This is a genomic window from Butyrivibrio hungatei DSM 14810 (genome assembly GCF_900143205.1).
GTDB lineage: Bacteria > Bacillota > Clostridia > Lachnospirales > Lachnospiraceae > Butyrivibrio > Butyrivibrio hungatei.
This window is the reverse complement of record NZ_FRDH01000011.1, coordinates 1-57,671: the sequence shown is the minus strand read 5'-3', so window position 1 is coordinate 57,671 and position 57,671 is coordinate 1. Positions and strand designations below refer to the sequence as shown.

Below are 57,671 nucleotides of genomic sequence, written 5' to 3'. Positions count from 1 at the left end.
GAACGCTCATCTCACGGATTCCCACAAGGGACATATGAAGAGTTCTAGGAATAGGTGTAGCAGAAAGAGTCAGAACATCGATATTCTCTTTTAATACCTTTAGCTTTTCCTTGTGAGTTACGCCAAATCTCTGCTCCTCATCTACTATGAGAAGGCCAAGGTCCTTGTACTGAACATCCTTAGAAAGAAGTCTGTGGGTTCCGATAACAATATCCACAAGGCCTTTCTTAAGATCTGTTATAGTTCTCTTTTGCTCTGCTGCTGTCCTAAACCTTGACATCAAGTCAACACGTACAGGGAAATCCCTCATACGCTCTGAGAAAGTATTGTAGTGCTGCTGAGCAAGGATAGTGGTTGGAACCAGCACAGCAACCTGCTTGCCATCCTGAACTGCCTTGAAGGCTGCACGGATCGCAATCTCTGTTTTACCAAATCCCACATCGCCGCAGACAAGTCTGTCCATGGGCTTAGAGGATTCCATATCTCTTTTTGTATCTTCGATGGCAGTGAGCTGGTCCTCTGTCTCCTGATATGGGAAGGCATCCTCAAACTCCTGCTGCCATACATTATCTTTACTAAACTGATACCCCTGTGCCTGCTGCCTCTTGGCATAAAGCTCTACAAGATCCTGGGCAACCTCTTCTACTGCTGCCTTGACCTTGCTCTTAGTGTGACTCCAATCACCACTTCCAAGCTTATTGAGCTTGGGCTTGTGGGTTCTCTCGTTATCATCTCCGCCAGAAGCGTATTTCTGGATAACTCCAAGGCCTGTAGCAAGAATATAGAGATTGCCGCCATCGCCATACTCCACCTTGATATAATCCTTAACCACGTGGTCTGTCTCGATCTTCTCGATACCTCTATAGATTCCAAGGCCGTGGTCTTCGTGAACTACATAGTCACCGATCTTAAGATCTGCAAAATTAGATATCTTCTCGCCCTGATAAGCGCTCTTTTTCTTTTTGCGCTTCTTAACATGCTCTGTGAAAATATCTGACTCAGCAATTACAGCAAACTTGATATCAGGATACTCAAAGCCCTTAAGGATCCTGCCGTAGTAGGTCATGATCTCACCAGGCTTTAACACTCTTCCTGGGTCTTCACTATAAAATGCTGTAACAAGATTATCTCTAAGGTCCTCAACAATTCTCTTTGCTCTTGTTCTAGAGCCAGAGAGGATCAGTACTCTGTATCCCTGTTTAACATAATTCTTTAAGTCTTTTACCAGTGCATCAAAGCTGTTGTTGTAAGGGGCAACGCTCCTTGTCTTGATGTCCCAGCTCTTTTCAGGTGAAAAGATATTCTGACTCTTGGGAAGCTGAAGAGTAGACAGGATAACTCGTCTTCCGTTCTCCATTCTGGCTACGCAGTTATCTGTACTGTATAAAAGTCCCATCTGCCCTGGGAGAACATAGCCCTTCTCTGCTCTGTGGGTCATGCTCTCTCTGAACTCAGCCTCTATCGCCATAGCATGCTCTGCTACTCGGCCAGGCTCGTCAATAAAAATGCAGCTCTTTCCCTTTGGGAACATTTCCTGCATGGTTACGGTATCTTCATAGAAGTATCTGATATAGCTCTCTAGATTAACTGTTGTCTTAAGTTCAAAGAGCTGCTCTCTAAGTTCCTCAGTCTGAGTCTTTAACTGATGGGCTTCTTTGGTCTTGAACTCACTTCTAAGAGTTTCAACGCATCTGTCAGTCTCTTCCTGAATTCTCTCCATGCCTTCTTCAAGTCTCTTTTCATCCAGAATGATCTCAGATGCTGGATAAATCTCAATGGATTCAAGCTTTTCAAGAGATCTCTGGGAAAGAATGTCAAAGCTTCGGATTGACTGAATCTCATCTCCCCAGAGCTCAATTCTGTATGGATTTTCCTCTGTAAGATCAAAGACATCCACAATATCTCCGCGGACAGAAAACTCACCAGGTCCTTCAACCTGATAGTTCTTGGTATAGCCCATGGTTATGAGCTTTTTGGAAATCTCTAATTCATCGATAGGCTTGTGCTTATCAATAGACAGGATATTCTCTTTTATGATCTCTGGGCGGATCTGTGGTGCCATAAGGGCAGAAAAGGTCGTAACAACAGTAACAGGTCTTCCTTCGATAAGTCTTCGCATGCACCTGATACGCTGTCTTACGATTTCATTACTATGAACATCAGCCTGATAGAAAATAAGGTCTTTGGCTGGGTAGACTGTTACATTTCTGTCGTAGAACTTGTAGTCTTCGTAGATCTCTTTTGCTCTGAGATCAGAATATGTAACGATGATCCTATACTTAAAGTCTGCGCCAAGACTATCGATGAAGTGGAGCTTTTGAGAATCAACGCATCCAGTAACTTCGGCGCAGGCAAAAGGTTTTTCAAGATATTTATTTATCTCTTCGAATTCTTTTAATTCATGTAAAGGAGTAGTGATAGCTCTCATTAATTATTTACCGTTAAAATCATTCATGGCGCTGTCTACACCGGTTGAGATGATCTCCTCTACGGCGTTTACAGCTTTGTTAATGCCTTCTTTGATAGAGACTGCGTCTTCTCCCTGGAAGTGTCCAAGGACCCAGTCCACCATGTCGTATTCCTTTGGTCTCTTGCCAACACCAACTCTCACGCGGTTAAACTCGCTGTGTCCAAGCTGAGCGATGATACTCTTAAGACCGTTATGACCGCCGGCACTTCCCTTTGGTCTGACTCTTATCTTTCCTACATCAAGATCTACATCATCAGATATGACGATGAGTTCTTCCTTGGAATCAACCTTGAAGTAATCGCAGATTGGTCTGATTGCCTCTCCGCTAAGGTTCATATAGGTAAGTGGCTTAACAAGTATCACTCTTTCGTTTCCTATTCTGCCCTTGCCAAAGGCTGCCTTAAACTTAGTTTCTGTAAGTTCAATTTTGTATTTATCTGAAAGGGCATCTATGGTAGCAAAGCCCACGTTATGTCTTGTTTCAAAATATTTTTTCTCAGGATTTCCAAGTCCCGCTATTACATACATCTTTCCTGTTTCCTCTTCTCTTTTGCCAAAAAGCTTTGTAAATAATCCCCACATAACTCCTCCAAAAATTTGGACATAGAAATAAAATGGAGCCTAGAAAGTTTAATTCTAAGCCCCATTAATTTAACATTATTTTACCTTTGCAACAAGCTAAATTATTAAACTTCTGCCTCTCCTTCAGCAGGCTCTTCTAAAGCTGCTTTGTCATAAGCCTCAAGGATTGTATCCTGAAGGACTTTACGAGTGTCAGAATTGATAGGATGAGCGATATCTCTGTACTCGCCATCTGATGACTTTTTGCTAGGCATTGCAATAAATAAGCCTCTCTCACCCTCAATCACCTTGATATCATGAACTACGAATTCATTATCAAATGTAACTGATACAACTGCTCTCATCTTACCCTGCTTAGTTACTTTGCGTACTCTTACGTCTGTTATCTTCATTTTTTAACCCCCTCTTTGGTTAATTAGACTTGGTTGTTAGATTACGTATCTTTCATTGTTCTCTACTACGATCTTTATGCCGTTTTCTTCTTTGTAGTAGGAGTTAGCCTGGATAGTTCCATGACTCTCAACAATGCAGTTTTCTATATGAGAATTGTCTCCGATGTATACATCATTCAGTATGATTGAATTTTTGATGTAACAGTTATTCCCTACAAAAGCCCCCTTAAATATGACGGAATCTTCTATTGCACCATTTATTATGCATCCACTGGAGATCAAACTATTTTTGATGCTCACACCTACGTTATACTTGGCTGGTGGAAGATCAACTACCTTGGTGTATATACCAGGATACTCGCGGAAGAAATACTGTCTTACTTCTGGTTTAAGGAAATCCATGTTGGTCCTGAAATAATCCTCAACAGAAGCGATGTTGTTCCAATATTCCTTGATCTTGTATCCGTATATTCTCTTCATATCCTTGTATCTGACAAGAATATCTCGAACGAAGTCGTATCTTTCTTCCTCTTCAGCTCTTTCAATAAGTTCGATCAGCTGTCTTCGTCTGATGACATATATACCACAGGAGATTGTATTGGACCTTGATACCACAGGTTTTTCTTCGAATTCCTCGATCCTGCTCTCTTCATTCATCCTGATAGTACCAAATCTCTCGGTATCTATACTTGCCGGCATATCCTTACAAACTACTGTGATGTCAGCCTGCTTCTGAATATGATACTCAAGGAGCTTGCCGTAATCCATCTTGTAAACGCAGTCTCCGGAAGTAATGATCACATATGGCTCGTGGCAGCTGCGTAGGAAATCAAGGTTTTGCGCAATGGCATCTGCAGTTCCTCTGTACCACAAATTTCCTGAAGCCTTAACAGCCGGGGTAAAGACATATAGACCACCCTGCTTACGGCCGAAGTCCCACCACTTGGAAGAACTAAGGTGTGAATTAAGACTTCCTGCATTGTACTGGGTAAACACTGCAACCGTCTGTATATGTGAGTTAGTCATATTGCTAAGCGCAAAATCAATGCTTCTATAAAAACCAGCCACAGGCATAGCGCAAACCGCTCTTTTCTTGGAGAGCTCATGCATCCTGCTGCTACTTCCGCCCGCTAAGATAATTCCAATCGCTCTCATGCCTCATCACCTGCCTTCTCTAATGTCCTACCGCTATCGAGAACTCCATTTGGATAATCTTCCAGAACAGTGATACCTGAAATCATTGTATTCTTTCCAATCTGTACATTGTCAGGAATAACTGACTTCTCGCCGACAGTGCAGAGACCTTCGCAATAGATGCTTGGCTTGGTCTCATTTTCTTTTTCCTCAAAGGCTCCGATCTGAACACCATTTCCAATCTTTACCTTCTCGGCAACGATACCTTTTTCTATGTTACAGCCTTCACCGATCTCCGTCTCATTCATGATAATAGAGTGGCTGACTACTGTATCTTTTCCTATCTTTACGCCAGGGCCTATGACTGAGTTGTATACCTTACCGTATATCTCACATCCCTCGCCTACGATACTTCTCTCAATAGCACTTTCTGGTCCAAGGTACTGAGGCGGCTGAACATCGCTTGATGTAAAGATCTTCCAATACTCCTCATAGAGATTGAACTCAGGAACTATATCAATGAGCTCCATGTTTGCCTGCCAGTAAGAAGTAAGTGTTCCTACATCCTTCCAGTATCCATCGAACTCATAAGCATAAAGAGATTTACCCTGCTCCTTACAATAAGGAATAATATGCTTACCAAAATCAAGACCAGCCTGATCTTTATTCTGGATAAGTGCCTGCTTCAAAACATCCCATGAGAAAATGTAGATACCCATAGAAGCAAGATTACTACGTGGATGTTCTGGTTTTTCCTCAAAGTCTACGATCTTCTTGTCGTCGTCAGTGATCATGATACCGAATCTGCTGGCCTCTTCCATAGGTACAGGCATAACAGCGATAGTAGCATCAGCATGACTTGCCTTGTGAAAATCGAGCATAGTTTCATAATCCATCTTATATATATGATCACCGGAAAGGATCAGAACATAATCTGGATTATAATTTTCCATATATTCTAGGTTCTGGTAAATTGCATTAGCAGTACCGGTATACCATTCACTATTTGAACTTTTTTCATATGGAGGAAGTACTGTTACTCCACCAAAGTTTCGGTCCAAATCCCATGGAATACCAATGCCAATGTGAGAATTGAGTCGGAGCGGACGATACTGTGTAAGAACACCAACAGTGTCTACTCCAGAATTGATGCAATTGCTAAGTGGGAAATCTATGATCCTATACTTTCCCCCAAATGAAACTGCGGGCTTTGCCATTTTAGCTGTCAAAACTCCCAGTCTGCTGCCCTGGCCCCCTGCCAGCAGCATGGCGATCATCTCTTTTTTTATCATGTTTCACCTCGTTGCATTTTTACGCCATTATAGTCAAGTAACTTTGATACACCATACATGCTTTTACATGTCTCAGAAAATCGCTTCTTTCATATATTAAAGTATAACATAAAGAATTCATTAAAAAAACACAATTTAGATATTTATGTCTACACAATATCATAAACTATTTTACAAAGGGCTTTTTGACATTGATGGAAATAGTGTTAGAATATAATGCGTTATACTTTACAATGATACTAATGAATCGAGGATTGTTATGTACACAATTGATTTTGATAAACCGGTCCATGTCTACTTCATGGGAATCGGCGGAATTTCCATGAGCGGACTTGCCAGCATATTAATAGAAAGAAAATTCAAAGTTTCAGGTTCTGATTCAAAAAAATCTGCAATGACTGAAAATCTTGAGAACCAGGGCGTTACTATTCTTTATGGTCAGAAGGCTGAAAACATCGAAAAGATGCAGCCTATAGACGTAGTTGTTTATACTGCGGCTGTTCATCCTGATAACCCAGAATTTGTTGCTGCCAAGAATGCAGGTATCCCAATGCTCACAAGAGCTGAACTTCTTGGACAGATCATGAAGCAATATGGTCTTCCAATCGCAATCAGCGGAACACACGGTAAAACTACTACAACATCAATGCTTTCAAAGATTCTTTTAGAGGCTGACACAGATCCTACTCTTTCAATCGGCGGAGTATTCAAGGATATCGGAGGCAACATCAGAGTTGGTAAGTCAGAGTACTTTGTAACAGAGGCTTGTGAGTACACTAACAGTTTCCTTAGCTTTTTCCCTAAGATCAGTGTTATTTCTAATATAGACGCTGATCACCTTGATTTCTTCAAAGACATTGATGACATCAGACATTCATTTAGGAAATTTGCTGAGCTCCTTCCAGCAGACGGAAGCCTTATTATTAACGGCGACATAGACAATCTTTCATATATTACTGACGGACTTAAGTGCAGCATCATCACTTACGGTTCAACATCTGATTGTGACTTCTATCCAACAGATATTACTTACGATGATCACGGTAACCCTGCTTTCAAGGCTCATCTCAAAGATGGCAGTGTTCTTGACATTAAGCTTGCTGTTCCAGGTATCCACAACGTATATAATGCTTTGGCAGCAATTGCTGTTTCTACTATATTAGATATAGATAAAGAGCATGTAGTCACAGCCCTTAGTCTCTTCGGCGGAACAAGCAGACGTTTCGAGTACAAGGGTGAGATTCACGGCGTAACTATCATCGACGATTACGCTCACCACCCAACAGAGATAAAGGCTACTCTTACAGCAGCTCAGAATTATCCACACGGCAAGATCTGGTGTGTATTCCAGCCACATACCTACACCAGGACCAAAGCTCTTATGAACGAGTTTGCAGAAGCTCTTTCACTTGCAGATCACGTTATCCTTGCTGATATCTACGCTGCAAGAGAGACTGACAACCTTGGAATCAGCTCACGTACTCTCAGAGACAAGATCATTGAACTTGGACATGAGTGTAATTATTTTCCAACTTATGAAAACTTTGCTGAAATTGAAAAATTCCTTTTGCAAAATTGCACTAAAGGAGATTTGTTGATAACCATGGGTGCCGGAGATGTTGTTAAAATCGGTAATGAACTCTTAGGTCAGTAACACTTATCCACATATCCACTTTTTGAAATGGATTTATGTAAATCAATCTCGGTGGATAACAGCCAAAAAATTGTCACTTATTTTTGAAATCATAAGTGCCGATGGTTTGGCTGTTTTTTTATTTGTTATATCAATTAATCCACATTATCCACATTGTCCACAATGTTTCACAAAACGTGAAACACCGCACCAGTGCTGGATTTCTTCGTTACTTTTACCCATATCTTTTACATTTTTTGTGTGGTAAGATTTGAATTGTTCTGAGGAACATAAAAAGAAGTGACCGACGATGGTACTTAAAAATGTTCTCGGATAATTTGTAAAGCAGGTGATAAAAGTATATGATGGGGCGAGTAACTATTAGTCATAATTTGGGGGAGGATTCTACCAATGTTTCCAATATTTTCATTGATGAATACATGCAGGACGCCAATGATGCGCAGATCAAGATTTACTTATTTTTACTGCGTATGATGAGCGCCAATCTGCCAACCAGCGTTTCAGCATTGGCAGATAAATTTAATCATACTGAGAAGGACGTAATTCGCGCCCTCAAATACTGGGAAAAGAAAGAGCTTATCAGTCTTGAGTATGATGTTTCCGGTAACCTCACCGGAATCCATATGGAAGACATTGTTGCTCCACAGAACCTTGGACGTAGAAAGAACGACACTGTTCTTAGAACTGTTTCATCTCATAGAGAAAGCAGCTTTGAGGATCACAAGGAAGAGCTTCCTGAAGTTGTCGCACCTAGCAAGCCAAAGTATTCTGCAGCTCAGCTTCGTGCTTTCAAGCAGACAGAAGGTGCAAACATTGTATTCCTTGCCGAGCAGTATTTTGGAAGACCTCTTGCTTCTACTGAGATGCTCACTTTGTACTACATCCATGATGAGCTCAAGTTCTCAGATGATCTTTTGGACTATCTGATGCAGTATTGCGTCGATAATCATAAAACTGATTTCAGGTATGTTGAGAAGGTAGCATTATCCTGGAGTCAGGAAGGCATCAAAACGCCAAAACAGGCACGCGCGGAAATCTACAAACATGATCCTGAAGTCATCAGTATCATGAAAGCCTTGGGAATGGACAACAGTCCTACTGAGAAGGAGGGGAACTTCATCAGCTCGTGGCGAGGGGAGTTGGGATTTTCGATGGATATCATTGCAGAAGCCTGCGACCGCACTGTTATGGCAACCCAGAAGAATCGCTTGAAATACTGTGATAGCATTCTTCGCAGCTGGCATGAGAAAAAGGTTGAAACTAGGGAGGATATTGCCAGATTAGATGCTGATTTCACCGCTGATCTCAAGAAAAAGAGATCAATGGCTTCTGTATCATCCATCAATAGTAAACTCCGCTCTGACGAATCATATATTCGCCAAAGCGGCAACCAGAACCGCTTCAATCAGTTCCAGCAAAATACATATAATTTTGCTGAACTAGAAGAAAAGCTTCTGGACAACTAACTCTTATAGGATTGGGGAATCTTGTAAGAGCCACATAAAAGTTAAGCCCTGTACTTTTGGTTTGGCGGCGGCATTTGCCTTCCCCAAAGCACGTACAGGGCATACTTTTGTGATTTGCACATTAGCATTTAAGGAGATCACTATGCCATTAACAAATGCACAATATGATCAGATAATGCATGAATATGAAGAAAGACGCGCCTTGCACAGACAGGAGCTTGAAGAGAGACAACGCTATGTCTATGAAAATGTTCCTGGCTACAAAGATCTTGAAGATCAGACAGCTACAGCAAGCGTAACTTTTGGTAAAAGACTTCTTTCAGGAGAGCGCCTTGATAGATCAGCCCTTAGGCAGGAACTGGCTGAGCTTGCAAGACAAAAGCTCCTTCTTTTAACTGAAGCCGGCTTCTCTTCTGATTATCTTGATATGGGTTATACCTGTCAGGACTGCAAGGATACCGGTTATATAGGTAATGAGAAATGTCATTGTTTCAAACAAAAGATCATTGAAACTCTCTATGATAAATCAAATCTTAAGATGCTTACCAAAACTGCTAACTTTAAGCTCATGTCTGATAAATATTATCAGGGCGAAGACTTAAAGAGATTTCATGGTGCAGTTAATGCTGCTGAAGATTTTATTAATAATTTTAACTCTGACTACCAAAATCTATTCATTTATGGTACAGTTGGTACTGGCAAATCTTTCCTGTCAACTTGTATTGCAAATGAACTCCTTAAAAAGGGACATTCTGTAATATATTTCAGTTCCACAGGATTATTTGAACTACTGGCCGAGAACTCTTTCGACTATCGTAACAAGCAAGAACTTCGGAGCATATATGATGACCTTTATGGATGTGAGCTTCTCATTATCGATGACCTCGGTACTGAGCGCACCAATTCATTCGTTGCTTCTGAGCTTTTCTCTTGCCTAAATGAAAGAGACATTAGAAAGAAAGCCACTATAATTACCACTAATCTTTCTCTTGAAGAATTGCAAATGACTTATTCAGACAGAATCTTTTCAAGAGTCACAAGTAATTACAAGCTCTTGAAATTATCTGGTCAGGATATTCGTAAAATAAAGAAGATTGCAAGAAAAGAAAGCGAGGATTTTCAGTAATGCCAAAAAGAGAAGAGAAACGTAATCTGGAGACAATTCCTGTTGGTTCCTTAGGAATTATCCCTCTTAAGGGTGTAAAGTCTCTAGCAGAGAAAGTCGATTACTATCTCGTAAAATGGAGAGCAGAAAGAGAAAATGAGCACAAAGGAAGCTTAGCTTTTACAGGTTATGAGCGTCCTTCTTATATCTTAGATGCAGATGTTCCAAGATTTGGAACTGGTGAAGCTAAGGGTGTTATCAAGACTTCTGTTCGTGGCGATGACTTATATCTTTTAGTTGATGTTTGTAACTATTCACAGACCTATTCTCTATTTGGACAGGAAAATCATATGTCTCCTGATGATCACTATCAGGATCTCAAAAGAATTATTGCTGCCGTAGGTGGTAAGGCCAGAAGAATCACAGTTATCATGCCTTTCCTCTATGAGTCAAGACAGCACAAGAGAAGCTCAAGAGAATCTCTTGACTGCGCTATTGCTCTTCAGGAGCTCGTGAATATGGGTGTTGATAATATCATCACTTTCGATGCTCACGATCCTAGAGTACAGAATGCTATTCCACTTAACGGTTTTGAAACCGTTCGTACAACATATCAGTTTATTAAGGCTCTTCTTAGAAACGTTTGGGACCTCAAGATCGATTCAGATCACATGATGGTCATCTCTCCAGATGAAGGAGGAATGGGTCGTGCAATCTACCTTGCCAGCGTACTTGGTCTCGATGTAGGAATGTTCTACAAGAGACGTGACTACACACAGGTTGTTGATGGACGTAATCCTATCGTTTCACATGAGTTCCTTGGAACAAGTGTTGAAGGCAAGTCAGTTATCATCGTTGACGATATGATCTCATCTGGAGAGAGCATGATTGACGTAGCTAGAGCTCTTAAAGAGCGTAAAGCTGCTAGAATCTATGCATTCTCAACATTTGGTTTATTCACAAGTGGACTTGAGATCTTTGATAAAGCTTATGAAGAAGGAATCATCGACAGAGTCCTTACTACAAACCTTGTATATCAGACTCCAGAACTTCTTTCTCGCGAATGGTATATCAGCTGCGATATGAGTAAGTACATTGCTTACCTTATCGATACTCTTAACCACGATGCATCAATCAGCGATCTTCTTAATCCTGTTGAGCGTATCAACAACATTATTGAGCGTTACAACAGCGGAGAGCTCAAGGCATCTCTCGAAGCAGAGAAAAAGCTTTGATTCACTAAACTTAATGGCATTATTAAAGCCGAGATTCAGATTTGAATCCCGGCTTTTTTCTTTATGTTATCCACAAAATTATTCAAATAGTGATTTGATTTCCACAAGTGAATCCAGTTTTTTAAACAGTTTTCCTGATAGCTCTTCGTCTGGCTGCGTAAGATCCGGAACCATAATGACATTACATCCAGCATCATAAGCGCTTGTAACACCATTTGGTGAATCCTCAACTGCAAAGGTCTCACTCGGATCAAGCCCTAGCTCCTTGCATGCAAACGCATAGATATCTGGCGCAGGCTTTCCTTTTTCCACCATATTGGCACATATGATCTTGTCAAAGTATCCAAAGAGATCGATCTTTTTTAGATACCTCTCTGCCCTTGGATATTCATTGGCTGTAACAAGAGCTGTGAAAATTCCATTTTTACGAAGCCAGGTAAGTATCTCCTTGGCACCAGGCTTAAGTGGTATTCCATGCTCCCTTACAAGCTCTTCCACAAGTCCTCTTCTGTACTCACGAACTTCAAAGTAGTCAAGATCTTCTCCAAACCACTCCTTGAACTGAAGAGGTGCAAACGGTCTTCCAAGTGACCTGAGGCTAAGAGTCATCTCTTTTGTCATCTCATGTCCAAAGTGGGCCATTGCCTTAGGCCAAGCCTGCTGATAGTACTTCTCAGTATCTGTCAGAGTGCCATCCATATCAAAAAGAACTGCCTTAATGTCTTTCCCAATCATTTTCATACCTCTCGCAGAACCTGGCAGAAAAAGAAGGCTCCTCATTACCAATATTTAGATGCGTAACATCTCCGCATCTAAGTGTCCTAAAGCTGACAAAGCCCTTCTGACGTTCTTCTGTGGCAACCATAGTAACTGATGTAGGCGCTGTGGCCATTGACTGGAACATTACAAATGGTGATATATTCCACAAATGTGACAGTAAGACCGATGTTATTCCATAGTGGCAAAAGAACGCTATTGTCTTATCGTTACCATTCTCTGTCTTGTAGATAAGTCCGTCTCTTACATATCCATACTCAGCAAGAAGCTTATCAAAAGACTCTACGGTATAGTCATACTTTATGACTGCATCTGATGCTTTAGCAATCTCAGAATCTCTCCAGGCTATTCTATCCAGTAATTCTGGATGCTCATTATAATAGGCTGGAAGAAGATCCCATATTATCCTCTTTTCATACTTTCCAGTCTCTTTATTAATAACAAGCTCATTCTCATAAGCCATTCTTGCTGTCTCACTTAAGTTTGGATCAAACTTCGCAGGAAATTCCATGAGCCAGTCATAGGTCTTTCCGCTCTTGCCAAGCTTGTCCATACTATACTTAGCTGTTGCCTGGGCTCTTCCAAGAGGAGAGAGATAGATATCATCTATCTTGTATCTCTCTATATCCTCTGATAAAAGAGTTGCCTCTACCTTACCTTTATCCGTGAGATTGTCATGTGCATAATCAGGATCTCCATGCCTGATAAAAATAAGTTTCATTTCAAACTACTCCCTTAGCCCTGAAGTCCTGCTGACTGACGGATCATATCCTCTACTACAATGTCATAGATCTCGCCTACTGTATTGCAGTATTCGAGCACCTTCCATGGCTCATTTGTATGGAAATGGATCTTAACAAGATCCTCATCACCAGCTGCAATAAGTGAATTGCCCTCAAAATGAGCAGTGATATAATCTGCTATCTCATCTTCATCAAGATTCTTATCTCTTCTGTCAATGAGAAGCTGTGTGTCATATCTGTAGGCAAACTGATCGTCTTCTGCATCAATGCTGTGTATTGGCTCCATCTTTGGTCCTCCCTTTGCTGAATGATTAAATTCCCTTAAAGCTCATTGTAAACTCAAGCTTCTTGTCATTTGGAAGCAGGAATTCTGGATGAGTCTTAGCTCCCCAGCTGTCATCACCTGCGATACCCATCTGAACAAGGCTACATCTAACGATTGTCTTGAATACTCTAGGGAGCTCATAAGGATGCTGTGCAGCCTCAAGCTCATCTGGAGTATATGGAAGAGCGCTGAAGTTCATTGAATCTGGAGCTTCAAATAACAATCCTCTTCCCTTTCTATCTGTGATTTTAGCCCATCTAACGTCAGTTCTGTTGCCTGTTTCCTGAGGAACAAGATAGTTCTCCATGGCATCAGTAGTTGTTGTCTTGAAAATACCAAGCTTTGCTCCGCGATTTCTATCGACGTAGTTCTCCTCTGGGCCATTTCCATAGTACTCAACGTCCTTAAAGTCTGGGTTAAATCTGAACATCATACCAAATTCTGGCATTGGAGTAAGTCCCTTAACTGGCTCGTACTCCTCCTTGATCCATACTCTTCCATCGCCTGTTACTGTATATGTCACAAGAACAGAAGATGCTGGAGTTGTAGGAAGATAATACTTAAATGTAAGGCTTACGCTGTTTTTCTCTTCATTGATGATAGGATACTGGCTCCTGTCCTCAGGTGTTCCATTTACATAACCATTGCTCTCTTCTTTTACGATCTTTGTTGTAAGATATGAGCTGGCAACCTTCCACTGAGCATATCTCTGTGGCATATCATTACCCATATCATTATCAACAGGTGCTCTCCAGAAGTTTGGTCTTGGAAGGGCTTCGATCAGCTCTTTTCCTGCATAGTTATAGGATACAAGGCCTCTATCTCTTGCAAAAAGAACTGAGAAATGATTTCCCTTTACACCAACATTGTAAAGTCCTTTAACTACTGTAAGAGGAGCGCATGAAACATAAGTTGAAGCTGACTTTCTAAATACTCCCTGACCAAATGCTACTTCATGTCCAGCCTCTGCCCAAGATGTCTTGTCACGAAGTCTGAATGATACTGTTACAACATACTCATCAAGAGGGAATGGTCCGTTCTCATCAAATACACCAGTTGGCATAACCGCCATCTTAGCTCTGATCTCTTCAGGAAGCTCATACTCTTTTTCTGTAAGTGGCTCAACATTTGTAGCCATGAGCTTCTCTGCAATCTTCTTGCCGTCTCTCTCAAGGATCACTACGCAGTTATATTCATTAGAATTTGTGAAAAGATTTCTGTTGATAACCTTTACTTTATCTGATGAAACAATTACCTCCAGGCCCTGATAGTTGAACTTAACGTCCTGCATCTTGGCGTATGGCTGACGCAGGCTATCTACGATACCATTTCCACTGAAGTTATAGTCTGTAGGTCTCTCGCCAAAATCTCCGCCATATGCCTGATACTCTTCGCCAAAGCAGTTCTTGGTCCTGATTGCCTGATCTACATAATCCCAGATAAATCCGCCCTGATAACGAGGCTCTCTGTTTGCAAGATCAGTGTATTTGAACATACCACCAATAGAGTTTGCCATTGAGTGTGTGTACTCACAGCAGATATATGGCTTGTCATCATGTTCCTTAAGGAACTTCTCAATGCTCTCTACTGAAGGATACATCTGGCTTTCCATATCACTTGTGTCATTGTAGGTTCTATCATGACAAACACCTTCATAGTGAACAAGTCTGTCTGGATCAAGTTTTCTAAACAGGTTGCTCATCTCAAACGGAACCTTTCCACCATGAGACTCGTTACCAATTGACCAGATGAGAACTGAAGGATGGTTCTTATCAAGCTGATATGTTGTATTTACTCTATCAAGCATTGCAGCCATGCAATCTTCCCTGCTGCCGGGAAGTGTCATCTCTACCTGCTTTTCTCTAGGGAATCCAGCCCAGCTTCCGTGAGTCTCCATGTTATTTTCTGCGATCATGTAAAGGCCATAGATATCGCAAAGTTCATAGAGACGGGCTGAGTTCTGGTAATGACTTGTTCTGATAGCGTTGATATTATTCTTTTTCATTGTGATGATATCCTTAAGGGTATCATCATCAGAAACTACTCTACCTACATCACATGAGAATTCGTGTCTGTTTACGCCCTTAAATACGATTCTCTTACCATTGATGAGCATAAGCCCGTCCTTCATCTCAAAGCGGCGGAATCCTACGTTCTGTCTAATAACCTCAGTATTTTCTCCTGAAGCATTATTTACATGTAAAAGAAGCTGATAAAGCTGTGGGTCTTCAGCGCTCCAAAGAATAGGATCCATAACCTTTTCAGAAATCACAACTTCTTCTGCGTTATTAACTGTTCCCTTAACAACAGGGTGATTATTTCTAAGAAGCACATAGTCTGTTGTACCTGTGCTCTTACCAAGCTTAAGTGTTACTTCAAGCTCAGCCTCTGTAAACTCGTCATTTAAGATAGTTTTGACCTTGAGGTCCTCAAGATGCGCATCTGGCACAAGTCTTAAGAATACATTTCTGTAGATACCTGAGAATCTAAAGAAATCCTGGTCCTCCATCCAGCTGCCTGCAGTCCACTTAAATACCTGAACAGCCAACTTATTAAGACCACTCTTTATATATGGAGTAAGGTCGAATTCTGATGGTGTGAAAGTATCCTCGCTGTAACCCACATAGCTTCCATTAAGCCAAAGAGCATATCCGCTTTCCACGCCGTCAAATACTACATGTACTTCTTTTCCCTCCCAATTGGCAGGAAGTTCAAAATACTTAACATAGCTTGCCACTGGATTGAACTTCTCAGGAACCTCGCCAAGCCAGATGTCCTCGTGTCCATCCCATGGATACTGAGTGTTGATATATGCTGGAATATCATAACCTTCCATCTGAATGTGAGCTGGCACATGAATATCATCCCAGATATTGCAGTTATAATCTTCCTTTTCAAAGCCAGGAATTACTGAGCCATAATTTCTGGCATAGTGAAATTTCCAAAGTCCATTAAGTGAAAGTTCAAGTGAGCTTACGCCCTCTGTTAATTCATCATCTGAACCATATGCTCTATGATCTGAATGAGCTGGTAGCACTCCTTCCTTGAAAAATTCGGGGTTCTTTACATTTTGATAGTTAAAGCTTCCCATAAGTTAATCCTCCGTAATATATGTAATAAAATGATTACCGTTATTTTCAAATAACTCCTCGGAATCCTTCATTCCGTACTTGTAGACCTGACCTGTTTTTGGATCAAGTAATACTGTATTGAGTTCATTGAATCCCAGGATCAGCATAGCATCTCCGTTGTTCAAAAGAGCCATAACAGGAATATCCTGATTAACATAATAGAGCATAGCTGATAATGGGCATTTATCAAGGTCCAGGACCTTTGCTTCTGCCAGGGAGCTCTGCAAAATAGTCATCGCTCCCGCGCCGCTCTCTAACATACCTTCTACATCTCGGTTCGTTCCATTAAACTGTAATATCAGATCAAGACATACTGCCACAGGGCTATTTGATGTCATGTCATCATAACTCTCTGCATTTCGAGTGATTGCCATTATCTGATTTGATCTTGAGAGATTACCCTTAACCCAAACATATCTATTATTATCTCCCAATACAATGCCTGAAGCATCGTAAGCATCAAGTACTGCACTTGAAGGATCAGAATAAATTCTTACGTCTCCATCAAGATCATAAACATAATAGAATGGATTGCTGTCAGGATTTCTTTCTATATCAACAACAACATTCCTATCTCCCTCAAACAGAGTCTGATAAGGAGTCAAAACTCTAAGCTGCTTGGTCTTGATCTCATTCTTGGTCGTGATCTGAACTATCTTTTCAAATACATCAACAGAAGCCACGGTAACTACATTGCTGCCGCCATGAACTTCAAGTGTGTTCATGATCTGATCATCATAGGTGCTCTCATATTCTGTACCTTCTGCATTCTTGACCACTCTGCTGATCTTAAGCTGATTGTCGTTTATTGTTATTCCGGTTATGTAAACTCCATCAGGGCTATAATTCTCAAGAACATTTCCTTCTACATCAACGATCCTAAGTGAATACATTGCATAGATCGGATTACCCATCTGATCGTTTAATACATCATCAGAGTGAACAACTCCATAGATAAGGTCCTCTCCCATGAATCCCAAAAGGATTATGAAATCACCTTTTTCTGCCTCAATCTCAGACACCGCTCTGGTGTTGAGGTTCATCACATTAAGGCTCTTTAAGTCGCTGCTCTGCCATGCGATAACTCTTTTTGAATCTGATATCTTGTACTGTCCTGCGCCTATATCATCTACAACAGACTTGGATTCCTTATCAATAAGGTCTATCTCATAGATATTCTGATCAAGCATGCAGTAAAAGATATTACTATTGCTCACATAGGCAAGCTCATCAATATAGCTTGTGAGGATCTCCGCGCTCCTTGTACTCTCGATAAATGCTTCCTCTTCAACTGAATTTAAAGAGGCATTGTAATCGTAAACCGCGATTCCCACTCTGCCTTCATGCAGGCCTCTATTCATGTAACCTGCAACTGCAAACTTTACATTTCCAGCTTCATCCACATTTAATATCTTGATAACGTGTCTGTTCCATCTAGTCCTGATATCATCATTATCTGTATCATAAAAGCCAAACAGATAAGCAAGCTTATTTTCTGCATGGTTAAAGGAATACAACCTGTTCTGGCTCACAAAAGCAAAGGTACTTCCACTGCTGCTCTCTACAAGTTCAATATCAGGATCTGATATTCCAAGGTTGATGGTATTAGAACCTATTGAATATGAGCTTGAGTCGAAGATATAGTCCATCGTTCTTTCATAGTTTAAAAGATATATTCTGTCCGATGTAAATCTGACTCTAAAATATTCGCACACATTGTATGTTTTGGTGACCGAACTATCCTTTAATGTAACTCTATACTGTAGTTCAAAGCTTCCTGTCTGGCCATGAATATCTGTCACATACACATCCGGGGTTGTGTGTTTTGTGATATTAAGATCTCCCCATGTAACCTGATTAAAACTACTATGAATATCTACTTTACTAAAGGTTGTGTTATCACCTTCTGAATTAGACTCAAGATATTTAGAGTATTCCTTAGCCTCAGTCTTATTGAAGGTAGCATTTGAAAAACCAAGTACAAAGGAAAGTTCTTCATCGAGATTGTATCTGCTGTCATCCTCTGTCCACACAAATCTCGTATAATACTTGGCTTTTCCACTATTTGTTTCCATAACAAACACAAGAACATATTCATTTCCAGGTGTGATCAGGTCTTTTATCTGGATAGTTCCTGTAATAGCATCACTTGACTCTACATAGTCAGTAATACTTGTATTCTCGACGAGTCCCTTGCCGTCTATACTCCTGACTTCAAAGCTGATATTCCAAACAGTCTCTCCAAAGGTATTGATCTTGTATTTAAGAGTTCTATCCTGACCAATCGGGAACACAGAGCCTCTCTGGTAGTTAACGTCAACATCTGAAAGATATCCGTGCATAGGGTTAACTTCCTGATCTCCGTTAATAAGAGTTACTACAGGAAGGGTCGCTGAAGGCATCTTGGCAGTCATGTCAGCATTATCCCCATTGGAAAGCTTGCTGATGACAAAAAGCGCAAGAACAAACACCAAAATTGCGTATACAGTTTTTAATATTGTTAATTTTACTGATCTTTCGCGCATAATTGACTTTCAATTTTAATAATAGTAAGATTTTTCAAAGGAGGATTTTATTATGAAAAATCCTGTTCTCTATCGTAAACGCTTTATCCCAGATGAGTGCTTTGAATTAAAAGATGACATCATCCTAGAGCGTACAGATTCTATGATCATTACTAAATGGTCCGCTATCCGGGCAAAAGAAGATTTCTCAAGCGGATATTCATGCTATTACCTCGACCGCGGCATAAAAGTGAGCAAATTTATCAAATCTGATGGCTCACTGCATTATTGGTACTGCGATGTAGTCACCTATGACTACGATGAAGAAAAAAATATACTCTATACTATCGACCTTCTGGCAGACGTGATCATCTATCCAGACGGCAAGGTCAAAGTTGTTGACCTCGATGAATTATCAGAAGCCTTCGAAAAAGGGCTCATAGATAATACTCTTCTTAAAAAGAGTCTGCTCTCATTGAACAGACTCCTCACAGAAATCTACGATCATGGAATTGAATCGCTTACTCAGCCAATCCGAAAATATACTGACTGATATTAGTAAAATACATGTCCTCCTATAGTAGTTCCAGAAAGACCCGGAACCGGAGTTCTAAAATAAACACATGATCCGACGTTTGAATAGCCCTTCATGGCTTCATCTGCAGCCTGATAGCAGGATGCCGACGCTTTGCCATCCGCAAGGGCAAGTGCCAGTCTTCCACTGGCAACAGGTGAAAACTGCTTGTTCTGATAGATAACCCCAACAACAGTGTCAGGATATACAGAACTAAGCACCCTGTTGATAACTACTGCTCCAACGGCTACCTTGCCTTCATAAGGCTCAGCTCCTGCCTCACAGTATATAAGGTTAGCTAAAAGATATCTATCTCCTTCAGCAAAACTAACTTCTGAAATATCTCTCCAACTTGAAGAAGCTGCCAATTTGGATAATCTCATTTCCTCTGCAAGCTTAGCTTCAAGATTCTTAATGTCATTTTCCTGAGCTTTGATCTGTTCTTCCAGCTCCTCCGCCTTGGCTTCCGCATCAGAAATATCATTGGCATACTGTTTGATAGATCCTGAGGTCTGACTTACAAGCCCATTAACACGACTCTGTTCAGCCTGCTGCTTGACCTGATATTCCTCAAGCTGATCCATCTCTTCTTCTAAGGTCTTCTCTTTTTCCTCGATAAGCTTTCTAGTCTCAATATATTCCTGAAACTTCTGCCTGTCATAAGCTGATAAGCTCTCAACGTAATTGTTCTGATTAAGGAAACCTGAGAAACTCGTAGCTCCCAAAAGCATATCAAGAAGCATGAAATTCTGCTTCTCATATATGAACTGAACCCTCTTCTTCATAGAAGCATACTGCTGCTCTTCTGTTGTCCTTGCAGCTGCAAGCTCCGTCTGAGTGTTCTCGATCTCGTTTTCCTTGTCACCAATCTGCTCTTCAATCTCTGCAAGATTATTACTAACCTCTGTCAGCTGATTGTTAAGTGTATTGAGCTGTCCCTGAAGTGAAGATTTCTCCTCATTCATCTCAGCTATGTTTTCTTTGGTGTTATCAAGCTCATTCTGAGATTGTTTCTTTTTCTCTTTTGCCTCCTCAAGCTGTTGCTTGGTGGTCTGTGTAGCCATTACGGGTAATGGTCTTAGCAAAAGAGCTATAGAAACAACAAAGAGAATAGCTCCCTTAAAATATTTAATTGTTTTTCCCCTTACCCCTCTTTTTCTCATAGGCTCTGTTTATTAAATAGTAATCTTTATATTTCTACCACTAGGCTGATACTGATAATATCTTACTCCTGCCGCATCAAACATCCTCTTGGAGGCTCTTGTTGATGCAGATGAACTATACTTATCGCTATCATAAACAACAGTCTTAATTCCAGCTTGTATTATGGCTTTGGCGCATTCATTACAAGGGAAAAGAGATACATATATCTTGGAACCCACCAGGCTACCGCCGCGATAGTTTAAGATCGCATTGAGCTCACTGTGTGTCACAAAAGGATATTTGGTAGACAGCTCGTCTTCACCATCTCTTTCCCATGGGAAGTCCTCATCTGAACATCCCTTTGGAAAGCCATTATATCCCATGGAAAGAATATTATTGTCCTCACTGACGATGCAACTTCCAACCTGTGTATTAGGATCCTTGGATCTCATGGCTGCAAGCTTGGCAACACCCATAAAGTACTCATCCCATGTTATGTAATCTTCTCTCTTCATGCTGCACCCCCTGTCACATGAATATTACTTTGTTCCAAAGATTCTGTCTCCAGCATCTCCAAGACCAGGTACGATATATCCATGCTCATTGAGTCTCTCATCAAGTGATCCAACATATACGTCAACATCTGGATGTGACTCCTGCATTTCCTTGAGCCCCTCTGGAGCTGCAATGATGCAAAGGAAATGAATGTGCTTGCATCCTCTGTCCTTGAGCATCTGAATAGCTGCCACTGAAGATCCACCTGTAGCAAGCATAGGATCTACTACAAATATTTCTCTCTCTGTAATGTCAGCAGGCATCTTGCAGTAGTACTCTACTGGCTTAAGTGTCTCAGGGTCTCTGTAAAGACCAATGTGTCCAACCTTAGCAGCTGGAATAAGAGCAAGCATACCATCTACCATACCAAGACCAGCTCTTAAGATAGGAACTACGCAGAGCTTTCTTCCCTTAAGTTCCTTAACAGTTGTCTTGCAGATAGGTGTCTCTATCTCAACGTCCTGAAGCTGAAGATCTCTAGTTGCTTCATAGCAGATAAGCATAGCGATCTCGCTGATAGTCTGTCTAAAATCCTTTGTACCTGTATCTGTTCTTCTAATGTATCCAATCTTGTGCTGAATCAGTGGATGATCCATAATAACTACTTTTCCCATAGCTACCTCCTAAAAATTATTCTTCTATTTTTTTAATTCTGCGACTATGCTTTTCCATTTCTGAGAATGGTGTATCAAGGAATGTATCAACTATTTCAAGTGCCTGAACTTCGCCGATCATTCCTCCCCCCATAGCTAGCATATTCGCATCATTATGCTCTCTTGTAAGTCTTGCAGATGTCTTCTCAGAGCAAAGAGCGCATCTGATTCCCCTAACCTTATTGGCAACAATTGAGATGCCAATTCCAGTTGTGCAGATAACGATTCCTCTATCACACACTCCCTGTGCTACAGCCTCTGCAGCCGCTCTTCCAAAATCTGGATAATCACAGGAATTCTTGTCATATGTACCAAAGTCTTTGTACTCAAGTCCCCTCTCTTCGAGGTGCTTGATCACTGCCGCTTTGAGATCAAATCCGCCATGATCACTTGCTAATGCTATCATTTCTAGTACCTTCCTTATCCTATTATAATACAACTCAATTTAGAGTGTTATAACATTGTGACCTGCTGCCTTCAAAAGCCTGTTCATGATAGCCTGACCAATTCCGCTGTCATCAAAAGACTCTGAATACATGATATCTATCTGTTCATCATCAAATTCTCTAAGAACCTTGAAAAGTTCATGAGCAATAGTACTTTCATCTTCCCTATTTCCAACGCTCTTGACTACATCGGCTTCATAAAGCCCTTTTGTAGCATCTGTTCCGATAACTCCGACCTTTTTGCCTGCAGCCTTAACCTCTTTTGCCTTGGAATTGATAAAGCTCACAACCTTATCCTGATCGCCCTGTATGATAGTAAGCTCTCCCTTTGGGGCATAGTGTCTATACTTCATTCCAGGTGCCTTAGGACGCTCGGTAGATGATGAATCTATTATTGTCTTATCGATACTTATCTCACCAAGCACATCCTTTAGCATCTCCGCTGTGATATAACCTGGTCTCAAGATCATTGGAATTTCAGACGTCAGATCTACTATGGTAGATTCAAGTCCGATTCCAACCTGACCTCCATCAATTATCATCTCTATCTTGCCTGAAAGATCTTCTTCGCAATACTTGGCTAGTGTAGGACTAGGTCTTCCTGATATATTTGCGCTTGGAGCAGCTATATATCCGCCTGATGCCTCGATCAGAGCAAGTGCGATCTTGTTGTTAGGCATTCTGATGGCAACTGTATCAAGTCCACCTGTTGTCTCATAAGGCACCCTGTCATTTTTGTTCATGATCATTGTAAGAGGTCCTGGCCAAAAGGCGTTTGCCAACTTAATGGCGTTCTCTGGTACCTCTTTTACTATATCTTTGACATCCTCCATGTTTGAAACATGTACTATAAGAGGATTGTCTGATGGTCTACCCTTAGCAGCGTAGATCTTCTTGGAAGATTCGGGATTGAGGCCATCTCCTCCAAGACCATATACAGTCTCAGTAGGGAAAGCTACAAGCCCGCCTTTTTTGATGATCTCTCCGGCTCTTTTGATACCTTCCAGAGCCTTATCATCTATATTATTTTCTTTTACAACTAATACTTCTGTTTCCAATTTTTTATCCCTCGGTAAAGCCTGCAATCACATCCCACACATCACTTGTTTCCATGCCAAGTGACCACTCAGCAATTCCAGCGATGTTGTGTGCCTTCATGGAATCGATTTTCTGTCCGATGGATGTTACATCTTCATTCCAGATCTGATTGAGTGTTCCATCTGAAGATGTGTATTCACCATAATTCTGTCCTGCCTCAGCATCCCATTCCATGCTGATCTGATGATTTGCTATATATTCCTGCGCAGTCTTCATGCTGACAGCTTCACTTGAAAGGCTGCCATTTGAAGTGTGCCATATTCTAGTGTAGAAAGGCACTGCGTTGATCACCTTTGAAGCATCAACTTCTTTTAAGGTGTTAATGATACCATTTTCTACATATGACAATGAAGCAACTGAACCAGCTTCTGATGAACCAGCATAATGCTCATCATATCCCATGATAACCACATAGTCAGCTACTGTTCCCTGTTCTTCAAGATCATAATGATCATTGAAATTCATAGGTACGTAGTTATCTATTGAAAGTACGAGTCCTGCTTTGCGACATGCAATTGAAAGCTCACGGACAAGCTCTACATATGACTGTCCATCTTCTGTAGCAATAAGCTCAAAGTCAAAGTTCACTCCATCTGCGCCGCAAGCTGTTACTTCATTTATTACATTGCTGATAAAGTTGGCCCTTGCTGTTGCGCTTCCCATCATCTGTCCAGTTGATACATCGTTGCCGCTTGTAAAGTTATCTACAAGTACCCAAACTTCCATGCCCATGCTATGCGCTGTATTTACATAAGAGGACGAAGCAAAGCTCTTGATACTGCCATCTTCACTTGAAAGCTTGATCCATGTAGGAGAAATAACGTTAAGTCCCTTCGCTGATGATACTACACTTGAAAGAGTATCGTTACCAGCTGGCCCTCCAATATTATGGAAGCCAAGATTAATCTTGTGGTCTCTTGTAAGAGATGTATATTCCTCTTCTACATAGTCTGTCACTGGAATAGGACTTTTTGTTGTTATATCGCTTAACTTTTTCTTTTCAACGTAACCGATATATGAGTCCGGACTCTTAACCTTAACCCAGTTCTCCATCTCTTCAAGAACAACTACAGTATCATCCTTGTGTAGATCCTCCAAGATCTCGCTCTTAACTCCGCCGCGTATCCTAAGCTGAGTATCCTTCTTGACTGTAGCTACTTGCTGATCATCCCAGCTTGTTGTGATCTGAATATGATTAGGATCTGTATATCCGGCATATGAGAAATTAGTGAACTTCTTGACATAATCAAGGGCCACAAGAAGTGTATCGCCGTTCATCTGCGCAATAACATATCCTTCATCCCCATTTCCTCCCTCTGAGTCATACCAAGAGGTTGATCCTATCTCAGTTGTGATGATTTTGGAAGCAGTTGTATAGATAAGTCTTCCATCCTGCACTCCATAATAAAATCTATCGTTGAGATAATTCTGTACTGAATCAAAATCAAGATAATATGTTCCATCTAGGAGGAATGCTCTTTCCGCAAGCATCTCATCTCCATAGATAATTGCCACATCTGTGTCTGAAGTAATACTAAAGTAGTTGTTAAGATCAGCTCTTTCTGTACTATATGAATAGCGTTTTTGTAAAAGCTGAAGCGCATATATTCCGCCCATAATAAAAATAAGGGCGATTATAATAAGCGCTGGAATCACCTTTTTTTTCATGTTCTAGCTCCTTTACAATCGCCCTTTATTATATCATAATTCCTCATTCGTTAAAGACTTTATCGGAATTATTCACATTATGCCACTTTTTCGCTAATATCCTCTAACAATCTTGTGTATGTCCAAGGCGGGGTCCTCTTTAATTATACAATTGATGTTTTTTAAGGATTTTTATAGCCAAATATGATCTGAAGGCGGCCAAAAGGTCTTTTTATGTGACAAATCCTTGCAACAGCCTTAATTTGCTCCTTCAGATTTTGACATTATTTAATATCTGCGAGATACCTGCGCCGAATCTACTATCTTATGCCCTTAATAGCGCACAAAATATGGTATAATTAATACACAATAATAACTAAAAATTGTTAATGCTCAAAAATATGTTTGATGTTATTTAGGGGGATTTAAAAAGAAACTATTGTAAGACATTCTGTGATAGGCCACAGAAAAATTGAAAAAATAGACGTTTAAATTCCCTTATGCTATTACCGATCGCCTCCCTTCACGATTCACACATTGGAGAGGCATCTCACAAGAACCTATGTTAGCATACAAATCTTAAGAATTACCTACGAATTTTCTTAAGATTTCCTTAAGATGACATAGGCACATCAAAAAATATTAAAATATGTCGATACATCTATTGACATAGATACATGTATCACTTAGTATCTATGTATTCCAAAGTCAGGAGGTGAGCATTATGAAAATTGAAAAAGTCAATGATCACCAGATTAGATGCACTCTTACCAGAGATGACCTTGCGAAGCGCGACCTTAAAATCACTGAGCTTGCTTATGGAACTGACAAAGCCAAAGAGCTTTTTCAGGACATGATGCAGCAGGCCAATTTAGAATATGGTTTTGATGCCGAAGATACTCCTCTTATGATAGAAGCAATTCCTATCAATTCAGAATGTATTGTACTCATCATTACCAAAGTCGAGGATCCAGAAGAGTTAGATACTCGTTTTTCAAATTTCGCACCATCCGTCCACGAGGAAGATGATGACGAGGATGAAGATTACGATGACTACGAAGATGGCGACTATGATGAGGATGAAGACGAAGATGTTTCAAGCCTCTTCAAGAGACTCCAGCATAGCAACATGGCAGACTTCCTGGATTCACCTATGGGAGCTCCTTCATCTGATGCCAAGAAAGTCAAAGAAAAAACATCTGGCACTCGAAAAAAGGGACAGCCTAGCAGAAAAGGTTCGAGAATATTCTCATTTGATTCTCTTCACGAGGTTATGAGATTTTCTCATATAGTAAGCAGGAAATTCAATGGTTTGAATACACTATACAAGAATGAAGTAAGCGGTAAGTTTTATCTGATACTTCATCAGGGTGAAATAGAAGATAATATCTTCGCCAATATCTGCTCAGTTCTTACCGAGTATGGCAAAACAGAGATTGGAAGCACTGCAGAGCAGCAATATCTTGACGAGCATTACACAATAGTTATTAAAGATAACGCAGTTCAGTCTCTTTCAAAAATTTGATCATTGCAAAAAAATGGACCGGTTCTTTCGAACCGGTCCTTTTTATTTTGTTATTAGTTCTTGCCGTAGAGGCTAACGAGTTTCTCGAGATAAGCTCTGTGTTCCTTAGCATGCTCTGCAGCCTTAGCGTTAAGTTCTGCAGCTCTCTCAGGATTCTTGAGCTTAAGTGAAAGGTATCTAACCTCACCATCAAGGAAGCTCTGGAAGTCTTCTGTAGCTGGCTTAGAATCAAGTGTGAACTTGTTCTCTGCCTGAGGATTAAATCTGAACATATCCCAGTATCCTGTAGCAACAGCCTTCTTCTCTTCGTCCATAACCTTGTTCATACCAGCCTTAAGACCCTGGTTGATACATGGTGCATAAGCGATGATAAGTGAAGGTCCTGGATATGCCTCAGCTTCTTTGATTGCATTGATTGTCTGCTGCATATTTGCACCCATTGCGATCTGTGCAACATATACATAACCATAGCTCATTGCGATAGAAGCAAGATCCTTCTGCTTGATCTCTTTACCACCTGCAGCGAACTGTGCAACAGCACCTGTAGGAGTAGCCTTTGAAGACTGACCACCTGTATTTGAGTAAACCTCTGTGTTTACAACGAGAACGTTGACATCCTTACCAGATGCAAGTACGTGATCGAGACCACCGAATCCGATATCAAATGCCCATCCGTCACCACCGAAGATCCACTGTGACTTCTTAGCAGCAAAGTCTTTATTCTTAATTACATACTTAGCTGCATCTGAGCTGTCGCCCTTAAGAGCCTCAACAAGAGCCTCTGTAGCAGCTGTGTTCTCAGAGCCAACATTGAATGTATCAAGCCACTTCTGAGCAGCATCCTTAGCAGATCCGCCAGCAGCTACGATCTCTTCAACCTTCTCCTTGATTGCATCACGGAGTGCGTTCTGAGCAAGTACCATACCCATACCAAACTCTGCGTTATCCTCGAACAGTGAGTTATCCCATGCAGGACCCTGTCCCTTAGCATTTACAGTGTAAGGTGTTGATGGTGAAGAGTTACCCCAGATTGATGTACATCCTGTAGCGTTTGCAACGTACATTCTGTCACCAAAGAGCTGAGTAACGAGTTTAACATAAGGTGTCTCACCACAACCTGCGCAAGCGCCTGAGAACTCAAGGAGTGGCTGCTTGAACTGTGAGCCCTTGATTGAGCCTTCGCCGAACTTAGCAACAACGTCTTCCTTGATAGGAAGTGTTACAGCATAGTCGAAGTACTTCTGCTCATCCTTATTAGCTGCGATAGCACCCATCTTGAGTGTCTCGCCCTTGTTATTACCAGGACATACATTTGCGCAAGATCCGCAACCTGTACAGTCAAGAGCAGAAATAACAACTGAATACTTATATCCATCCATTCCAGCAAGTGGCTTTGTCTGAAGTCCTTCTGGAGCCTTAGCGATCTCATCGTCTGTAAGAGCTACTGTTCTGATTGCAGCGTGTGGACATACAAGTGAGCAGAATCCACATCCGATACATGTTGTAGCATCCCACTTAGGAACGTTAACTGCGATACCTCTCTTCTCGTATGCAGCTGATCCTGAAGGTGTAGCACCATCAACATATGGAAGACAATCAGATACCTTAAGTGTATTACCTTCCTGAGCATTAACCTTAGACTGGATGTTGTTAACGAAGTCAATAACATCCTTTCTAGAGCCTTCTGCCTTCTTGAAGTCAAGTCCTTCGTCCTTAGCATCCTTCCAAGACTCAGGGATCTCAACCTTGATAAGGTTCTTAGGATCTGCACCAGCATCAATAGCATCCCAGTTCTTCTTAACGACATCTTCACCCTTACGGCCGTATGTCTTCTGCGCTGCATCCTTCATGAACTTGATAGCATCTTCTTCAGGAATGATCTTCGTGATGTTGAAGAATGCTGACTGAAGGATTGTATTGATTCTTGTAGGTCCCATACCAACTTCAACACCGATCTTAGAACCGTTCATGATGTAGAAGTTGATCTTGTGATCGTACATGAACTTCTTAACCTGTCCAGGGATCTCAGTTTCAAGCTGATCTACTGTCCAAGGGCAGTTGAGAAGGAATGATCCACCATCAACAAGTTCCTGAACCATGTTGAACTTGCGGATGTATGAAGGGTTGTGGCAAGCTACGAAGTCAGCCTTCTTGATGAGGTAAGTTGACTTGATAGGCTTCTTACCAAATCTAAGGTGAGACATTGTAACACCACCAGACTTCTTTGAATCATAGTCAAAGTATGCCTGAGCATACATGTCTGTGTTATCACCAATGATCTTGATTGAGTTTTTGTTAGCACCAACAGTACCGTCAGCACCAAGTCCCCAGAACTTACAGTTTGTTGTTCCTTCTGGAGTTGTAACAAGAGGAGCACCTACATCAAGTGAAAGATTTGTTACATCATCCTCGATACCGATTGTGAACTCTTCCTTCTTGTCGTTATTAAATACAGCAACGATTTGTGCTGGAGTTGTATCTTTTGAACCAAGTCCATAACGTCCACAGAATACTGGAACTGACTCGAACTTTGTTCCCTTAAGAGCTGCGATAACATCAAGAGCAAGAGGCTCACGATATGATCCAGGCTCCTTAGTTCTATCAAGAACTTCGATTCTCTTAACTGATGCAGGGATAGCATCAACGAGAGCCTTAGCTGAGAATGGTCTGTAAAGTCTTACCTTTACTACACCAACCTTCTTGCCCTGCTGCTCGAGGTAATCGATTGTCTCTTCGATAGTATCATTTACAGAACCCATAGCTACGATAACTACTTCTGCATTAGGATCACCATAGTAGTTGAAGAGCTTGTAGTCTGTACCAATCTTAGCATTAACCTTGTCCATGTACTTCTGAACAATATCAGGAAGCTCATTGTAACCAGTGTTACAAGCTTCTCTTGTCTGGAAGAAGATATCAGGGTTCTGAGCTGAGCCCATCTGGCATGGATGATTTGGATTAAGAGCGTTAGCCTTGAATGCATCAATTGCATCGTGGTTAACCATCTCATCGAGATCCTTGTAATCCCAAACCTCAATCTTCTGAATTTCATGTGATGTACGGAAACCATCAAAGAAGTTAATGAAAGGAATTCTTCCTTCGATTGCTGCACAGTATGCAACAGGTGTTAAGTCCATAACCTCCTGTACGCTTGAGTCGCAAAGCATTGCAGCACCTGTCTGTCGGCAAGCATATACATCTGAGTGATCGCCGAAGATATTGAGGGCATGAGAAGCTACGCAACGAGCTGATACATTGAATACGCCAGGAAGTCTCTCACCAGCAATCTTGTAGATATCAGGGATCATAAGAAGAAGTCCCTGAGAAGCTGTGTATGTAGATGTAAGAGCACCTACTACAAGTGATCCGTGTACAGCACCTGCTGCACCGGCTTCAGACTGCATCTCTGTAATCTGAACTGTACGGCCGAAAATATTCTTCTTTCCAGCTGTTGCCCATTCATCTACATGCTCAGGCATAACAGATGATGGTGTAATCGGGTACATAGCGGCAACTTCAGTAAACGCATATGAAGCATATGCAGCTGCTTCGTTACCGTCCATGGTTTTCATGTTTCTTGCCATTTTGTTTCCTCCTACCTTTTTTATTGGATTGTTTGGCTTTTTATATTAAATTGTATAGAAAACCTTTGAAATAGCGCAAAAACTCCGGTCACACTCTTTTCCTCCCATGAAAAATCAGATGTGACGGAGACTTTTACTCTTATTCTGCCGATTTCAATAGTACCACTTAAAGCGCACTCGTGTCAATGTTTTCAAGGCTTTGGAGCCATTTTGTGTAAGCGCTTACACATATCGTTTTTACGGGTATTGTCACGCAATTTATACTTATTTAATGATTTCATCTGATAAAAGTTTTCGTTAAAAGTATTGATAAATAAGTATCAGTATTATATGATAACTTTGTATCAAAGATTGGTAACGGCAAAGCCAGTCTGTTTTTGTTACACCTATAATTCTTAAATCAAATAGTGGAAGGAGATTTATTATGGCATTCGTTATTAGTGATGGTTGCATCAGCTGCGGTTCATGCGCTGCTCAGTGCCCTGTTTCAGCTATTTCTCAGGGAGATTCACAGTATGTTATCGACGAGAACACATGCATCGATTGTGGTTCATGTGCTGCTCAGTGCCCTGTTTCAGCTATTTCTCAGGGTTGATTACACGCGACTAAAATAATAAAAAGGTGTAGTTCGAATTTATTCGAAAACTACACCTTTTTTATTTTGATCAATGTCCCTTTTCAAGGTTTGCAAACTTCGTATATTCAGGAAGCCAAAGGAGCTCTACCGTTCCAATTGGGCCGTGTCTCTGCTTGGCGATAATGATCTCGGCTACGCCCTTCTTTTCAGTATCTTTATTGTAATAATCATCTCTATAGATGAACATTACCATATCGGCATCCTGCTCAATGGCTCCAGATTCTCTAAGGTCTGAAAGCATAGGTCTGTGATCAGGTCTCTGCTCAACTGCACGAGAAAGCTGTGAAAGAGCTACTACAGGAACATTAAGCTCTCTGGCAAGAGCTTTAAGTGATCGTGAGATCTCTGATATTTCCTGCTGTCTAGATTCTGAACTCTTTCCAGATCCGCCAGACATCAGCTGCAAATAGTCGATCATGATGACCTGAAGGTCATATTCCATCTTGTACTTTCTGCACTTAGATCTAAGCTCCTGGATTGAGATACTTGGAGTATCATCAATGATCAGCTTGGAAGAACCAACTACATCAGCGCTTTCGATGAGTCGTTCCCAGTCAAGGTCTGACATATTACCAGTTCTGATATGCTGAGAATCTACATGTGATTCCATGGAAAGGAGACGGTTAACAAACTGCTCCTTTGACATTTCCAGCGAAAACATTGCAACGCACTTGTTGTCATGGAACGCCATGTGCTCTGCGATATTAAGGACAAAGGCTGTCTTACCCATAGCAGGTCTTGCAGCTATCAGAATAAGGTCAGAAGGCTGGAATCCAGCTGTATTGTAATCAAGATCAATAAATCCTGTTGAATGACCTGTTACATTACCCTTCATCTTGCTAGCTGTCTCGATTCTATTGAGGGCATTCATAACTACCTGATCGATAGGTACGAAATCGCCAGTGTTACGCTTCTGAGTGATCTGAAAGACATTTTTCTCAACATCATTAAGAATGCCTTCCATATCTTCACCACCAGCATAACAGTTATTAATTGTATCCTCGCTGACACGAATAAGCTTTCTGAGAGTAGATTTGTCTGCTACTATCTTGGCATAGTACTTAACGTTTGCAGAAGTTGGCACCGCTGAAACCAGCTCACCAATGTATTCAACACTGCTGACATTTGGTGGAACATTCTTTTCACGAAGTCTGTTCTGTAAAGTTACAACGTCAACTGCACTGCCTTCTCTATTAAGCTCTACCATAGCCTCAAAGATAGTACCAAGCTGTCTGTTATAGAAATCATCTGCAGTTACTATCTCAGCTGCTATCTCGATAGCATCTTTATCCATAAGCATAGCACCTACAACAGACTGCTCCGCTTCGAGACTGTTGGGTGCCACCCTTTTTAACAGTGTTTCATCTGCCATTTTTTACTGTTCCTTTACACTTACCTTTAATGTAGTAGTAACCTGTGGGTGTAACTTAACTGGAATCTCATATGTTCCGAATGCCTTTATTGGTTCAGGCATCTGTAATTTCTTTTTGTCGATATCAAATCCGAACTGCTGCTTGGCTGCTGTAACGATTTCCTTGGATGATACTGATCCAAAAACTCTTCCGCCCTCTCCAGCTTTCATTGTAAGCTGTACAGTCTCTTTTGCAATCTTCTCACCATATGCCTTAGCTTCATCAAGCTGCTGCTTGGCTACGATAGAATCTCTCTTTTGCTGATTCTTGAGCTCGTTTAAATTCTTCTGAGTAGCTTCTACGCCAAGGTTCTTTGGAAGAACATAGTTCTTGGCATAACCATCACTTACTTTTACTACTTCGCCTTTTTTACCAAGGCTCTTTACGTCTTCTAATAATATTACCTGCATCTATTAAAGCTCTCCTTCTTCGGTCATCTGATCGATCGTCTTTTTAACAACTTCAACTGCCTCTGCAGCTGACATGCCTTCCATCTGACATCCGGCTGAACTCATATGTCCGCCGCCGCCAAGTCTTTCCATTACGACTTGAACATTGACTTCATCAATGGATCTGGCACTTACATATACCTGATTCTGGTACTCTGTACATACAAAGCTTGCTCTTACACCTTTGATGTTCAAAAGTTCATTGGCAGCCTGAGCTCCTATTATAGTAGGACTCTGTATATCATCATTTATGAGTACTGAAATAGCATATCTGTTTTGGTAAACCTCAGCCTGGCTGACTGCATCAGCTTTAGCCTTGTATTCGTTGGCATCCTCTCTAAAGAGCTTACGTACTCTTGTAACATCAGCACCATTTCTACGAAGGAATGCTGCTGCCTCAAAGGTTCTGACACCAGTCTTGTTCATAAAGTTCTGTGTATCTACGATCATACCTGAGTAGAGTGAATCTGCCTCTTCATTCTTGATCTTGACGTTCTCACCAATGTACTGAAGGATCTCAGAAACCATCTCACATGCAGATGAAGCATAAGGCTCAACATATGAAAGTGTGGCATTCTCGATAACCTCTGTTCCAGCTCTGTGGTGATCAAGTACCACAATAGTCTTACAGAATCTAAGAAGCTCAGGACATTCTGTGATAGTTGGCTTGTTAACATCAACCACTACCAGAACTGTATTATTACCAGCAATGTCGATCGCCTGCTGGTTGTTGATGATCATATCGTCCTCATATTCCGGATTATTCTTGAACAGTTCAACAAGTGGCTGCATAGAAGTTGTAACGTCATTAAGTACGATATGGCACTTTCTATCCAGGGTTTTGGCAATCCTGTAAATACCAACAGAAGCGCCAAAGCTATCTACATCGCCCAGTCTATGACCCATTACGATAACTGAATCCTTGCCTGAAATGATCTCACGAAGGGCATGAGCCTTAACTCGTGCCTTAACTCGTGTACTCTTTTCAACCTGCTGACTCTTACCACCATAATATGAAATATTCTCAGCGCTCTTAACAACAGCCTGATCTCCGCCTCGTCCAAGAGCAAGATCAATGGCGTTTCTGGCAAATTCATAGTTCTGAGCATAGGAAAGGCCATTAAGTCCAATACCTATACTGAGGGTGACTGCCATCTCATTACCGATATTAACAGTCTTAACATCTTCAAGAAGGTCAAATCTCTGCTCTCTGAGCATCTCGCATGACTTCTTTGGCATTACAACAAAGTACTTATCTTTCTCGATCTTCTTGGCAATACCATTACATCCGGCAATATACTTATTGATCTTTCTATCAATAAGAGCAGTCAAAAGAGATCTTCTTACTTCCTCAACACTATCAAGGGCTTCTTCATAGTTATCAAGGTAGATAAGGCCTGCTGCCAGTGACTGGTTATCTACTTCCTGAATAGCAAGCTTAAGTGCAGTCTCATCAAAAAGATATACCGCAATAAGACTGCCCTCATAACCGTCAGCATCGATGATATCGCTGTTATTAGCCATCTCCTGAAGAGATATTCTCTTCATCTTGAGAGTGTAATTATTTTCCTCATAGTCGATCTCATAGGATACTTCATCATATCCTTCTGGGAACTTATCCTGAGTAATACTTGGGAAAAGAGCTGTGATATTCTTTTTAAAACCTTTTTCCTGATGGACTATTCTTTCAAAGGCTATGTTAGACCACACAACCTTGCCAGTATCATCAAGAACTGCATGGGCAAGATCAAGCTCCCTTAAAAGCTTTTTCTGGATCTGTCCATACTGCGTAGCAAAGCTAACAAGCTCATTCATGATGATAGGCCTGTTATAGAAATTCAGATAAACTACAGCCACAAAGTAAAGTGCTGTAAAAGCAAGGAGCACCAAACCAGCTGTGAAGTTCACTGTAAATATTCCTATATTTATGAAGATCAGAAGAACACCTAATATTGTGAATATAGTGAGGTATGTCTTCAGCTTTCCCTTTAATTTAACTCTGGACTTATTTGCCATGAAATCAACCTTCTTTTCATAATTAGACATTTCACTGTATAGTATACCACAGTGCCAAGTCAGTTAGCATTATCTCTTTTTATGATAAATGCAAGAAAGCATCCTGCAGCAATTATCACAAGTCCTCTGTAACAAAGCTCAAGTTTCAATCTATCGCCAGTATTTCTGTCTCTTCCAACTGCTGCGCCACGGGAGAATTCGTAGGCATCAACCTCTTCAAATTCCTCGCCATCAGGAGGTGTACCCGGTGGAGTTCCGGGAGGAGTGCCTGGCGGCGTTCCTGGTGGTGTTGGTGGTGTATCGGGCGGACTATCTGGTGGATTATCTGGTGGACTATCTGGTGGATTATCCGGTGGATTGTCAGGCGGATTATCCGGTGGATTTGGCGGTGTTGGCGGCGTTGGTGGTGTCTCGCCATTTACTATGGTGGCGATTGCCGTTGACCCGTTATATCTCACAGTTGCATTTAATTTGCCGTGTCTTGATGGATCATCATAGGCAACTGTTATTACTACTGTGACCTTTTTGGTTGTATCAACATCCTCAGTTATTGTATATGTATAGGTTCCCGGGTAGATAAAAGATATAGCTCCAAATATAACATATCCCTGTCCTCCCGCTGGAGCTGTGGTACTTGATTCAGTAACAGGTGTCGGCATAGGGATCGCAATCTCATTACCCGCAGTATCTTTTACCGGATTTCCTGATGAATCCAGCGCACTTACACCAGTTATGGTAAAGTCATAGGAATCAACTACAAGTGTAGGATCACTTAACTTTTTATATAGCTCTACTTGCACAGACGGTGCTTCGTAGTCATAAATACTACCATCCGATGTATCACCGATATATACCGTTACTTCAGGCATACCAAAAGCCTGTTCATCAGTAATAGTTGCCGTGTATTCATGTGGATTTAAAAGATATCCTGTAGGAGCAGTTTTTTCTTTAAGCTTGTAGTTTCCGGCTGGAAGTCCCTTTACTTGAAAAATACCATCAGTACTATCACTGTCCGGCTTGTATGTATTGTCATCATCTGATGAATTATCATTGATGATATAGGTCTTTCCATCTGGAAATGTCAGTTCCCAGGAGCTTCCGGTCAGAGCGTCATAGTTGGCTACGCCTTTCCTCTTTCTCCAGGAAAGAATACCAAACTGCTGGAACGTAACTGTTCCATCGCTTCCAACTCCTCCTCCAGACCAATAGGCGGTATTATTGTAGATTTTAAGGTTTGCACCATTAATTGCCTGATTCTTATCAGCACTTGAAAAATCATCCCAGCTGCTTGAACCATAGGCTTTTAACGCCAGAGCGTAGTCTGTACCGGATCCTCCCGGTTTAAAGAGCTGGTCTTCTCCATCTGTTTCAAAGGCTGGACTTATGGTTCCGGTTTCAACTTCGAATCCACTCAGGAAATTTCCACCTGTCTGCGAGTTGGCTCCTTTGTAATAGTATCCAGAAGCAGCATTTGTAGGTCTTCCATCATCCTTCCAGTAAGCTTTTGTGTAGCTAAACCACTGAGAAGCAAGTCGGATACTGGATTTTGCTGAGCCTGTCGGTTTGTTGGGGTACATAATGGCAAAGTCATCGCCGGCAGCCCCTCCAATATGCTCCTGCTCTGGCTCTGTAGCATCAGAAGCAGGGAACCAGTCTGGATGCACATAACCATCCTGCGAGGAATTAAGGTTTCCATCATGGGATAAATCTGCGTCATTTCCGAATATAGCCGCAAATCCAAGAGTGTTGAAATCACCTATTCCGGATGGGCACAGCCACAGGCCTCCTCCAAAATGTCCCGCGTTATTACCATATACAGCTGTCTTTCCAAAATATGTATTAGAGTTTTCTTCAGAATATATAGCGCCGCCCAGCTTGTATGCTATATTATCATGAAAAGAGCCTTTGAAGATCTTATTATCCTCACCATGATTTATGAATATTGCTCCACCAAAGCTTCTAATGGCTTTATTATTCATAAATTCCCCGCCAGCAATCACAAGACCGCCATTTGTCCAGATGGCGCCGCCTCCAAAACTCACATGATTGCCAACATCAGTGATTGGTCTAAAGCCTCCTTCATCTATACCATCTGCACTTTCGTTGGATATACCCGCCATATTATTTGAAAATGTTCCTCCAGTAATTGTCAGCTTTCCTGGAAGTGTCTGAGATGGATCAGTAACGTTAAAATTTGTCCATTTGCCAGATAAAATGGCACCGCCATTCTCCGCTTTATTGTATTGGAAGATTCCACCTTTGATCTCTAGTTCAGCGCTGTCATAGACATGCATAACGCCGCCTTCTCCACCGATGTTATACTGGAAAGTTCCGCTAGTTACTGTAACTTTCGCACTATCTTTTATCTCAATTGGAGAATATTCATAGTTATTGGCGTCTCCAGATTTTGTGCAATCAAAATATTCCACAGTAACACCACTAAAGGTAACCTCTGTACCACTTCCGCTGATCCTAAATAACCTCGGGGTATCTCCAGTACTATGAGCGCTGTCACCATCTATGTCTCCAGACAAAGTTCCACCCGAAAATGTCAGCTCTTTTCCTGATATAGTTATAATGTCATTGATTAAAAGAGTGCCAGAAATGCTGATGGTATCGCCAGAGCTTGCGTTTGTGATGGCATTTTTTAACGCATCTGTGTCAGTATCCGCATCCCCAGAACCAGTAACGGTTACGGTAGCTGCAAAAACGGTGACACTTCCCCTATCAAGCCCAAAGCATGACGATATCAATAGAAATATGATAAGTAAAAGGCTTTTTAGCCTACGTTTCTTTTCCCCCATAGCGCCTCGCAATATATATTGTCTAAAACAAAACACAATATCATGTATATATTTTAACGCCATAACGCTATATGTGCAAATTTGCAATAAAAAAAGACACTTTTTTAGATAATTACAAAAGTGTCTTTTTGCTATTCATTATTCTTTTACACCACCAATGGTAAGACCTGTAACGAAGTATCTTTGCAGGAACGGGTACAAACATACGATAGGTAGCATGGTTGCAACTGTAACTGCTGCACGGATAGTGATAGGTGTAATGGTGTTCGCACCATTCTTAGCATTTTCTGCACTACCACTCTGCTGCATTACTGATGAAAGAAGCTTCATAAGCTCGTACTGAAGTGTTGTATATTCAGTCTTCATACGGTTATAGAGCATTGCATCGAACCATGAATTCCACTGCCATACAGCAATGAAAAGAGCTACTGTAGCATATACAGGCTTACTAAGAGGTGAAATGATGTCCTTGAATATTACCCAATATCCTGCACCATCAAGCTGTGCTGATTCCTCCAAGCTCTCTGGAATTCCTTCCATGTAGGTTCTCATAACCAGCATGTTGAATGCACTGATCATTCCAGGAATCCAGTATACATGGAATGTTCCGGTAAGGCCAAGGTTTTTGTACAACAGAAAGACAGGAATCATTCCACCATTTACATACATTGTTATAACCCAAAACAGAGAAAGCTGTGACTTAAACAGGAATCTCTTTCTACTAACCACAAATGCAAGAAGGGCATTTGCAAAAAGAGATGTAACGGTAGCGATCACTGTTCTAAGTACTGTGATCTTAGCGCCAACCCAGATGTTCTGCATTGCAAATACTGTCTGGTAGTTCTTCATAGAAAACTTACGTGGTATTAAATAAATTCCTCCTCTTACAGCATCGATACCATCATTAAATGACAGCGCTACTGTATTAAGAACAGGGTATAGTGTTACTACTACGAAAATAGCCAGGAACAATACGACAAATATCTCGAATATGACGTCGCTGACAGGTTTTCTTACTTTGTATTCATTCTCATTCATCGTCTCGCCCCTCCTTTAGAATAGTCTCTGCTCGCTGTATTTCTTGGCTATGGCGTTGGCTATAACGATGATCGCAATACTTACAGCGCTCTTAAACAATCCTGCAGCTGTACCAAGAGAGTAATCGTTCTGTGAAATACCCCACTTCAGAACGTAAATATCGATTGTCTGCGATACTGACTGTACGAGTCCGTTTCCAAGCAAATACTGAACTTCAAAACCTGCATTTAATACGTTACCTACATTCATGAGAAGAAGGATCATAAATGTTGGCTTGATGCCTGGGAACGTAATATATTTTATCTTTTGTAATCTGTCTGCGCCATCGATAGAAGCCGCTTCATACAACGAAGGATCGATAGCTGTGATGGCTGCCAGATAGATTATTGCATTCCATCCTGTCTCTTTCCAGCAGTGAGCAAATGCTACGATTGGCCAGAAATATTTAGGATGGGCAAAAAAGTTGATTGCCTGATCAATAATTCCAAATCTCATGAGCAGATCGTTTACAATACCTGTTGATGACAATGATACATGAAGAATACTGGTAACAACGATCCATGAAAGGAAATGTGGAAGATATGATATTGTCTGAATAGGCTTTTTGATCCATGCCTTCCTAACTTCATTTAATATAATTGCAAAAAGAACTGCCATTATGGTTGTAGCAACGAGGTTGATAACACCCATTGCAAAGGTATTTCTGATGACTTTGATAAATACTTCATCTTCAAATAAGAATCTAAACTTATCCAGTCCAACAAATTTGGATCCAAGTAGTCCATTCTTTGGCTTATAATTCTGAAAAGCCATGATCCAGCCAGTCAAAGGCCAGTAGTAGAATATGATACCGTACACAACAACAGCGAGCGATACAACCATCAGAAAGCTCTGGCGCTTCATCTCTTTAAGTGTGGCCTTCATATCCATTTTTTTATGCGTTTTATTGCGGGCCATAAACTCTCTCCTATTGCTCTTTTCTCAAGGAATTTAACTGTTTTTCTTAAGAAAAAGGCAGCAACATTGTCTGTGGCGCAGTTGCTGCCTTTTAATGATCCTACACAAGGAAGTTCGACTCTCGCTATCGCTCGATCGAACTAAGTAGTACACTAGACTCGAAAATACCTCGTCAAGTGATTACTTAAATGTATCAAGAATTTCCTGCATCTCTCCAAGGAAGTCCTCTGGCTTACATGCATTGTATGCATCCATGTACTCAGCCCATCCCTGCTCGAAGTCCTTAGCCATAACAACCTTTGGAAGCCACTCGTGTTTGCACTCACCCATCTTAGCCCAAGCTACACCACCAGGTGTCTCTGTTGTGAAGTTGTTTGAGTATGAATACATTGGGAACCAAGGTCCGTTTGTCTCTACTACAGAATTGATCATCTGAGGATATGTTGTTACTCCATAAGCATCGAAGCATGCCTTAAGAGGAGCTGCCATATCGATCATAAACTCTGAAGGCTGTTCTTCTGGCTTGTTAGCGTTCTTTCCATCATCAGATGTTCCACCCCACTGTGGGAAGTATGAATACTGGCATCTGTGAGAAGCCTGATAAGAAGTATCTGCCCACTGTAATCTCTGCTCATCTGTACGATAGTATAATCCGTTGTCATCAACCTGGTAATCTACGCCTTCAACACCCCAGAATCTGAGATCATGAAGTTCCTGATCCATAGCGCAATCAACGATGAACTTAAATGCCTTTTCAGGATCCTTACAATCCTTTGTGATAGCGATACCAGAAGCCTGGTTTACTGTGTCATCATATGTATGCCATCTGTTTTCCATGCCAGCCTTTGTTGTAAGTCCTAAAGGTACATAGTTGCATCCCTTAGCATCAAGGCCTGTCTGCTTGTATGAATCGTTAACTGTGTTAGCAAAATCCCACCACTGGTCAACCATACCAAGAACACGTCCAGTTGAAAGCTTAGCGATGTACTCATCATATGTCTGTGTAAATGATTCAGGATCTACAAAGCCCTTGTTGTACTCTTCGTTGAGCTTCTTGAAATATGCGATTGTATCCTCTGATGTGTTGTAATCCTTGATTGTCATATCTGTCTTATCAACGATTACAGAACCATCATTTGGATATCCTGCAAGGAACTGTCCTGCATTCTCAAGACAGAAATATCTCCAGTCTTCGCAAAGGATAGTATATGCAATGTTTTCTGTTCCATCATCCATTGTTGGATTAGCTGCAATGTAGTCTTCAAGAAGCTGGAAGTACTGGTCTAATGTCTCAATCTTAGGATATCCAGCCCACTCAAGAACTCTTACCTGGATCCAGAATGCTTCATCATTGTGAGTTGTCTGCTTTGATTCACCCTTTGTGTTTCCGAATGGGTTGATCCAGTAGATATGTCCATCTGGCTGACGGAATTTCTCCCACTCTTCTTCTGTGAACCACGCATTCTTGAACTCAGGATACTTATCGATGTAATCATCAAGAGGAACCAGTGCATCTGCGTCGATAAGAAGATTCATTTCGTCTGAGTCGATGAAATCAGGATACTCGCCGCCTGCAATAAGTGTACCTGTAGCCTCTGATGCTGTCTGGCCTGTAAGCCATGTTTCTTTTACCTTAACCCCATACTTGTCTGCGATCATCTGAGCGATCTCGTTGTCGTCATTGATCTCTGATCCAGGCATTGTGATGAACATTGTAAACTCAGTTACATCGCCTGATCCTGCATCAGTTGAATCACTGCCAGTCTCTGTTGATGCTGTTGTGTCTCCACCTGATGTTGTGCCTTCTGATGCGTTGCCACAACCTGCGACAACAGATGCCATCATCAAGACACTCAACAATAGTGATGCTGCTTTTTTGAATTTCATTGTAATCCTCCCATTTTTTATTTGCCCCCCATAAAGGGCATACCATCTGTTACTTTTTAGTCTAATACCGACTCCTTTTCTTTTCCCCCTACAAAGTCAAAAAGATAACAGGACAAATTCTAGTGATTTGTCCTGTCAATTTATTCTTCTGTCTGACCATTTCCATTTTTTCTGTATTTTGACGGTGTACAGCCTTTAATTGATATAAATTTATTGATAAAATAGTCAGTATCGTGATATCCAACCTCTTCAGCTATGCAGCCTATCTTTTCATCAGTCTTGATAAGCATAGTAGCTGCCTTATTTATTCTGACCATGTTCAGATATTCTCTAAAAGACATACCATATTGCTTACGAAATAGCTGTCCCAAATAAGAACTGTTCACATAGTATTTTGCTGCAAAATCCTTAAGCGTTATATTCTGTGCATAATTGACATCAAGTTCTTTTTCTATGTCATGAAGAACGCCCTTTGAAACTGTGCCTCGAAGGCTTGCCAGATACCCCGCATATTCACTGGCAAACTGTTTTAAGTGAAGTATAGTTCCCATTTCTGTGCCACTCATTAAGATATTATCCGAGATGTACATCATGACAACTTCCTGGTCAATGCTCTTATCAAGCTCTACAGCCAAGTGAAGAAGCCTGAAAACAAGGTAGTTCTTGTTCACATCAAGAGCTTTTTTAGAAAGAGCTGTTCCATCTCCGCCCATTTTTATAAAGAGCTCGTCAATATTCTTGTTGATCACATCTTTGTCATTGTGCTCTATTCCTGATATTATTCCATCAAGTTCATCCTTAAAAAGAGCTGTTGCAGCCTCGGACTTATCTTTCTTCTCATAATCTGCAAGATCTCCGCCCTGGGTAGCTTTTTTCTTATTCTTAACCTTTTCAATAACCTCTATGAGTCCATCGGCACTTACTGGCTTTAGCAGATAGTCGAGAGCCTCGTATTTAATAGCCGTCTGCGCATACTGAAAGTCATTGTAACCACTTAATATCACAAAATAAGCAGAGGATAATCCTTCCTCGCGGGCCGTTTGTAACAGCTCAATGCCTGTCATTACTGGCATCTTGATATCTGTGATCACAAGGTCTATATCGCCCTGCTTTAGATACTCAAAAGCCTCTTCGCCATTGGAAGCCTTGGCAACTATCATACAGCCGTATTTTTCCCAATCAATGAGAACTGATAATCCTTCCAAAATGAATGGTTCATCATCTACCAGCATCACTCTTATCATCGCTTATTTTCAGCCTGTCTGTGGGAACTGTTATGGTGATATAAGTTCCAACGCCTTTCTCACTTTCAAGACTAAAGACAGCCGCATTGTCTGTACTCATGCGAAGTCTTAAACATGCATTCAAAATACCGACATGAGAGCCTTTCTTTACATCTTCAAAAGTGCAATTATTCATCCTGTCATTAAGATACACAACATCTTCATCAAGCATTCCGCTTCCGGTATCCTCTATCTCCATGACAAGTTTATCTTCATTTCTATATACCCTCACATATATGTAGCAGGCCGCAGTTTTTCCTTCCATACCATGCACACAAGAATTCTCAACGAACGTTACCAGTGTGAGCTTTGGCACCAGGAAGTCCTTGCAGTCTTCTCTTAAGCTGATATCAAATTTAAGCTTTTCTCCAAATCGATACTTTTGAAGCTCAAGATATGACTTTATGAAATTTACTTCATCTTCTATCGTAGATCTATCTGTAGACCAGCTTACATTCTGCCTTATGAGGACCGCAAGCTTCTCAATCATGGAAGCGGTCTCTCTTTCACTCTTTATTACACTTCGCATCCTTATGTTTTCAAGCATATTGAACAAGAAATGCGGATTGATCTGGGAATGAAGTGCCGAAAGCTCAGCGTTCTGCCTTGCAAGTTCAATTTCCTGTCGTTCCAGCTTGGCGGTATAATTGGTCCTTATAAGGGTATTCAGTCTCTCGACCATTCGGTTATACCCTCTTATCAAAAGGCCTATCTCGTCATCGCCAGGATTTTCCTCATCAATTCCTTTGTTATTATCAATATCCGCTTCATCAAAGGCCTTTGAAATTCTATAAAGTCTCACAGCAAAAGATCTGTTGATAAACCAGATCACTATAATAGGCGCCAGGAGGTTAAATATTATGAGCAGTACTATCAAAGAAGCATGATCATTAAACACCTTTTTAAAGCTTGTTCCGTTTCCTGATACGATGATTCTTAAGTTTCTGCCGTATATATCCCACGGTACTTCAAGTCCAATGTTGACATCATCGCCCAAAGTCTCATAATCCACATTGATACTTTTCTGGAGCGGACTTGATAACAATATTCTGTCACCTTCGCACAGATATACAGAATACTCATATGTCATGGCTTTCATCTTGCGCTGAAGTACGCTAAAATCAAGGTCCACATACACCATCATATCCCTATCGTACCAGGAATAATTGTCCAGCATTCGTATGACTGCCACTTTCTTTTTATTGGATATATTTTTGATAGCATCATCTGGATAATAGAAAAAGACTATTATCGAGTTTTTGGATGCCAAAAGATCTCCCCATTTAATGTACTTAATATCTTTGATGTTACAGAAATTTCCACCGTTGACTATTCCCGGATTGTCACTACAGAGAATGATGCTACTAAGAACAGATTCTTTACCACCATCAAGCGGCTTGATCTTACTATCAATGATCTTCAGTCTTTTTTCAAAGAAGTCATACTCTGATTCAAAATCATCATCCAGGAATTTATAGACGTCTTCATCCAGATATATCTTATTGATTGCTGTAACTGCTTCGTCAAAAGAGCTATTGACCAAGTACCTTACTGAGTCTGCCACGCTTCTCATTCGGTACTCCTCTTCTCTTTTCTCATAGTGCTCCAGGAGTCCAAATACAATACTGTCAGTTAATATAAGCGGTATCACCATGCATATCACATAAACTAATATCAGCTTATTTCTGATACTTAAGCCATTGAGCAATCCATAAATATAGTCAGTAATCTTTTTAGAATGCATATTTTAGTCCCCTATGCCTTGCCAGGCATTACTTTTGCCATACTCCCCATTTACAGCAACTATTTTAACACACAAAAAAAGACACTTTCTAGAATTTCTTCTAAAAAGTGTCCTATTTATTATCTTTATAGGATAACTGAATTACTCAGCTACGTATGGCATCATAGCAAGATGTCTTGCTCTCTTGATAGCTGATGTAAGCTCTCTCTGGTGCTTAGCGCAGTTTCCTGTGATTCTTCTAGGAAGAATCTTGCCGCTCTCAGAAACGAACTTCTTAAGCTTAGCTGTATCCTTATAATCGATTACATTATCCTTGCCACAGAATACGCAAACTTTCTTTCTTCTGTGCATTCCGCCCTTTCTCCTTACAGGAGCATCGGACTTCTCAGACTTTGTGAAAGCCATGTTATTTTACCTCCTAATTAATTGAAAGGAAGCTCCTCGTCAATTCCGTCTGGAATGTTCATGAAGCCATCCCCTGCTGCAGAAGGTGCAGGCTCATTTGATGGAGCAGATCCACCAAAGTTTCCGCCGTTACCAGCAGATGAATTCTTGGATTCTGCAAATTCCTGATCCTCTGCAACTACGTCAGTTGTGTATACTTTAACGCCATCCTTGTTGGTATAGCTACCAGTCTGGATACGTCCTGTTACGATAACCTTAGTGCCCTTCTTGAGATACTTCTCTGCAAACTCACCTGACTTACCGAAAGCTACGATTCCAATGAAATCTGCTGTCTGTCCATCCTGCTGATTGCTTCTGTTAACTCTTCTGTCAACTGCAAGAGTGTATCTTGCGATTGCCATTGAATTCTCTCCCTGTGAATATCTTACTTCAGGGTCTCTTGTTAAACGTCCACATAGTATAACTTTATTCATATTTTTCGTCCTCTTCTATTTAAGCCTCGTTCTTAACGCATAAATATCTGATGACGCCGTCCATGATTCTCATGCGAGCTTCGATCTCTGCTGGTGCAGTTGGCTCACCGTCGAACTGGATGAAATAGTAGAAGCCTTCTGTCATTTTCTCGATCTCATAAGCGAGCTTCTTCTTTCCCCAATCATCGACATTAGTAATCTGACCACCATGCTTCTCGATAGTCTTCTTAACTTTCTCGATGACTGCTGTTCTGGCATCGTCTTCGATCTTTGCACTAACAACAACGGCTAATTCGTATTTGTTCATGCTTTGTTACCTCCTTTTGGTCTCTGGCTACCCGTATCAGTCAGGCAGCAAGGAATTTATCACAGAATGGTATGTTATCATATCCACGTGATAATTGCAAGCTTTTTATCGTATCCCCTTAACACTTTTTTCCAAGTTTTTTCTAGGAATCATGATCTGGTGCCCGCAGCCTGTACATTTGAGTCTAAAGTCGGCTCCAACGCGCAAAACCTCCCATTCAAAGCTTCCGCAAGGATGTTGTTTCTTTAATTTAACTATATTTCCTACTTGAATATCCATTCTTTATAATGTTATTCCTTGTAACTTTGCTACTTCGGTAAATACTTTCCCGATTTTTTCTTTAATTATAAGAGTGTTCTCAGCTCTTTTAACAGGAATATCACTCTCATTGATTATTACGAGGTACCTGCCTCTAAAATAGTTGATAAATGAAGCTGCAGGGTAAACTGTAAGTGACGTACCACCAATTATGAGCATATCTGCCTTAGAAATAGCATCTATTGCCCCACTGACCTGATCTTCTGGAAGCCCCTCTTCGTATAGAGTGATATCTGGTCTGATGGTTCCACCGCATGAGCACTTTGGAATCGGCTCATCAGATTCAAAAATATAATCGTCAGGATATTCTTTGCCACAGCTCATGCAATAGTTCCTGAGCGCGCTTCCATGGATCTCATATACGGCCTTGCTTCCAGCCTTCTGATGGAGTCCATCGATGTTCTGAGTTACTATCCCCTTTAGCTTCCCAGTCTCTTCCAGCGCTGCAAGATACTTGTGAGCATTGTTTGGTTCAATATCACGAGTGTCCATCTTCTGTCTATGGAACTCATAATAAACCTTTGGTTCATAAATAAGACAGCTATGACTCAAAAGATATTCCGGCTGATATTTGTCAAATCTGATATCGTGCTGATTGTACAGTCCATCTTTGCTTCTAAAATCAGGAATACCACTCTCTGTAGAAACGCCTGCTCCGCCAAAGAATACAATGTTTTTTGAATCATCCATCCATTCTATGAATTTTTTTACTTCTTCCTCCATAAGTCCCCCTTTCCGTCAAAACTTCTTTTCCTATTATAATACATTCATGAGAACTTCTGTATACAAAAAGTGCCGCCCGGTTTCCCAAGCGGCACTTTTGCATCTAAAAGATTATTTATTACTGAAGTCTTGTTGAAAGACCATCATTAAAGAGCTGCTGTCTCTCATCAATGATCTCCTGGTATCCTGCATCAAGATACTTCTGTGAAAGCTCATCGTAAAGAGCATCAAACTCTTCTGGCTTGCACATTACAAGCTGATCACGATACTCTGGGTAGAGCTCTTCCTTAAGTGTGTTACCATACTCTGTTACAGACTCAAGAGCTGCACCAAACATACAGTCAACATTGCACTTACCAGCATTGTAGATAGCCATCTGTCCGTTGTAGTTAGCAAGGATCTGATCGTAGAAGTCCTGAGGAAGTCCCTGAGGATTGATTGCTGCGATATCGTCTTCGATGTTTCCAAGAACCTTGATAGCTGTTACAACCATCCAATAGTCAACGTTGTTGTTGTGACCCTGCTGCTCTTCAAGACCTGACTGATCACCAACTGCAACTGGCTTACCGTTTTCGAAGTTGAAGTTCTTACCTTCGATACCCCACTGCATTGTGAAGAGGTTTTCTGGCTGAGCCATCCACTCAAGGTACATCATACCAGCCTTAACTTCATCTTCTGTAGCGTTGTTTGCGAAACCGATCATAGCACCGATGTTACCGCCTGGACGATATGCATTGCTGTTGCCCCATGTCTCATCCTGAATGAACTCTGATGGGCAAACTGCAACTGCAAGCTTAGCATCTGGCTCGTTCTCATAAAGAGAATTAAGTACGTTCATTGTTGATGAAACATAACCTGACCACTGGAATGCCTTACCATTGATGAAGTCAGCTTCTACATCTGACTGAGCTCTTAAGTAATACTCAGGGTTGATGTAACCATCATTGTAAAGCTCGTTCTGCCATTTAAGGAATCTCTTCTGAGCCTCTGTTGAAAGAGCAGGAATCTGATAGTCACCTGTTGTAGCCCATGTTACTTCATCCTGTGGATAATCTCTGTAGCTGTAGTTCTGGTCTACACCAGCACCTGAAACCTTTGATCCTGAAAGAGGATACTCATGTCCGTTCTCTACAAGCTTAGCATAAAGCTCAAGGAGCTCTGAGTTCTTTGTAGGAAGCTCTGTGTATCCAGCCTCTTCAAGCCAGTCCTGTCTGTACCATGTGCAGTATGTGTAAGTTGAAGCACCATATGGTCTGTTACCAACTACAAGATAGTTGTCACCCTGCATCTGGATGTAGTTTGTAAGTCCGTTATCTACCATGTTCTGGAAGTATGTAGGAGCAATTGTCTTGAACTGATCAACATCGTATGGCTGTAAATATCCATCAGATACCCATGTTGCAAGCTTATCATAGTCGTACTCCATGCAAAGAGTTGGAAGTTCGCCTGTTGAAGCAAGCATTGCATAGTCAGTCATAACGTCTGAACGTGTGATTCCTACATATTCAACATTGATGTTGTACTTGTCACCGAAATTCTCCTGAACCCACTTTGTCCAGTAGTTGTTCTCTACGTCAGAGCATCCATTGCCGTTATCACCTCTGTCGTATACAGCTACTCTAAGAGTTACCGGGTCTGAGAATGGCTCCCATCCATCAATACCAGCTGTTACATCAGAAGTCTCCTCTGAAGTAGTAGCTTCTGCCTCAGCCTCAGTTTCCTGAGTTTCAGTGTTGTCTTCTGTTGTAGCAGGTGCATTGTTCTGTCCACACGCTGCTATTCCCATTACCATGCTTGCGCTAAGTAATGCAGCTAAAACCTTCTTTTTCATCGTAATCCTCCTTTTACATATAAGAAAATATCTGAACCTCGATTTGAGGTTTCATTCATAATGAAGTTCTGCTCTCGCTTCGCTCGCCAGAACACGTTCGCACTAAACTCGCTTTCAGCTCGTTAAGTGCTCTCAGCCTTTTACTGCTCCTACCATTGTTCCTTGTACGAAGTACTTCTGAAGGAATGGGTAGATGATAATAATAGGTATTGTTACGAACATGATACATGCAGCCTGAAGTACTTCTGGTGTTGACTGTGTTACTCCACCTGTATCTGCAAGTGACGCTGTCTGAGCCTCTGTAGCAGATGCAACTAACTGATAAAGCTTGTACTGCATCATCTTAAGGTCGGCAGATCTTGTATAGTACATGTTGTCCGCATAAGAATTCCAACGTCCTACTGCGTAGAACAGTGAAAGTGTAGCCAAAATAGGTTTTGAAAGCGGAAGAACTATTTTCCAAAGAATCTGGAAGTTTGTTGCTCCATCAAGGAATGCTGACTCTTCCAAACTATCTGGAATAGTTGATGCAAAATAGTTCTTCATGATGAGCATGTTATATGGTGAATAAATAAGTGGTAATATCAAAACCCAAAATGTATCAAGGATATGCAGCTGGTAATACAAAATGTATGAAGGAATGATTCCGGCTGTGAAATACATAGGTACCATTAGCAGGAATGTAAGTACTGGGCGGCCTTTAAGTCTCTTTTTGGAAAGAGGGTAAGCTGCGCATGTACAAACGATCATTCCAAGGAATGTAAATAAAAGTGTGATCCATACTGAGAAGATCATTGAATGACTCATTGTTGGATCTGCAAGTACTCTTTTGAATGCATCAAGTGTAATATCTTTTGGCCAGAAATATACTGACTGTGACATTACTGCTGTATTTCCTGATATTGATTTTGCTGCAACATGGATAAATGGAAGTACACATGTAGCGCAAAGAAGTATGATGACCAGCATCATGATCGCGTCGCTGATCTTAAATCCTATAACTGCATGAGCTCCGCCAGCTGAATAGCTTTCTTCACTCTTTGCTTTATTATTTCTAAGCATTTGTAACAACCTCCTATAGCAAGCCATCATCGCCAAGCTTCTTGGCTATCCTGTCAGATAAAAGAACTAACAAAACGCCTATAGCTGACTGGAACAAACCAACTGCTGTTGCCTGACTGAACTTATTATTCTCAAGACCTTTATTGAAGATGTAGATTGCCAGCTGATACTGGAACTCTTTTACCTGAGTATTTCCAAGAGCTGTAAGTCTCTCAAGGTTACTACCCATTACTCGGCCAAGGTTCATAATAAGGAGTGTTACGATAGTACTTCTGATACCCGGAAGTGTGATGTTGACCATTCTCTGCCAGCGGTTGGCTCCATCGATCATAGCTGCTTCATACTGCTCACCGCTGATTCCGGTGATAGCTGCTAAATAGAGGATCGTTCCCCATCCCATACCCTGCCATACTCCGATGAGAAGGTACGTTACTGCCCAGTGCCATTTTTCATTAAGAAATGGTATTCCACTGTCTATGATTCCTGCATTCATGAGTGCTACGTTTACAAGTCCACTAGAAGGCTTGAACATTGTAAGTGCTACGCTACCGATGATTGCCCATGAAAGGAAATGTGGAAGATATAAAATTGTCTGAGAAACCTTTTTAAACTTTTGATATCTCAGCTCATTAAGTATAAGTGCCAAAATAATTGGCATTGGGAAACCAACTAAAAGATCAAGTATGTTAAATGCAATTGAATTTCTAAGAGCTCTTGTGAAATCAGCATCTTTAAAGATCTTTCTGAATGTTCCAAGGCCTACCCATTTACTTCCTGAAAATCCTTTAGCAGGCTTATAATCCATGAATGCCATTCGAAGTCCTGGATAAGCACCATAGCTAAATATGATTACCAAAGCAAGTGGAATAAGCAAAAGAAGATATAGTTGCCAATCGCGCTTTAGGCTGTTTTTCCAAGAAGAGCGCGAGATACTCCCCTTATTTTTTTTCTGAACATTACTCATAATATTGCTCCTCCCCTTTGATAAAACAATCCTAAAATAATTTAGTATGCGCATCTAATCACTTAGTTAAAAAAGCTTTGCAATATCAACCATTTATTTGCTTTTTTATAGTTCGATATGTCTCTTATACATAAAACGAGACACTTGCTTTTGTGCATATTGTACAAATGGTGTTGTTCTAAATACCGTCAGTTTATTTTAGGCAAATAAAAAAGAGTGGTTACCCACTCTTTTTTGCTCATATTCACTTATTTTTGTGGTTCTGTCAGGTTCTGAGCCTGCATCCAGCCGGTATATTCAAGAATTGAAGACTTATCAACCTTGGCCATTCTGTGTCTCCATTCACTAGGTTGTGTGCCCATGATCTCTGAGAAATGCCGGTTGTAGCTTGATACCGATCTAAAGCCTACTCTCTCGGATATTGTAAGGATTGACTCTTCCGTTGTCCTAAGCAATATGCATGACTGTAAGATCCTCGTGGTATTGAGATAGCTAAGCGGACTAGTGTTCATGATCTCTCCAAACACCCTTCTAAAATGAGTCTGGCTCAGGTGGCACATGTCTGCCAGGTCCTCTATAGGAAAATTGAACATGTAATTTTCCTTGATATAGTCAAGCGCCGGCGCAATAACAATGGCATTTTCATGGGGTTCTTTGTCATCTTTATTCTTGTCATTTGTGGCATTATATATTCTCATGAGCTTCATGAAAAGTGCCAGAAGCAGGCCTTTCACAGACAACTGGTAGTTCATTTCCTTCTTTTCAAGTTCTTCCATAATGGCTCTGATGAGGAAGTATATCTCCGGATATTCCCTCCTATTTATTATGATCTGGGAATTCTGCATCATATCTTCAAAGACATTTGCATATGGTGAAGCCCCTCCAAAGTCCCCTTTTAGCATTTCATCAGGCTGCAAAAAAATGTAAGACCAAAGGCTTGCCTGTCCTTTAGTACTATAGGTTGTATGAGGAACATTTCGAGATATAAAGGTCATATCCCCTTCCTTAAATGGTACAGGATCATTATCAAATTCGATCATTCCGCTGTCACTGTGACAGATCCCAATCTCAAGACAATTATGGAAATGAAGTTTTCCAGACTTTACATCGGAAATATGCCACCTGTCTCCAGTCAAAAGAAGAATTGGAAAATTGAGCGGAAGCTCATAGTTACGATATTCTATGACAGTTTTCTTGGGCTTTGACATAAATTTATCCTTTATAAAATAATTTAGTATTTCGTCCATTAACTTCGATGACTTATTTTAACTCAAATAGTTGAAATTGCATAGTTTTTTCATCTACTTGAATAGACTTTTCAACCATCAACTAATATAATTTGCTCAAAATACTATGTTTTTGCAGAAAAGGAAGTATTATGGCAAATCTTATTTATGACAAAAAAGAAATCGAAAACGCAATTGATTCCATCGTAAAGAGAACCATGCGTATGGATCTTACCTGGGATTGGCCAGGAGGCGTTGCTTATTATGGTGTATGCGAGGCTTATCTTGCTACAGGTAAAAAGGAATATATTGAACTCTTAAAAGAAAGAGTTGATGAATATATAGAGCTTGGCCTTCCATCATGGACAGTCAACACTTGTGCCATGGGACACGCTATGCTCACATTATATGAATATACAAATGATGAAAAGTATCTTGATATTGCAAAAAGCAAGATCGACTACCTTGAGAACGAAGCTCTTCGTTTTGGCGACAATGTTCTTCAGCATACTGTTTCAGTTAACAATGATTTCCCTGAGCAGTGCTGGGCAGACACACTTTTCATGGCAGCATTTTTCCTTTTAAGAGCCGGAGTACTTTTAAAGGATGAAAAGCTCATTGACGATGCATTAAACCAGTATTACTGGCACATCAAATATCTCCAGGATCCTGCTTCAGGTCTTTTCTATCATGGATACAACAACATTACAAAAGACCACATGTCTGGCTTCTATTGGGGAAGAGCCAACGCATGGGCTGCCTACACAATGTCTGAGGTAGGACGCATTCTTCCTGAATGCTACTTATATCCAAAGTTCCTTGATATTGTTGGTTCTTTAAATGAACAGCTTGCCTCTATCAAGCTGCTGCAGACAGAAAACGGATTATTCAGAACTATTCTCGATGATCCAGATTCTTATGAAGAAATTTCCGCTTCTTGCGGTATTGCTGCTGCAATGATCAACAAGGGCAATCCTCTTCACATCAAATATATCAACAAAGCTACTGTTGGCATTCTTGATAACATTTCTGAAGACGGTCGTGTTCTCAACGTTTCAGGCGGAACAGCAGTCATGAAAGACAGAGATGGTTACAGAAACATTTCCAGAGAGTGGATCCAGGGCTGGGGCCAGGGACTTGCACTTGCTTATCTTTCTGGAGTACTTAATTATGACAAAGTTCGTAGTGATGGTGCACTATAATCAATCAACTACTTGGGGGTTTAATAAATTATGAGTTTAGATTCAAAGCATTCCAAAGGAGGATTCACTCTTCCTGGTGAATCAGGTTACGAAAAGCTCACTTTGGAGCTTGCTGACAAATGGGGAGCTGACGTTATCAGAGATAGTGACGGAACAGTTCTCTCAGATGAGATCTTGGATTCAGGTTATGGCATTTATTCAACAATCTGTATCATAAGAGACCACAATGAATGGGCCAATGCAAATAAGGACAAGCTTCAGCAGTCTTTTCTTATGACACAGCCTAAAGTAGCTGATGATTCATACGTTATCTTTCATCTTATTGATGACTTTTTTGATCAGCAGTTCGTGGTAAACGATAGCAAAGAGTCAATGAAGTACTGGCAGGTCTTTGACCGCACTACTGGTCAGGAGATCAGCAATAACTTTTGGACTTATGAAAAAGAAGCTGGAAATGTCATTGTTAACAACGTAATACCTTATCACAGCTATACTGTAAGTTTCCTTGCTTACAGAATATGGGAAGAAATTTCCATGTACAACCACACCACAAATAACTGGGATAAAGAGCATTTGATGCCTATCGATCCTGTTTATCCTGAGACTCAGGAGTACATGCTCTCCTGGCTTAAAAACTGGTGTGAAACACATCCTGCAACTACAGTTGTACGTTTCACTTCAATGTTTTACAACTTTGTTTGGATCTGGGGAAGCAGCGAAAGAAACAGAAATCTTTTTACAGACTGGGGTTCATATGATTTCACAGTAAGTCCAAAGATGCTTGATAACTTTGCTGAGCGTTATGGTTACAAACTTACTGCTGAAGATTTCATTAACAAGGGTGCACTTCATGTAACTCATCAGCCACCTGTTAAGACTCAGCTCGATTACATGGATTTCGTAAATTCTTTCGTAGTTGAATTTGGTCGTAAGCTTGTAGACATGGTTCATGAGTATGGAAAAAAAGCTTATGTATTCTACGATGACAGCTGGATTGGTGTAGAGCCTTACAGCAAGAGATTTAAGGACTTTAATTTTGACGGACTTATCAAATGCGTATTCTCCGGCTACGAAGTAAGACTTTGTGCTGGCGCTGATATCGAAACCCACGAACTTAGATTACATCCATACCTTTTCCCTGTTGGACTTGGTGGACTTCCAACCTTCGCTCCTGGCGGAGATCCAACTAGAGATGCAAAAGAATATTGGAATCATACTAGAAGAGCTCTTTTAAGAGCAAAGATCGACAGGATTGGTCTTGGAGGATACCTTCACCTTGTTGAAAACTATCCAGACTTTGTTGATTACATTGCAAAGATTTCTGATGAGTTCAGAACAATAAGAGATCTTCATACAAATGGTTCACCTTATACATTAGATGTTAACGTTGCTGTTCTTCACAGTTGGGGAAGTTTAAGAAGCTGGACACTTAGCGGACACTTCCATGAAACTTTCATGAATGATCTGATCCATATCAACGAAGCTCTTTCCGGACTTCCTGTTAATGTGTCATTTATCAGCTTTGAAGATGTAAAGACTACTGATCTATCAAAATATCAGGTGATCATCAATGCTGGTGCACAGGGCACTGCATGGAGCGGTGGAGATAATTGGAAAGACGATTCAATAGTAGCAGTTCTTACTAAATGGGTATACGATGGCGGAACATTTATCGGTGTTAACGAACCTTCTGCTGTTGATGGCTATAATACAACCTTTAGAATGGCTCCTGTCCTTGGCGTAGACAAGAACACTTCACCTTATGTATGTCATGGAAAATGGGCATTTGATAAAACAGAAGTTGAAGGACTTATTCCTGAAGGAAGCTTCGTTCCAGAAAGATGCCATGTTCATTTAACTGATGGAAATGCTAAAGTACTTGCTGAAAAAGACGGAAATCCTCTTTTCACAGTTAACCACATCGGCAAGGGAAAAGGCATATACTTATCCACATTTGAAACTAATGTTTTAAACAACAGACTCCTTTTAAACATACTTATGTATGCTGCTAATATGCCATTAGCTCAGAAATACATAACTGATAACTCAAATATGGAATGTGCATTCTACCCTGCAGACAAGAGACTTATTGTTATCAATAACTCAGATGCTGTGCAGAGCACAACAGTAAAGACGGAATTTGGTGATAAGAAGTTTGAGAACGTAGCACCATTCGATACAGTTATAATTCAGCTATAATATTCTTAGCTGTTCCTTTTCATAGTGTGTGTGTAAAAAAAGACGGTGAATGATCACCGTCTTTTTTATATCAGAATCCTGCTTTTTTTAGAAGATCTCCAAGTGATGTTGTAGCTTCTCCATCACTCTCAAACTCTATCTTTTCTTCTGTTATCTCAGTTGCAGCAATTTCTTCCAATGCTTTCATACTAAGGCTCAACTTGCCATCTTTGATAGCAGTGACCTTTACTTTTACCTTCTGGCCAACCTTTAACACTGAAGAAGGATGTGCAATTCTCTGGTTACAGATCTGAGAAATGTGGACAAGTCCTGTCATTCCATTTCCAAGGTTTACAAATGCTCCATAATTTTGAAGGCTTTCTACAACACCCTCTGTTACAAGTCCTACTTCAACATTTGATATCATCTCTGCTCTCTTGGCATCTGCCTGTTCTTTCAGGAATTCTCTTCCAGAAAGTACGAGCTTTCTATTCTCTTCATCTGCAGTAATTACCTTAACTTTCAATGTCTTACCAACAAATGAATCAAGATCACTTTCTTCTACATAATTAAGGTCAAGCTTTGAAGCGGGAATAAAACCTCTGATTCCCTCAAGGAAAGCAACACATCCGCTTTTTACAGCCTCTGATATCTTAACATCTACATACTCCCCGGAGTTCATAAGTTCTTTTAACTTATCCCATGCAACTATCTGATTGGCTTCCTTCTTTGATAAAAGAATGTTTCCATATCCATCATCTGTACTTACTACTGTTGCAGAAATCTCATCCCCAACATGAATATCTCTGTGTATACTGAACTTTGGATCATCACTCAAATCCTCAGCTCTGATGATACCCTGGGTGTAATACTTAAGATCAAGTACTACTTCAGTATCTTTTACATCAATAACTGTTCCCTCGAGTATGTCACCCTCTTTGATCTTACGAAAAGATCTGTCGATCTCATCTTTAAAGTCATTCATTGTTTCTTCTGCCATGATATCCTCCCCAAGTACTTTTTTAGTCTAGGTCATTCCACTTAGCTACTTTATTATCAAGATCAGTAATATCTTCCTCATAGCCAAGTTCCTGAATATAGCCATTTAAAATAGGCAATAACTCATCCCTATTATAAACCTTAATACCCTCTTTGTCACAAGCTTCAATAAATCTTGCGTCAAGATCAGTATCACTGCCATCAGAATATAGTACATAGTATTTATTTGATCCACATTCAAGAACAGAAACATACGACCAATTGCCATCCGCATACATTTCAGCAAATATAGCAAAAGCCCTGTGGTCATCTCCCATGTATTCTGCTTCACTTGCTACTGCCATTGTTTCATTGAAAAGATCTACTATCTGTCCATCTTTATCAACAATATAAGTTTTATTTATCAAAAGGTTTCCGCTACTACGTCCAAGTGGTTGAGACTTATAAGAAAGAAGCCCTCCCTGACCAACATATCCATATGTATACTCATCGCACATTGTATCCTTGTATGAAACCAAATGCACTTCTCTATCCTTTACAGCAAAGAACAAAAGACAGTTATTCTCATCTCTATAATTTGGATTATCTGGGACAAGAACCGCTAATATTGGGCTCTTTTTATCTTGATAAAAGAATGTATATGAGAGTTTCATTTCATCTCCCCATCCGCTCTTGCTGATGCTAGTCTTTATTTCTTCCAATGATATTTCTTCACCTACTTTATAATCAAAGTAGTGCTCGCCATCGTAGGAATCAACTGATATCTCTACATCAGACACTGCGGAAGCAGTCTTTCCATCTACTCCAAGAAAGTTATATAACAGATCTACAGCTGGTACTTCTTTATCTTTATCTTCTTCTACTTCACTTACTTCTTCAGTGGCATCAGATGTTGTAGCTTCTAGTGAAGTTTCTTCAGTACTTGACTGTCTTCCAGTTATCTCCTTATCGATTTCTTTTGCTTCGTTGCTACCACAACCTACTAACATCAGGCTGGCAGCTAAGATCATTGCAATTCTTCTTTTCATCATACTCTCCTTAATATAAGCGTTATTAATACAACATCTCCCCATTAATGATATTCCTATTGAATAAAAAAAATCTGTAAGCGATATGCTTACAGATTTTATAGAGGTGACAGGCGGATTTGAACCGCCGCTCAAGGTGTTGCAGACCTATGCCTTACCGCTTGGCTATGTCACCATATTAAAATGACTCCGACGAGAATCGAACTCGTGTTACCGCCGTGAAAGGGCGATGTCTTGACCGCTTGACCACGGAGCCGTATCAGACCGTAGTAACAGTCTTTTTTTAGCTCCCCCTGTCGGACTCGAACCAACGACACTTCGGTTAACAGCCGAATGCTCTACCGACTGAGCTAAGGAGGATTATTAAAGATACTATATATACAAAATGCCATGCTACTGCATGGTCCTTTTGCTTTGTACCTTCAAAACCGAACACTGATATCTAAATCCATTTTCCTATACTTGCGTTTTGGATAAGCCCTCGACCTATTAGTACACATCAGCTGAACACGTTACCATGCTTACACCTTGTGCCTATCTAACCTCGTACTCTCCAAGGGGTCTTACTGCCGAAGCAGGGATATCTCATCTTGAGGGGGGCTTCACGCTTAGATGCCTTCAGCGTTTATCCCTTCCGGACGTGGCTACCCAGCCTTATGCATCTGGCGATGCAGCTGATACACCAGCGGTCCG

The 57,671-nt window shown here is 40.8% G+C and carries 46 protein-coding genes, 3 tRNA genes and 1 rRNA gene (1 of these 50 running past the window's edge); 9 read left to right on the top strand and 41 right to left on the bottom strand.

What is annotated here, in order from left to right; all coding sequences use genetic code 11:
* The 5 genes from mfd to BUA02_RS12605 all read right to left on the bottom strand — a co-directional run.
* Nucleotides 1-2,428 carry the 5' portion of a transcription-repair coupling factor gene (mfd, locus tag BUA02_RS12625; RefSeq protein ID WP_072704737.1) on the bottom strand. The gene continues 1,142 nt to the left of window position 1, outside the view, so 2,428 of the gene's 3,570 nt are visible here — the first part of the coding sequence; its start codon is at nt 2,426-2,428; its stop codon lies beyond the left edge, outside the window.
* Between the two features lie 3 nt (nt 2,429-2,431).
* On the bottom strand, nt 2,432-3,052 hold the full coding sequence (gene pth / locus BUA02_RS12620; protein ID WP_278300759.1) for an aminoacyl-tRNA hydrolase: 621 nt from the start codon (nt 3,050-3,052) through the stop codon (nt 2,432-2,434).
* 104 nt (nt 3,053-3,156) lie between these two features.
* Nucleotides 3,157-3,444, bottom strand: a complete 288-nt coding sequence (gene spoVG, locus BUA02_RS12615) for a septation regulator SpoVG (protein ID WP_071177131.1) — start codon at nt 3,442-3,444, stop codon at nt 3,157-3,159.
* A gap of 36 nt (nt 3,445-3,480) precedes the next feature.
* The gene (gene glgD / locus BUA02_RS12610; RefSeq protein WP_071177132.1) at nt 3,481-4,599 is read right to left on the bottom strand and encodes a glucose-1-phosphate adenylyltransferase subunit GlgD; all 1,119 of its coding nucleotides are present in this window, start codon (nt 4,597-4,599) and stop codon (nt 3,481-3,483) included.
* A complete protein-coding gene (locus BUA02_RS12605; protein ID WP_072704734.1) occupies nt 4,596-5,870 on the bottom strand; it encodes a glucose-1-phosphate adenylyltransferase in 1,275 nt (424 codons plus the stop codon). Before BUA02_RS12605 ends, glgD begins: the two co-directional genes overlap by 4 nt.
* A 259-nt stretch (nt 5,871-6,129) precedes the next feature.
* On the opposite strand from BUA02_RS12605, the gene murC reads away from it, so the two are divergent.
* From murC to BUA02_RS12585, 4 genes are all read left to right on the top strand, one after another.
* Nucleotides 6,130-7,524 (top strand): UDP-N-acetylmuramate--L-alanine ligase, encoded by a 1,395-nt coding sequence (murC, locus tag BUA02_RS12600; RefSeq protein WP_072704731.1) that lies wholly within the window; start codon nt 6,130-6,132, stop codon nt 7,522-7,524.
* Nucleotides 7,525-7,865: 341 nt separating this feature from the next.
* The gene (locus tag BUA02_RS12595; protein WP_083385996.1) at nt 7,866-8,990 is read left to right on the top strand and encodes a DnaD domain protein; all 1,125 of its coding nucleotides are present in this window, start codon (nt 7,866-7,868) and stop codon (nt 8,988-8,990) included.
* A 142-nt stretch (nt 8,991-9,132) separates the two neighbouring features.
* Complete coding sequence (locus tag BUA02_RS12590) at nt 9,133-10,116, top strand: ATP-binding protein (RefSeq protein ID WP_072704728.1); 984 nt, start codon at nt 9,133-9,135, stop codon at nt 10,114-10,116.
* Complete coding sequence (locus tag BUA02_RS12585; protein ID WP_071177136.1) at nt 10,116-11,330, top strand: ribose-phosphate pyrophosphokinase; 1,215 nt, start codon at nt 10,116-10,118, stop codon at nt 11,328-11,330. Before BUA02_RS12590 ends, BUA02_RS12585 begins: the two co-directional genes overlap by 1 nt.
* Before the next feature lie 78 nt (nt 11,331-11,408).
* On the opposite strand, the gene BUA02_RS12580 is transcribed toward BUA02_RS12585, so the two are convergent.
* The 5 genes from BUA02_RS12580 to BUA02_RS12560 are packed head-to-tail and all read right to left on the bottom strand — an operon-like array spanning nt 11,409 to nt 18,831.
* Nucleotides 11,409-12,065, bottom strand: coding sequence for an HAD family hydrolase (locus BUA02_RS12580; protein WP_083572764.1), 657 nt, complete (start codon nt 12,063-12,065; stop codon nt 11,409-11,411).
* Nucleotides 12,046-12,828 carry a histidine phosphatase family protein gene (locus tag BUA02_RS12575; RefSeq protein WP_072704721.1) on the bottom strand — a complete coding sequence of 261 codons (783 nt, stop codon included), beginning with the start codon at nt 12,826-12,828 and terminating at the stop codon, nt 12,046-12,048. The genes BUA02_RS12580 and BUA02_RS12575 overlap by 20 nt, the downstream gene beginning before the upstream one ends.
* A gap of 14 nt (nt 12,829-12,842) precedes the next feature.
* Nucleotides 12,843-13,136 carry a hypothetical protein gene (locus BUA02_RS12570; RefSeq protein ID WP_072704718.1) on the bottom strand — a complete coding sequence of 98 codons (294 nt, stop codon included), beginning with the start codon at nt 13,134-13,136 and terminating at the stop codon, nt 12,843-12,845.
* Nucleotides 13,137-13,161: 25 nt separating this feature from the next.
* Nucleotides 13,162-16,266 carry a beta-galactosidase, LacZ type gene (gene lacZ, locus BUA02_RS12565; protein WP_072704715.1) on the bottom strand — a complete coding sequence of 1,035 codons (3,105 nt, stop codon included), beginning with the start codon at nt 16,264-16,266 and terminating at the stop codon, nt 13,162-13,164.
* Between the two features lie 3 nt (nt 16,267-16,269).
* Nucleotides 16,270-18,831 carry a hypothetical protein gene (locus BUA02_RS12560; protein ID WP_072704712.1) on the bottom strand — a complete coding sequence of 854 codons (2,562 nt, stop codon included), beginning with the start codon at nt 18,829-18,831 and terminating at the stop codon, nt 16,270-16,272.
* A gap of 52 nt (nt 18,832-18,883) precedes the next feature.
* On the opposite strand from BUA02_RS12560, the gene BUA02_RS12555 reads away from it, so the two are divergent.
* Entirely contained in the window at nt 18,884-19,363 is a 480-nt protein-coding gene (locus BUA02_RS12555; RefSeq protein ID WP_072704709.1) for a ribonuclease FAU-1 family protein, read from the top strand.
* Between the two features lie 2 nt (nt 19,364-19,365).
* Here the strand turns inward: BUA02_RS12555 and BUA02_RS12550 are convergent, their stop codons facing one another.
* Genes BUA02_RS12550 through BUA02_RS12525 form a run of 6 tightly spaced genes read right to left on the bottom strand, consistent with a single transcriptional unit; the run spans nt 19,366 to nt 24,947 of the window.
* Complete coding sequence (locus BUA02_RS12550) at nt 19,366-20,547, bottom strand: cell wall hydrolase (protein ID WP_072704706.1); 1,182 nt, start codon at nt 20,545-20,547, stop codon at nt 19,366-19,368.
* A 12-nt stretch (nt 20,548-20,559) separates the two neighbouring features.
* Nucleotides 20,560-21,042 carry a deoxycytidylate deaminase gene (locus tag BUA02_RS12545; protein WP_071177144.1) on the bottom strand — a complete coding sequence of 161 codons (483 nt, stop codon included), beginning with the start codon at nt 21,040-21,042 and terminating at the stop codon, nt 20,560-20,562.
* 24 nt (nt 21,043-21,066) lie between these two features.
* Nucleotides 21,067-21,696, bottom strand: coding sequence for a uracil phosphoribosyltransferase (gene upp / locus BUA02_RS12540; RefSeq protein ID WP_071177145.1), 630 nt, complete (start codon nt 21,694-21,696; stop codon nt 21,067-21,069).
* 16 nt (nt 21,697-21,712) lie between these two features.
* Nucleotides 21,713-22,141, bottom strand: coding sequence for a ribose 5-phosphate isomerase B (gene rpiB / locus BUA02_RS12535; RefSeq protein ID WP_071177146.1), 429 nt, complete (start codon nt 22,139-22,141; stop codon nt 21,713-21,715).
* Nucleotides 22,142-22,180: 39 nt separating this feature from the next.
* Nucleotides 22,181-23,239, bottom strand: coding sequence for an L-threonylcarbamoyladenylate synthase (locus BUA02_RS12530; protein ID WP_072704703.1), 1,059 nt, complete (start codon nt 23,237-23,239; stop codon nt 22,181-22,183).
* Nucleotides 23,240-23,243: 4 nt separating this feature from the next.
* Complete coding sequence (locus tag BUA02_RS12525; protein ID WP_072704700.1) at nt 23,244-24,947, bottom strand: glycosyl hydrolase family 18 protein; 1,704 nt, start codon at nt 24,945-24,947, stop codon at nt 23,244-23,246.
* 703 nt (nt 24,948-25,650) lie between these two features.
* On the opposite strand from BUA02_RS12525, the gene BUA02_RS12520 reads away from it, so the two are divergent.
* Nucleotides 25,651-26,451, top strand: coding sequence for an adaptor protein MecA (locus BUA02_RS12520; RefSeq protein ID WP_072704697.1), 801 nt, complete (start codon nt 25,651-25,653; stop codon nt 26,449-26,451).
* Between the two features lie 53 nt (nt 26,452-26,504).
* On the opposite strand, the gene nifJ is transcribed toward BUA02_RS12520, so the two are convergent.
* Nucleotides 26,505-30,035: a pyruvate:ferredoxin (flavodoxin) oxidoreductase gene (nifJ, locus tag BUA02_RS12515; RefSeq protein WP_072704694.1), complete on the bottom strand. Its 3,531-nt coding sequence runs from the start codon at nt 30,033-30,035 to the stop codon at nt 26,505-26,507.
* 424 nt (nt 30,036-30,459) lie between these two features.
* Here nifJ and BUA02_RS12510 point away from each other — a divergent pair, with 424 nt between their 5' ends.
* Nucleotides 30,460-30,630: a DUF362 domain-containing protein gene (locus BUA02_RS12510; protein WP_072704690.1), complete on the top strand. Its 171-nt coding sequence runs from the start codon at nt 30,460-30,462 to the stop codon at nt 30,628-30,630.
* A 70-nt stretch (nt 30,631-30,700) separates the two neighbouring features.
* Here the strand turns inward: BUA02_RS12510 and dnaB are convergent, their stop codons facing one another.
* The 18 genes from dnaB to BUA02_RS12420 form a co-directional block, all read right to left on the bottom strand.
* Nucleotides 30,701-32,044 carry a replicative DNA helicase gene (gene dnaB, locus BUA02_RS12505; RefSeq protein WP_071177151.1) on the bottom strand — a complete coding sequence of 448 codons (1,344 nt, stop codon included), beginning with the start codon at nt 32,042-32,044 and terminating at the stop codon, nt 30,701-30,703.
* Between the two features lie 3 nt (nt 32,045-32,047).
* Entirely contained in the window at nt 32,048-32,494 is a 447-nt protein-coding gene (gene rplI / locus BUA02_RS12500; protein WP_071177152.1) for a 50S ribosomal protein L9, read from the bottom strand.
* A 3-nt stretch (nt 32,495-32,497) separates the two neighbouring features.
* Nucleotides 32,498-34,549 (bottom strand): DHH family phosphoesterase, encoded by a 2,052-nt coding sequence (locus BUA02_RS12495; protein WP_072704687.1) that lies wholly within the window; start codon nt 34,547-34,549, stop codon nt 32,498-32,500.
* A 59-nt stretch (nt 34,550-34,608) separates the two neighbouring features.
* Complete coding sequence (locus tag BUA02_RS12490; RefSeq protein ID WP_072704684.1) at nt 34,609-37,353, bottom strand: SpaA isopeptide-forming pilin-related protein; 2,745 nt, start codon at nt 37,351-37,353, stop codon at nt 34,609-34,611.
* Nucleotides 37,354-37,491: 138 nt separating this feature from the next.
* Nucleotides 37,492-38,391 (bottom strand): carbohydrate ABC transporter permease, encoded by a 900-nt coding sequence (locus BUA02_RS12485; RefSeq protein WP_071177155.1) that lies wholly within the window; start codon nt 38,389-38,391, stop codon nt 37,492-37,494.
* Nucleotides 38,392-38,406: 15 nt separating this feature from the next.
* Nucleotides 38,407-39,348 carry an ABC transporter permease gene (locus BUA02_RS12480; protein WP_071177156.1) on the bottom strand — a complete coding sequence of 314 codons (942 nt, stop codon included), beginning with the start codon at nt 39,346-39,348 and terminating at the stop codon, nt 38,407-38,409.
* Nucleotides 39,349-39,528: 180 nt separating this feature from the next.
* Complete coding sequence (locus BUA02_RS12475; protein WP_072704681.1) at nt 39,529-41,235, bottom strand: type 2 periplasmic-binding domain-containing protein; 1,707 nt, start codon at nt 41,233-41,235, stop codon at nt 39,529-39,531.
* Nucleotides 41,236-41,375: 140 nt separating this feature from the next.
* Complete coding sequence (locus BUA02_RS12470; RefSeq protein WP_072704678.1) at nt 41,376-42,479, bottom strand: response regulator transcription factor; 1,104 nt, start codon at nt 42,477-42,479, stop codon at nt 41,376-41,378.
* Nucleotides 42,454-44,262: a sensor histidine kinase gene (locus BUA02_RS12465; RefSeq protein ID WP_072704675.1), complete on the bottom strand. Its 1,809-nt coding sequence runs from the start codon at nt 44,260-44,262 to the stop codon at nt 42,454-42,456. Before BUA02_RS12465 ends, BUA02_RS12470 begins: the two co-directional genes overlap by 26 nt.
* A gap of 141 nt (nt 44,263-44,403) precedes the next feature.
* On the bottom strand, nt 44,404-44,667 hold the full coding sequence (rpsR, locus tag BUA02_RS12460; RefSeq protein WP_072704672.1) for a 30S ribosomal protein S18: 264 nt from the start codon (nt 44,665-44,667) through the stop codon (nt 44,404-44,406).
* A gap of 17 nt (nt 44,668-44,684) precedes the next feature.
* Nucleotides 44,685-45,140 (bottom strand): single-stranded DNA-binding protein, encoded by a 456-nt coding sequence (locus BUA02_RS12455; RefSeq protein WP_072704669.1) that lies wholly within the window; start codon nt 45,138-45,140, stop codon nt 44,685-44,687.
* A gap of 19 nt (nt 45,141-45,159) precedes the next feature.
* Complete coding sequence (gene rpsF, locus BUA02_RS12450) at nt 45,160-45,447, bottom strand: 30S ribosomal protein S6 (protein ID WP_022775257.1); 288 nt, start codon at nt 45,445-45,447, stop codon at nt 45,160-45,162.
* Nucleotides 45,448-45,552: 105 nt separating this feature from the next.
* Entirely contained in the window at nt 45,553-45,726 is a 174-nt protein-coding gene (locus BUA02_RS12445) for a DUF951 domain-containing protein (RefSeq protein ID WP_072704666.1), read from the bottom strand.
* 3 nt (nt 45,727-45,729) lie between these two features.
* The gene (locus BUA02_RS12440) at nt 45,730-46,488 is read right to left on the bottom strand and encodes an NAD-dependent protein deacylase (RefSeq protein ID WP_072704662.1); all 759 of its coding nucleotides are present in this window, start codon (nt 46,486-46,488) and stop codon (nt 45,730-45,732) included.
* 118 nt (nt 46,489-46,606) lie between these two features.
* Nucleotides 46,607-48,319, bottom strand: coding sequence for an extracellular solute-binding protein (locus BUA02_RS12435; RefSeq protein ID WP_072704659.1), 1,713 nt, complete (start codon nt 48,317-48,319; stop codon nt 46,607-46,609).
* A gap of 132 nt (nt 48,320-48,451) precedes the next feature.
* Complete coding sequence (locus tag BUA02_RS12430) at nt 48,452-49,381, bottom strand: carbohydrate ABC transporter permease (RefSeq protein WP_083572762.1); 930 nt, start codon at nt 49,379-49,381, stop codon at nt 48,452-48,454.
* Nucleotides 49,382-49,394: 13 nt separating this feature from the next.
* Entirely contained in the window at nt 49,395-50,345 is a 951-nt protein-coding gene (locus BUA02_RS12425; RefSeq protein WP_072704656.1) for an ABC transporter permease, read from the bottom strand.
* Nucleotides 50,346-50,593: 248 nt separating this feature from the next.
* Nucleotides 50,594-51,553 carry an AraC family transcriptional regulator gene (locus BUA02_RS12420; RefSeq protein ID WP_072704654.1) on the bottom strand — a complete coding sequence of 320 codons (960 nt, stop codon included), beginning with the start codon at nt 51,551-51,553 and terminating at the stop codon, nt 50,594-50,596.
* A 170-nt stretch (nt 51,554-51,723) separates the two neighbouring features.
* Between BUA02_RS12420 and BUA02_RS12415 the strand changes: the two genes are divergently transcribed.
* Together BUA02_RS12415 and gnpA are read left to right on the top strand one after the other, a co-directional pair.
* Entirely contained in the window at nt 51,724-52,773 is a 1,050-nt protein-coding gene (locus tag BUA02_RS12415; protein ID WP_072704651.1) for a glycoside hydrolase family 88/105 protein, read from the top strand.
* Between the two features lie 30 nt (nt 52,774-52,803).
* On the top strand, nt 52,804-54,972 hold the full coding sequence (gnpA, locus tag BUA02_RS12410; RefSeq protein ID WP_072704648.1) for a 1,3-beta-galactosyl-N-acetylhexosamine phosphorylase: 2,169 nt from the start codon (nt 52,804-52,806) through the stop codon (nt 54,970-54,972).
* Nucleotides 54,973-55,042: 70 nt separating this feature from the next.
* Here the strand turns inward: gnpA and BUA02_RS12405 are convergent, their stop codons facing one another.
* From BUA02_RS12405 to BUA02_RS12380, 6 genes are all read right to left on the bottom strand, one after another.
* Nucleotides 55,043-55,951: a S1 RNA-binding domain-containing protein gene (locus BUA02_RS12405; protein ID WP_072704645.1), complete on the bottom strand. Its 909-nt coding sequence runs from the start codon at nt 55,949-55,951 to the stop codon at nt 55,043-55,045.
* Nucleotides 55,952-55,973: 22 nt separating this feature from the next.
* Nucleotides 55,974-56,978, bottom strand: coding sequence for a hypothetical protein (locus tag BUA02_RS12400; RefSeq protein ID WP_072704642.1), 1,005 nt, complete (start codon nt 56,976-56,978; stop codon nt 55,974-55,976).
* A gap of 104 nt (nt 56,979-57,082) precedes the next feature.
* A tRNA-Cys gene (locus BUA02_RS12395) sits at nt 57,083-57,153 on the bottom strand.
* A 9-nt stretch (nt 57,154-57,162) separates the two neighbouring features.
* Nucleotides 57,163-57,234: transfer RNA gene (locus tag BUA02_RS12390), tRNA-Glu, on the bottom strand.
* Between the two features lie 31 nt (nt 57,235-57,265).
* Nucleotides 57,266-57,338: transfer RNA gene (locus BUA02_RS12385), tRNA-Asn, on the bottom strand.
* A gap of 109 nt (nt 57,339-57,447) precedes the next feature.
* Nucleotides 57,448-57,671: ribosomal RNA gene (locus BUA02_RS12380) — 23S ribosomal RNA — on the bottom strand; the annotation flags it as partial.

Bases quoted from the DNA above. Each gene is read 5' to 3' on its own strand.
- pth (WP_278300759.1), bottom strand. From the start codon at position 3,052: ATGTGGGGATTATTTACAAAGCTTTTTGGCAAAAGAGAAGAGGAAACA.
- spoVG (WP_071177131.1), bottom strand. From the start codon at position 3,444: ATGAAGATAACAGACGTAAGAGTACGCAAAGTAACTAAGCAGGGTAAG.
- glgD (WP_071177132.1), bottom strand. From the start codon at position 4,599: ATGAGAGCGATTGGAATTATCTTAGCGGGCGGAAGTAGCAGCAGGATG.
- BUA02_RS12605 (WP_072704734.1), bottom strand. From the start codon at position 5,870: ATGATAAAAAAAGAGATGATCGCCATGCTGCTGGCAGGGGGCCAGGGC.
- murC (WP_072704731.1), top strand. From the start codon at position 6,130: ATGTACACAATTGATTTTGATAAACCGGTCCATGTCTACTTCATGGGA.
- BUA02_RS12595 (WP_083385996.1), top strand. From the start codon at position 7,866: ATGATGGGGCGAGTAACTATTAGTCATAATTTGGGGGAGGATTCTACC.
- BUA02_RS12590 (WP_072704728.1), top strand. From the start codon at position 9,133: ATGCCATTAACAAATGCACAATATGATCAGATAATGCATGAATATGAA.
- BUA02_RS12585 (WP_071177136.1), top strand. From the start codon at position 10,116: ATGCCAAAAAGAGAAGAGAAACGTAATCTGGAGACAATTCCTGTTGGT.
- BUA02_RS12580 (WP_083572764.1), bottom strand. From the start codon at position 12,065: ATGATTGGGAAAGACATTAAGGCAGTTCTTTTTGATATGGATGGCACT.
- BUA02_RS12575 (WP_072704721.1), bottom strand. From the start codon at position 12,828: ATGAAACTTATTTTTATCAGGCATGGAGATCCTGATTATGCACATGAC.
- BUA02_RS12570 (WP_072704718.1), bottom strand. From the start codon at position 13,136: ATGGAGCCAATACACAGCATTGATGCAGAAGACGATCAGTTTGCCTAC.
- lacZ (WP_072704715.1), bottom strand. From the start codon at position 16,266: ATGGGAAGCTTTAACTATCAAAATGTAAAGAACCCCGAATTTTTCAAG.
- BUA02_RS12560 (WP_072704712.1), bottom strand. From the start codon at position 18,831: ATGCGCGAAAGATCAGTAAAATTAACAATATTAAAAACTGTATACGCA.
- BUA02_RS12555 (WP_072704709.1), top strand. From the start codon at position 18,884: ATGAAAAATCCTGTTCTCTATCGTAAACGCTTTATCCCAGATGAGTGC.
- BUA02_RS12550 (WP_072704706.1), bottom strand. From the start codon at position 20,547: ATGAGAAAAAGAGGGGTAAGGGGAAAAACAATTAAATATTTTAAGGGA.
- BUA02_RS12545 (WP_071177144.1), bottom strand. From the start codon at position 21,042: ATGAAGAGAGAAGATTACATAACATGGGATGAGTACTTTATGGGTGTT.
- upp (WP_071177145.1), bottom strand. From the start codon at position 21,696: ATGGGAAAAGTAGTTATTATGGATCATCCACTGATTCAGCACAAGATT.
- rpiB (WP_071177146.1), bottom strand. From the start codon at position 22,141: ATGATAGCATTAGCAAGTGATCATGGCGGATTTGATCTCAAAGCGGCA.
- BUA02_RS12525 (WP_072704700.1), bottom strand. From the start codon at position 24,947: ATGAAAAAAAAGGTGATTCCAGCGCTTATTATAATCGCCCTTATTTTT.
- BUA02_RS12520 (WP_072704697.1), top strand. From the start codon at position 25,651: ATGAAAATTGAAAAAGTCAATGATCACCAGATTAGATGCACTCTTACC.
- nifJ (WP_072704694.1), bottom strand. From the start codon at position 30,035: ATGGCAAGAAACATGAAAACCATGGACGGTAACGAAGCAGCTGCATAT.
- BUA02_RS12510 (WP_072704690.1), top strand. From the start codon at position 30,460: ATGGCATTCGTTATTAGTGATGGTTGCATCAGCTGCGGTTCATGCGCT.
- dnaB (WP_071177151.1), bottom strand. From the start codon at position 32,044: ATGGCAGATGAAACACTGTTAAAAAGGGTGGCACCCAACAGTCTCGAA.
- rplI (WP_071177152.1), bottom strand. From the start codon at position 32,494: ATGCAGGTAATATTATTAGAAGACGTAAAGAGCCTTGGTAAAAAAGGC.
- BUA02_RS12495 (WP_072704687.1), bottom strand. From the start codon at position 34,549: ATGGCAAATAAGTCCAGAGTTAAATTAAAGGGAAAGCTGAAGACATAC.
- BUA02_RS12490 (WP_072704684.1), bottom strand. From the start codon at position 37,353: ATGGGGGAAAAGAAACGTAGGCTAAAAAGCCTTTTACTTATCATATTT.
- BUA02_RS12485 (WP_071177155.1), bottom strand. From the start codon at position 38,391: ATGAATGAGAATGAATACAAAGTAAGAAAACCTGTCAGCGACGTCATA.
- BUA02_RS12480 (WP_071177156.1), bottom strand. From the start codon at position 39,348: ATGGCCCGCAATAAAACGCATAAAAAAATGGATATGAAGGCCACACTT.
- BUA02_RS12475 (WP_072704681.1), bottom strand. From the start codon at position 41,235: ATGAAATTCAAAAAAGCAGCATCACTATTGTTGAGTGTCTTGATGATG.
- BUA02_RS12470 (WP_072704678.1), bottom strand. From the start codon at position 42,479: ATGATAAGAGTGATGCTGGTAGATGATGAACCATTCATTTTGGAAGGA.
- BUA02_RS12465 (WP_072704675.1), bottom strand. From the start codon at position 44,262: ATGCATTCTAAAAAGATTACTGACTATATTTATGGATTGCTCAATGGC.
- rpsR (WP_072704672.1), bottom strand. From the start codon at position 44,667: ATGGCTTTCACAAAGTCTGAGAAGTCCGATGCTCCTGTAAGGAGAAAG.
- BUA02_RS12455 (WP_072704669.1), bottom strand. From the start codon at position 45,140: ATGAATAAAGTTATACTATGTGGACGTTTAACAAGAGACCCTGAAGTA.
- rpsF (WP_022775257.1), bottom strand. From the start codon at position 45,447: ATGAACAAATACGAATTAGCCGTTGTTGTTAGTGCAAAGATCGAAGAC.
- BUA02_RS12445 (WP_072704666.1), bottom strand. From the start codon at position 45,726: ATGGATATTCAAGTAGGAAATATAGTTAAATTAAAGAAACAACATCCT.
- BUA02_RS12440 (WP_072704662.1), bottom strand. From the start codon at position 46,488: ATGGAGGAAGAAGTAAAAAAATTCATAGAATGGATGGATGATTCAAAA.
- BUA02_RS12435 (WP_072704659.1), bottom strand. From the start codon at position 48,319: ATGAAAAAGAAGGTTTTAGCTGCATTACTTAGCGCAAGCATGGTAATG.
- BUA02_RS12430 (WP_083572762.1), bottom strand. From the start codon at position 49,381: ATGCTTAGAAATAATAAAGCAAAGAGTGAAGAAAGCTATTCAGCTGGC.
- BUA02_RS12425 (WP_072704656.1), bottom strand. From the start codon at position 50,345: ATGAGTAATGTTCAGAAAAAAAATAAGGGGAGTATCTCGCGCTCTTCT.
- BUA02_RS12420 (WP_072704654.1), bottom strand. From the start codon at position 51,553: ATGTCAAAGCCCAAGAAAACTGTCATAGAATATCGTAACTATGAGCTT.
- BUA02_RS12415 (WP_072704651.1), top strand. From the start codon at position 51,724: ATGGCAAATCTTATTTATGACAAAAAAGAAATCGAAAACGCAATTGAT.
- gnpA (WP_072704648.1), top strand. From the start codon at position 52,804: ATGAGTTTAGATTCAAAGCATTCCAAAGGAGGATTCACTCTTCCTGGT.
- BUA02_RS12405 (WP_072704645.1), bottom strand. From the start codon at position 55,951: ATGGCAGAAGAAACAATGAATGACTTTAAAGATGAGATCGACAGATCT.
- BUA02_RS12400 (WP_072704642.1), bottom strand. From the start codon at position 56,978: ATGAAAAGAAGAATTGCAATGATCTTAGCTGCCAGCCTGATGTTAGTA.